At 53.3% G+C, this 57,671-nt stretch carries 51 protein-coding genes (1 of these 51 cut by a window edge); 25 read left to right on the forward strand and 26 right to left on the reverse strand.

Annotation, left to right across the window (positions count from 1 at the left end):
* The first annotated feature begins 324 nt into the window (after window positions 1–324).
* The gene (locus HALA3H3_RS10015; protein ID WP_238326079.1) at window positions 325–1,320 is read left to right on the forward strand and encodes a PDR/VanB family oxidoreductase; all 996 of its coding nucleotides are present in this window, start codon (window positions 325–327) and stop codon (window positions 1,318–1,320) included.
* Between the two features lie 77 nt (window positions 1,321–1,397).
* Window positions 1,398–2,465, forward strand: coding sequence for a TRAP transporter substrate-binding protein (locus tag HALA3H3_RS10020; RefSeq protein ID WP_022521421.1), 1,068 nt, complete (start codon window positions 1,398–1,400; stop codon window positions 2,463–2,465).
* Window positions 2,466–2,746: 281 nt separating this feature from the next.
* Here the strand turns inward: HALA3H3_RS10020 and HALA3H3_RS26095 are convergent, their stop codons facing one another.
* Together HALA3H3_RS26095 and hppD are read right to left on the reverse strand one after the other, a co-directional pair.
* The gene (locus HALA3H3_RS26095) at window positions 2,747–3,124 is read right to left on the reverse strand and encodes a Rieske (2Fe-2S) protein (protein ID WP_082116841.1); all 378 of its coding nucleotides are present in this window, start codon (window positions 3,122–3,124) and stop codon (window positions 2,747–2,749) included.
* Between the two features lie 14 nt (window positions 3,125–3,138).
* Window positions 3,139–4,245, reverse strand: coding sequence for a 4-hydroxyphenylpyruvate dioxygenase (gene hppD, locus HALA3H3_RS10025; protein WP_022521422.1), 1,107 nt, complete (start codon window positions 4,243–4,245; stop codon window positions 3,139–3,141).
* 128 nt (window positions 4,246–4,373) lie between these two features.
* Between hppD and HALA3H3_RS10030 the strand changes: the two genes are divergently transcribed.
* The 3 genes from HALA3H3_RS10030 to HALA3H3_RS10040 all read left to right on the forward strand — a co-directional run bounded on the left by HALA3H3_RS10030 (window position 4,374) and on the right by HALA3H3_RS10040 (window position 8,238).
* Entirely contained in the window at window positions 4,374–4,850 is a 477-nt protein-coding gene (locus HALA3H3_RS10030) for an Lrp/AsnC family transcriptional regulator (protein ID WP_022521423.1), read from the forward strand.
* Window positions 4,851–4,883: 33 nt separating this feature from the next.
* Entirely contained in the window at window positions 4,884–6,446 is a 1,563-nt protein-coding gene (locus tag HALA3H3_RS10035; protein WP_022521424.1) for a sigma-54-dependent transcriptional regulator, read from the forward strand.
* A gap of 331 nt (window positions 6,447–6,777) precedes the next feature.
* A complete protein-coding gene (locus HALA3H3_RS10040) occupies window positions 6,778–8,238 on the forward strand; it encodes a sodium-dependent transporter (protein ID WP_022521425.1) in 1,461 nt (486 codons plus the stop codon).
* A gap of 184 nt (window positions 8,239–8,422) precedes the next feature.
* Here the strand turns inward: HALA3H3_RS10040 and HALA3H3_RS10045 are convergent, their stop codons facing one another.
* A complete protein-coding gene (locus HALA3H3_RS10045) occupies window positions 8,423–8,905 on the reverse strand; it encodes an Lrp/AsnC family transcriptional regulator (protein WP_022521426.1) in 483 nt (160 codons plus the stop codon).
* Window positions 8,906–9,082: 177 nt separating this feature from the next.
* Between HALA3H3_RS10045 and HALA3H3_RS10050 the strand changes: the two genes are divergently transcribed.
* On the forward strand, window positions 9,083–12,613 hold the full coding sequence (locus tag HALA3H3_RS10050; RefSeq protein ID WP_022521427.1) for an indolepyruvate ferredoxin oxidoreductase family protein: 3,531 nt from the start codon (window positions 9,083–9,085) through the stop codon (window positions 12,611–12,613).
* 69 nt (window positions 12,614–12,682) lie between these two features.
* Here the strand turns inward: HALA3H3_RS10050 and HALA3H3_RS10055 are convergent, their stop codons facing one another.
* The 7 genes from HALA3H3_RS10055 to HALA3H3_RS10085 all read right to left on the reverse strand — a co-directional run bounded on the left by HALA3H3_RS10055 (window position 12,683) and on the right by HALA3H3_RS10085 (window position 20,060).
* Complete coding sequence (locus HALA3H3_RS10055) at window positions 12,683–13,873, reverse strand: multidrug effflux MFS transporter (protein ID WP_022521428.1); 1,191 nt, start codon at window positions 13,871–13,873, stop codon at window positions 12,683–12,685.
* Between the two features lie 106 nt (window positions 13,874–13,979).
* Window positions 13,980–14,624: a maleylacetoacetate isomerase gene (gene maiA / locus HALA3H3_RS10060; protein WP_022521429.1), complete on the reverse strand. Its 645-nt coding sequence runs from the start codon at window positions 14,622–14,624 to the stop codon at window positions 13,980–13,982.
* An 11-nt stretch (window positions 14,625–14,635) separates the two neighbouring features.
* Window positions 14,636–15,655: a fumarylacetoacetate hydrolase family protein gene (locus HALA3H3_RS10065; RefSeq protein WP_022521430.1), complete on the reverse strand. Its 1,020-nt coding sequence runs from the start codon at window positions 15,653–15,655 to the stop codon at window positions 14,636–14,638.
* A 36-nt stretch (window positions 15,656–15,691) separates the two neighbouring features.
* Window positions 15,692–16,999 (reverse strand): homogentisate 1,2-dioxygenase, encoded by a 1,308-nt coding sequence (gene hmgA / locus HALA3H3_RS10070; RefSeq protein WP_022521431.1) that lies wholly within the window; start codon window positions 16,997–16,999, stop codon window positions 15,692–15,694.
* Window positions 17,000–17,098: 99 nt separating this feature from the next.
* Window positions 17,099–17,299 carry a DUF2783 domain-containing protein gene (locus HALA3H3_RS10075; RefSeq protein WP_022521432.1) on the reverse strand — a complete coding sequence of 67 codons (201 nt, stop codon included), beginning with the start codon at window positions 17,297–17,299 and terminating at the stop codon, window positions 17,099–17,101.
* The gene (locus tag HALA3H3_RS10080) at window positions 17,286–19,016 is read right to left on the reverse strand and encodes an FAD-dependent oxidoreductase (protein ID WP_022521433.1); all 1,731 of its coding nucleotides are present in this window, start codon (window positions 19,014–19,016) and stop codon (window positions 17,286–17,288) included. The genes HALA3H3_RS10075 and HALA3H3_RS10080 overlap by 14 nt, the downstream gene beginning before the upstream one ends.
* A gap of 75 nt (window positions 19,017–19,091) precedes the next feature.
* Window positions 19,092–20,060 carry an MBL fold metallo-hydrolase gene (locus HALA3H3_RS10085; RefSeq protein WP_022521434.1) on the reverse strand — a complete coding sequence of 323 codons (969 nt, stop codon included), beginning with the start codon at window positions 20,058–20,060 and terminating at the stop codon, window positions 19,092–19,094.
* A 333-nt stretch (window positions 20,061–20,393) separates the two neighbouring features.
* On the opposite strand from HALA3H3_RS10085, the gene HALA3H3_RS10090 reads away from it, so the two are divergent.
* The 4 genes from HALA3H3_RS10090 (at window position 20,394) to HALA3H3_RS10105 (ending at window position 24,220) form a co-directional block, all read left to right on the forward strand.
* Window positions 20,394–20,882: a MarR family winged helix-turn-helix transcriptional regulator gene (locus HALA3H3_RS10090; protein WP_022521435.1), complete on the forward strand. Its 489-nt coding sequence runs from the start codon at window positions 20,394–20,396 to the stop codon at window positions 20,880–20,882.
* A gap of 430 nt (window positions 20,883–21,312) precedes the next feature.
* A complete protein-coding gene (locus HALA3H3_RS10095; protein WP_009286067.1) occupies window positions 21,313–22,362 on the forward strand; it encodes a TRAP transporter substrate-binding protein in 1,050 nt (349 codons plus the stop codon).
* 27 nt (window positions 22,363–22,389) lie between these two features.
* The gene (locus tag HALA3H3_RS10100; RefSeq protein WP_022521436.1) at window positions 22,390–22,932 is read left to right on the forward strand and encodes a TRAP transporter small permease; all 543 of its coding nucleotides are present in this window, start codon (window positions 22,390–22,392) and stop codon (window positions 22,930–22,932) included.
* The gene (locus HALA3H3_RS10105) at window positions 22,925–24,220 is read left to right on the forward strand and encodes a TRAP transporter large permease (protein ID WP_022521437.1); all 1,296 of its coding nucleotides are present in this window, start codon (window positions 22,925–22,927) and stop codon (window positions 24,218–24,220) included. The genes HALA3H3_RS10100 and HALA3H3_RS10105 overlap by 8 nt, the downstream gene beginning before the upstream one ends.
* A 119-nt stretch (window positions 24,221–24,339) precedes the next feature.
* Here the strand turns inward: HALA3H3_RS10105 and paaZ are convergent, their stop codons facing one another.
* The 6 genes from paaZ to paaA form a co-directional block, all read right to left on the reverse strand.
* Window positions 24,340–26,382: a phenylacetic acid degradation bifunctional protein PaaZ gene (paaZ, locus tag HALA3H3_RS10110; RefSeq protein WP_022521438.1), complete on the reverse strand. Its 2,043-nt coding sequence runs from the start codon at window positions 26,380–26,382 to the stop codon at window positions 24,340–24,342.
* A gap of 69 nt (window positions 26,383–26,451) precedes the next feature.
* Window positions 26,452–27,534 (reverse strand): 1,2-phenylacetyl-CoA epoxidase subunit PaaE, encoded by a 1,083-nt coding sequence (paaE, locus tag HALA3H3_RS10115; RefSeq protein WP_022521439.1) that lies wholly within the window; start codon window positions 27,532–27,534, stop codon window positions 26,452–26,454.
* Between the two features lie 19 nt (window positions 27,535–27,553).
* Window positions 27,554–28,153, reverse strand: coding sequence for a 1,2-phenylacetyl-CoA epoxidase subunit PaaD (gene paaD / locus HALA3H3_RS10120; RefSeq protein ID WP_022521440.1), 600 nt, complete (start codon window positions 28,151–28,153; stop codon window positions 27,554–27,556).
* Entirely contained in the window at window positions 28,137–28,961 is an 825-nt protein-coding gene (paaC, locus tag HALA3H3_RS10125) for a 1,2-phenylacetyl-CoA epoxidase subunit PaaC (protein ID WP_022521441.1), read from the reverse strand. The genes paaD and paaC overlap by 17 nt, the downstream gene beginning before the upstream one ends.
* Before the next feature lie 11 nt (window positions 28,962–28,972).
* Window positions 28,973–29,254, reverse strand: a complete 282-nt coding sequence (paaB, locus tag HALA3H3_RS10130; protein ID WP_022521442.1) for a 1,2-phenylacetyl-CoA epoxidase subunit PaaB — start codon at window positions 29,252–29,254, stop codon at window positions 28,973–28,975.
* A gap of 134 nt (window positions 29,255–29,388) precedes the next feature.
* Entirely contained in the window at window positions 29,389–30,375 is a 987-nt protein-coding gene (paaA, locus tag HALA3H3_RS10135) for a 1,2-phenylacetyl-CoA epoxidase subunit PaaA (RefSeq protein WP_022521443.1), read from the reverse strand.
* Window positions 30,376–30,928: 553 nt separating this feature from the next.
* Here paaA and HALA3H3_RS10140 point away from each other — a divergent pair.
* From HALA3H3_RS10140 to HALA3H3_RS10165, 6 genes are all read left to right on the forward strand, one after another.
* Complete coding sequence (locus tag HALA3H3_RS10140) at window positions 30,929–31,885, forward strand: LysR family transcriptional regulator (protein ID WP_022521444.1); 957 nt, start codon at window positions 30,929–30,931, stop codon at window positions 31,883–31,885.
* Window positions 31,886–32,032: 147 nt separating this feature from the next.
* Window positions 32,033–33,316 carry a TRAP transporter large permease gene (locus HALA3H3_RS10145; protein WP_022521445.1) on the forward strand — a complete coding sequence of 428 codons (1,284 nt, stop codon included), beginning with the start codon at window positions 32,033–32,035 and terminating at the stop codon, window positions 33,314–33,316.
* A 49-nt stretch (window positions 33,317–33,365) separates the two neighbouring features.
* A complete protein-coding gene (locus HALA3H3_RS10150) occupies window positions 33,366–34,349 on the forward strand; it encodes a TRAP transporter substrate-binding protein (protein WP_022521446.1) in 984 nt (327 codons plus the stop codon).
* 89 nt (window positions 34,350–34,438) lie between these two features.
* A complete protein-coding gene (locus HALA3H3_RS10155; RefSeq protein ID WP_022521447.1) occupies window positions 34,439–34,966 on the forward strand; it encodes a TRAP transporter small permease in 528 nt (175 codons plus the stop codon).
* Window positions 34,967–35,214: 248 nt separating this feature from the next.
* On the forward strand, window positions 35,215–36,705 hold the full coding sequence (locus tag HALA3H3_RS10160) for an amidase (RefSeq protein WP_022521448.1): 1,491 nt from the start codon (window positions 35,215–35,217) through the stop codon (window positions 36,703–36,705).
* Window positions 36,706–36,736: 31 nt separating this feature from the next.
* Window positions 36,737–37,090, forward strand: a complete 354-nt coding sequence (locus HALA3H3_RS10165; RefSeq protein WP_022521449.1) for a RidA family protein — start codon at window positions 36,737–36,739, stop codon at window positions 37,088–37,090.
* A gap of 69 nt (window positions 37,091–37,159) precedes the next feature.
* On the opposite strand, the gene paaK is transcribed toward HALA3H3_RS10165, so the two are convergent.
* The 4 genes from paaK to paaG form a co-directional block, all read right to left on the reverse strand.
* Window positions 37,160–38,473, reverse strand: a complete 1,314-nt coding sequence (gene paaK / locus HALA3H3_RS10170; protein WP_022521450.1) for a phenylacetate--CoA ligase PaaK — start codon at window positions 38,471–38,473, stop codon at window positions 37,160–37,162.
* A gap of 110 nt (window positions 38,474–38,583) precedes the next feature.
* The gene (gene paaI / locus HALA3H3_RS10175; RefSeq protein ID WP_022521451.1) at window positions 38,584–39,051 is read right to left on the reverse strand and encodes a hydroxyphenylacetyl-CoA thioesterase PaaI; all 468 of its coding nucleotides are present in this window, start codon (window positions 39,049–39,051) and stop codon (window positions 38,584–38,586) included.
* On the reverse strand, window positions 39,044–39,211 hold the full coding sequence (locus HALA3H3_RS27340) for a 3-hydroxyacyl-CoA dehydrogenase NAD-binding domain-containing protein (RefSeq protein WP_022521452.1): 168 nt from the start codon (window positions 39,209–39,211) through the stop codon (window positions 39,044–39,046). The genes paaI and HALA3H3_RS27340 overlap by 8 nt, the downstream gene beginning before the upstream one ends.
* Window position 39,212: 1 nt before the next feature.
* Window positions 39,213–40,004 (reverse strand): 2-(1,2-epoxy-1,2-dihydrophenyl)acetyl-CoA isomerase PaaG, encoded by a 792-nt coding sequence (gene paaG / locus HALA3H3_RS10180; protein ID WP_022521453.1) that lies wholly within the window; start codon window positions 40,002–40,004, stop codon window positions 39,213–39,215.
* Between the two features lie 585 nt (window positions 40,005–40,589).
* Between paaG and paaY the strand changes: the two genes are divergently transcribed.
* The gene (gene paaY / locus HALA3H3_RS10185; RefSeq protein WP_022521454.1) at window positions 40,590–41,204 is read left to right on the forward strand and encodes a phenylacetic acid degradation protein PaaY; all 615 of its coding nucleotides are present in this window, start codon (window positions 40,590–40,592) and stop codon (window positions 41,202–41,204) included.
* Window positions 41,205–41,253: 49 nt separating this feature from the next.
* Here paaY and paaX read toward each other — a convergent pair whose 3' ends face one another.
* The 4 genes from paaX to HALA3H3_RS10205 all read right to left on the reverse strand — a co-directional run bounded on the left by paaX (window position 41,254) and on the right by HALA3H3_RS10205 (window position 45,304).
* Window positions 41,254–42,180, reverse strand: a complete 927-nt coding sequence (gene paaX / locus HALA3H3_RS10190; RefSeq protein ID WP_022521455.1) for a phenylacetic acid degradation operon negative regulatory protein PaaX — start codon at window positions 42,178–42,180, stop codon at window positions 41,254–41,256.
* Between the two features lie 434 nt (window positions 42,181–42,614).
* A complete protein-coding gene (gene rnk / locus HALA3H3_RS10195) occupies window positions 42,615–43,028 on the reverse strand; it encodes a nucleoside diphosphate kinase regulator (RefSeq protein ID WP_022521456.1) in 414 nt (137 codons plus the stop codon).
* A 112-nt stretch (window positions 43,029–43,140) separates the two neighbouring features.
* Window positions 43,141–44,493 (reverse strand): NADP-specific glutamate dehydrogenase, encoded by a 1,353-nt coding sequence (gene gdhA / locus HALA3H3_RS10200; RefSeq protein WP_022521457.1) that lies wholly within the window; start codon window positions 44,491–44,493, stop codon window positions 43,141–43,143.
* 334 nt (window positions 44,494–44,827) lie between these two features.
* The gene (locus HALA3H3_RS10205; RefSeq protein WP_022521458.1) at window positions 44,828–45,304 is read right to left on the reverse strand and encodes an NYN domain-containing protein; all 477 of its coding nucleotides are present in this window, start codon (window positions 45,302–45,304) and stop codon (window positions 44,828–44,830) included.
* Window positions 45,305–45,593: 289 nt separating this feature from the next.
* Between HALA3H3_RS10205 and HALA3H3_RS10210 the strand changes: the two genes are divergently transcribed.
* The 3 genes from HALA3H3_RS10210 to HALA3H3_RS10220 are packed head-to-tail and all read left to right on the forward strand — an operon-like array spanning window position 45,594 to window position 49,128.
* On the forward strand, window positions 45,594–46,391 hold the full coding sequence (locus tag HALA3H3_RS10210; RefSeq protein ID WP_022521459.1) for an IclR family transcriptional regulator: 798 nt from the start codon (window positions 45,594–45,596) through the stop codon (window positions 46,389–46,391).
* A gap of 6 nt (window positions 46,392–46,397) precedes the next feature.
* The gene (locus tag HALA3H3_RS10215) at window positions 46,398–47,687 is read left to right on the forward strand and encodes an NAD(P)/FAD-dependent oxidoreductase (protein ID WP_022521460.1); all 1,290 of its coding nucleotides are present in this window, start codon (window positions 46,398–46,400) and stop codon (window positions 47,685–47,687) included.
* Between the two features lie 34 nt (window positions 47,688–47,721).
* Window positions 47,722–49,128 carry a Na+/H+ antiporter NhaC family protein gene (locus HALA3H3_RS10220; protein WP_022521461.1) on the forward strand — a complete coding sequence of 469 codons (1,407 nt, stop codon included), beginning with the start codon at window positions 47,722–47,724 and terminating at the stop codon, window positions 49,126–49,128.
* A gap of 211 nt (window positions 49,129–49,339) precedes the next feature.
* Here HALA3H3_RS10220 and HALA3H3_RS10225 read toward each other — a convergent pair whose 3' ends face one another.
* Together HALA3H3_RS10225 and HALA3H3_RS10230 are read right to left on the reverse strand one after the other, a co-directional pair.
* Entirely contained in the window at window positions 49,340–49,903 is a 564-nt protein-coding gene (locus HALA3H3_RS10225; RefSeq protein WP_022521462.1) for a flavin reductase family protein, read from the reverse strand.
* Between the two features lie 22 nt (window positions 49,904–49,925).
* A complete protein-coding gene (locus tag HALA3H3_RS10230) occupies window positions 49,926–50,546 on the reverse strand; it encodes a LysE family translocator (protein ID WP_022521463.1) in 621 nt (206 codons plus the stop codon).
* A 330-nt stretch (window positions 50,547–50,876) separates the two neighbouring features.
* Between HALA3H3_RS10230 and HALA3H3_RS10235 the strand changes: the two genes are divergently transcribed.
* The 5 genes from HALA3H3_RS10235 to dgcA all read left to right on the forward strand — a co-directional run.
* Complete coding sequence (locus HALA3H3_RS10235; protein WP_022521464.1) at window positions 50,877–52,160, forward strand: MFS transporter; 1,284 nt, start codon at window positions 50,877–50,879, stop codon at window positions 52,158–52,160.
* A 296-nt stretch (window positions 52,161–52,456) separates the two neighbouring features.
* On the forward strand, window positions 52,457–53,602 hold the full coding sequence (gbdR, locus tag HALA3H3_RS10240; protein WP_022521465.1) for a choline metabolism transcriptional regulator GbdR: 1,146 nt from the start codon (window positions 52,457–52,459) through the stop codon (window positions 53,600–53,602).
* 248 nt (window positions 53,603–53,850) lie between these two features.
* Window positions 53,851–54,828, forward strand: coding sequence for a dipeptidase (locus HALA3H3_RS10245; protein ID WP_022521466.1), 978 nt, complete (start codon window positions 53,851–53,853; stop codon window positions 54,826–54,828).
* A gap of 232 nt (window positions 54,829–55,060) precedes the next feature.
* A complete protein-coding gene (locus tag HALA3H3_RS10250; protein ID WP_022521467.1) occupies window positions 55,061–55,606 on the forward strand; it encodes a DUF5943 domain-containing protein in 546 nt (181 codons plus the stop codon).
* A gap of 23 nt (window positions 55,607–55,629) precedes the next feature.
* On the forward strand, window positions 55,630–57,671 hold the 5' portion of the coding sequence (gene dgcA, locus HALA3H3_RS10255) for a dimethylglycine demethylation protein DgcA (protein ID WP_022521468.1). Its footprint extends 31 nt past the window's final position; the window shows 2,042 of its 2,073 coding nt (coding positions 1–2,042); it begins with the start codon at window positions 55,630–55,632; its stop codon lies beyond the right edge, outside the window.

Consider the following 57,671-nt stretch of genomic DNA (forward strand, 5'->3'; position numbering starts at 1 on the left):
TAGGCCTAGACGGGCACCGCGCCTGGAAATCGGCGGGGAACGGTCGAGGCCCCTGGTGGAATGCCGGGGCTTCGCACATGAATCAGGCCCTGCCGAGGAAATGGTTTTATGACCAGGGACTGATCTCGGTACTGGATACGGTAAGATGGCTTAAACGTTCTGCATGAACCGCCGTGGTACGGAACCGTATGCCCGGTGGTGTGAGAGGACAGGGGAGGCGACTCCCCTTCCTACTCGATTCTGCCCAACACCTCTTTCCGTGGGCCCACGTCGCTATGGGTGGAGTGGGAGCCTGCGCAGAATCCTGAACGGCGACACCACGATGTGTTGGAGAACCCTACGCTTTTCCATATTGGCGCACCTATCAAGGAGGATATCGTGCGTCGGGTCGTGGTCGCCGAGGTGAAACGTGAAGCTGAGGCGGTGATCTGTGTTGGTTTGGTGGATCCCCATGGGCGTGAGTTACCCGACTGGACCCCCGGTTCGCATATAGAGCTGGTATCGGGAGAGTGGCGCCGCTACTACTCACTGTGCGGGACACGCGATGACCGTAACCGTCTTTCCATCGCCATCCTACGAGAACCCGAGGGGCGCGGCGGCTCGGTGCACTTCCACGACACGGTCAAGCCGGGGGATGTACTGCATATCGCTGGTCCCAAGAACCATTTCCACCTGGACGAGACGACAACGCGCTATACCCTGATAGCCGGTGGTATTGGCATCACGCCGATTATTGCCATGGCGGATCGACTCAAGGCTCTCGGCAAGCCCTATGTACTCCACTACTGCGGTGCCGGACGGCGAACCATGGCCTTTTTGGAGAGAGTCGAACGTGACCATAGCGCCGCGCTAACCCTCCATGCCGGTGATGAAGGGTGTCGCCTTAATCTACCGAGTGCACTTAGCAGCCTAGCCGAAGGTGAACAGGTCTACGCCTGCGGCCCTGAGCGCCTGCTGGAGGCGCTTGGGTCGCTGGCGGAGAAGTGGCCCGAGGGTACCTTGCACGTTGAGCACTTCACCGCTCGCTCCAACATCCTCGATCCTGAGAACGAGCACGCCTTCGAAGTAGTGCTGGCGGACTCCGACCTGACGCTGCAGGTCGGTAACCACCAGACCCTGCTTGAGGCGCTAACCTCGGCGGGGGTGGATGTACCGAGCGACTGCTGCGAAGGCCTGTGTGGTACCTGCGAAGTGGCTGTGACCGATGGGAATATCGATCACCGAGACCTAGTGCTCAGCCGTACTGAGCGCGACGCTAATGACCGAATGATGGCCTGCTGCTCGCGGGCAGCGGGCAAGCGTCTGACTTTGGCGCTCTAAACGTTAACACCCTTAAAAGAACCTCTGTTTTACACTGGCACCATCGGGTACATGAACCATCAAAAAGGATAATCACAATGAAAAAAATGGCGACGTTGACCACCTTTTCAGCCCTGATGCTCTTGAGCTCTTTTCAAGGCGCGGCAGCGGCCGATACCGTGCTTCAAGTGAGTACCTGGGCGGGCCCTAACCACGGCGTTAATACCATCGTCTGGCCCACATGGGGGAAATGGGTTGAAGAGGCGACCGATGGTCGCGTCAGTGTCAATGTGACCCACGACCTTGGGCCGCCTAACGCGCAAATGGAGTTGGTGGCAGACGGCGTCGCCGATGTCACCTGGCTCTTCCACGGTTTAATGCCAGGGCGCTTTGAGCTGACCAAACTACCGGAATTCCCCACCTTTGAAGACTTTTCATCAGAAAATGCCTCCGTGGCTTACTGGCGTACTCACCAAGAATACCTAAGCGATGCCGGAGAGCATCGCGGCGTAGAAGTCCTGGGTTTGGGAGTGCATGGCCCTGGGGCGCTCTTCCTGGCTGAACCGATCGAAAGCCTTGACGATTTGCAAGGTAGACGGGCGCGCATAGGGGGCGGCGTGATGGCGGATATTTCCAGCGCGCTAAGCCTCACTGGGGTCGCACTGCCGCCAGGTGGAACATACGAGGCCGCCACGCAAGGGGTGATCGACGGTGCAATGCTAACCCTTGAGGGACTTAAGAGCTTTCGATTAGCCGAGGTATTGCCCTACACGGTACAAATGCCGGGCGGCTTCTATCGTGGCAGCTTTTCCCTGGTCATCAATCCTGATACCTGGCAGTCGCTTTCCGAGCAAGACCGTAACGCCATTATGGATGTCTCAGGCGAAAAGCTGTCCCGTCTGTTTGGTTTCATGATGGATACCGTCGATGTGCGTGGCGTTGAGTTTGCCAAGGAGGAGGGCAACACCTTTATCGAGTTGCCTGTTGAAGAGGTCGAAAACTTCATGCAATTGGCGGCTAACCTTCCCAGCGACTGGTTTGAAGTGGCAGCTGCGAAAGATGTTGATGGAGAGGCCGCCCGCGCATTCTTTCTCGAACAATTGCAGGTTGTCGCAGGCGACGATGAAGGCCTGAGCGCTGACGATGTGGTTGATCCTGACGCCTAAACTACGTGTTTTTAATGTGCTAACTCGTATTCAGTCAATGCTGCCTCGCTTAGAGAAAGATATATTGGCAAAACGTATCGGAATGAGGGAGTCTTGATCTAGGCAGTAATAGGCTTTTGGTGAGTATAGCGTTTCTGAGGAGCTGTATTGCTCATAAGCGAACTCGTTGAGTTCGCTTATGATGTGGCTGAATAATTGTGGGTTATTTATTCGATCTGGCCATGGTTGTCAGGTTTTTAACTAGAGATAAAAAATAAGTTAGAACTTATGAAGTGATACTGTTAAGGCTCTCTATGCTTTATGCATAAGTTGCCTGCTAAGTCTTCAACGACAGATATGGCGTCAAGTTTATCACAGTCGCCTGTTAAGCAGTCTCCCGTTTTAATGTCAAACGCCGCCCCATGCGCACTGCATAGAAAACGGTGGCCATCTGATGAAATGATACTGTCCGACCGATAGTTTAAAGGTAAATATTGGTGGGGGCAGGCATTAACGTAGCAATAAATCGTGCCATTTATGCGTGTTGCAATGACCGGGAAAGATCCATTGCTGCTCATTACTTCCACGCAGCGTGCTTTGCCTTCTGGTATAGCGCTAGAAGGGCAAATAACAGCCCCCTCTTGGGGGGCATTTTCATAGTTACGCCAAGCGTCATGCACGGTGTGCCCTTTTACTATTCAGCGGTACTTTGCAACACGCCGCGGTTAATCTGATCCTCTTCGATGGACTCGAAAAGTGCTTTAAAATTGCCCTCTCCAAAACCATCATCGCCTTTACGCTGGATGAACTCGAAAAAGATGGGGCCAATCACCGTTTTGGAGAAAATTTGTAGCAAAATTCGGGTTTCGCCGCCGCCCACGACACCTTCGCCGTCAATCAAAATGCCACGGCTGCGCAGTTTATCGAGAGGCTCCTGGTGGTCTTTAACACGCTCTAGCGACTTTTCGTAGTAGATGCTCGGCGGGCCAGGCATAAATTCGAGACCTGCATCAGCGATTAAGTCAGTACCGGAGTAGATGTCGTTTGTGGCAATGGCGATATGCTGAATGCCTTCGCCGTTATATTCGCGCAAGTACTCTTCAATCTGGCTGTGATCGTCGGCACTTTCGTTAATGGGTATGCGAATTTTACCATCTGGAGAAGTCAATGCACGGCTGGTAAGACCTGTCATTTTACCGGTGATATCAAAGTAGCGTATTTCGCGGAAGTTAAAGGTGTCATGGTAAAACTTATACCATGTGTCCATATTGCCGCGAATAACGTTATGAGTGAGGTGATCAAGATAGTAAAAACCAAACCCCTTAGGATTAGGATCTACCTCATCGAACCACTCAAATTCGTTTGAATAACAGCTGCCTTTTTCGCCATACGTATCAATAAAGTAAAGCAGCGAACCGCCTATGCCAATAACCGCAGGCGCATCGATGGACTTATTACCTGTGAACTCTTCTGCACCCAAGTCGACGGCACGTTTTAGCGCATGCTGAGCATCAACGACGCGCCAAGCCATTGCTGGAGCACAGGGGCCGTGCGCCTCAATAAATGCTGACGCATGCGAGTTAGGCTCACTGTTAAGCAGGTAGTTGATATCGCCTTGACGATAAACGGTGATCGACTTGTCACGATGTTTTGCAACGGGAACGAAACCCATTTGCCGAAATAAACTATCTAGTTTTTCCGGCTCGGGGTGTGCAAATTCAACAAACTCGAAGCCATCTGTGCCCGCTGGGTTTGCATCATTTATGGTTGCTTTGGGTGCGTCATGAGGGAAGGGGCCCATCGTTGTCTCTCCTTTATTGTCTTGTTGGGTGACAAGTTCAGTATAGGGAAGAGCCGGTACAATTAGGTTGCAAACTAACCTAAGATGCAGCCAAATAGTGCATAAAGTGTGCGCAAAAGGAGTGCTGTATGCACGGAATTTCATTGGATCGTTATGATCTTGCAATTTTGTCAGCATTGCAAAAGAACTCAGCCCTCACTAATTCAGAGCTGGGTGAGCGAGTCAGCCTGTCTCCCTCTCAGTGCTCCCGACGCAAAGCGCGGCTAGAAGCCGAAGGTGTGATTAAGGGCTATTCGGCTAGGCTTGATGCTACTAGCCTAGGGTTTGGGCTGCGCGCTATCACCAGGGTTAATCTCAAAGCTCATGGTGAAAGCATGGATGATGATTTTGTGACATTACTGACGAAGCACGCCATGGTTCGTGAGGCCTATTCTGTGTCGGGAGACGCAGACTATGTGTTACATATCATCGCCAAGGATCTAACAGCGTTTTCGGACTTTATTCATCATCATTTATTACCTCATCCTAATGTCACCCAGGTTCGCTCTGAAATAATACTGCGTAGTATGAAAGAGGAGCAGGGGTTGCCGGTGGAAGGTGGCTAAGTAACTGCGTTTGTTTTGTGCTGTGAGGGTTCTATGCGTCTTAAATTTCACTGTCAGAATCGAATCGGCATTCTTCGCGATATTGTGGCCCAATTTGCTGACTACAGAATTAATGTCGCGCGAGGTGAAGTGGGGGGCGATCACGGCAGTACCATCTATCTACATGTCCCACAATTACTTAATGCTCAGTTGAGTACGCTTAAACCAGTATTGGAAGGCATTCCCGGTGTGTTTGGAGTTAAGCGCGCTAGCTTGATGCCCAGCGAACGGCGCCATTTGGAGTTGGATGCGCTGCTATCCTCGCTTTCTGACCCAGTGATGTCGATAGATATGCAGGGTCGGATTGTGGCGGCCAACCGTATTGCTGTCCAGGTATTGGGGGTGCGTGTTCAAGAAGTACCAGGGCTCTCGCTGGATCGTTACCTTGATGAGGTAGATCTTCCCGATTTAATTCGCCGTAACAACTCACGCATCAATGGGCTGCGAATCAAGCTGAAAGGCGATACCTATCTTGCTGATATCGCTCCCCTGCACACCGAAGACACGAATGTAGATTCATTAGCCGGAGCGGTTGTGACGTTACATCGTGCTGACCGCATCGGTGCCCGTATTTATCAAGTACAGCGCCAAGAGCTGCGTGGCTTTGAAGCCATCTTTCAATCGAGTTCGCGATTGGAGGCCGTGATCAACGAGGCGCGTCGCATGGCGCCATTGGATGCACCGCTACTGATTATGGGTGAAACGGGAACCGGGAAAGAGCTGGTGGCCAGGGCCTGTCATTTGGCCAGCCCCCGTGGGCAAGCGCCGTTTGTGGTGCTTAATTGTGCTGGGCTTCCTGAGTCGATGGCCGAAACAGAGCTTTTCGGTTACGCACCCGGTGCCTTCGAGGGCGCTCGCCCGGAAGGAAAGCTTGGCCTTCTGGAGCTTAATGCAGGCGGTACGGTCTTTCTTGATGAAGTCGGTGAAATGAGCCCTCGGCTGCAGACGAAACTGTTACGCTTCCTTCAGGATGGCGGATTCCGTCGAGTTGGGAGCGACGAAGAAACCTTTCTTGATGTGCGGGTGATCTGCGCCACTCAGCAAAACCTACCTCAGCTATGTAGTGAAGGTCTGTTTCGGCTAGATCTTTATCACCGTCTCAATGTGCTCTCTCTACAGGTGCCCCCTTTGCGCGAATGCCTGGACGGCATCGAAGACTTGGCGGCCTATGTGCTTGATCGTGCGGCGCGTCAGATAGGCTGTCCTTTACCGGAGCTTTCGACTGCTGCGTTGGAAAAGATAACCGGCTACGACTGGCCGGGTAATGTGCGTCAGTTGGAAAATGTGCTGTTTCAGGCGGTGTCATTATGCGAAGAGACGGCCATTCAGCCAGCGCATTTGCGCCTTCCGCAGAGCGAAGTATCGCCTGCGCTTACTGGCATTCCCTTAGAGGGAAGCTTGAGCGACATGTTAGGGGAGGTGGAAAGAAATATCTTAAGTACGTTGTATCAACAGTATCCTTCCAGCCGCCAGTTAGGAAAGCGGTTGGGCGTTTCGCACACCACTATTGCCAATAAGCTCAAGCGTTACGGCATTGGTGCTCAAGAAGATTCTTAAAAAGTCCCATGGCAGGTGAATTAACTGTCACGATTTGTTTACGGGGTGTCAGAAAAACGCAACGGCAAGACCCCAGCCCTCGGCATATCCTCTTAAGCGTAACGATTAGTTTACAGTTGCACCTCTCTTATGTGGGTAGCATCGCGCCCAATGCGATGTGACCCCATTCCTGCCCTCTCGCTATCCCCATAGACTCTTTATAGATTGCTCTTGATGACTGGTTGATCACAGTTGGTTGGCTTTTATAAGTAGCTAATCGCTCTTAAGTAGCTGTTCTAGCTGCTCATAAATAAATAGCCTAAAAAACAATATCAATTTATAAGGTTTCCCAATGACAACGACAAATACGCCTCCCAATACGCTGTGGCTGGGCCGCTGGGGATTTGTACTGGCAGCCACTGGTTCTGCAGTGGGACTCGGTAATATCTGGAAGTTTCCTTACATCACGGGCGAGTTCGGGGGTGGCGCTTTCGTGCTGGTCTACCTGGCCTGCATATTGGCGGTAGGCGTCCCCATCATGATGGCTGAAATCAGTTTTGGCCGCCGCGGGCGAGGAAGCCCGGTTGACGCTATCCGTCGGGTGGTGCATGAATCGGGTCATGGTAGCTTCTGGTCGATCTTCGGCTGGATGGCCATGCTCTGTGGCTTCATGATTTTGTCTTTCTATGTGGTGGTCGCTGGCTGGTCATTCTCCTACCTGTGGAAAATGCTGAGCGGCGGACTGGCAGGCAATAGCGTCGATGACATGGCGGCAATTTTCGCCGCTAATAATGCCAACCCTTTCACGCTAGGTGCTTGGAGCACGCTAGTGACGGTGCTGACCATGTTCATTGTCGGCAAAGGCGTACAGGCTGGCATTGAAAAGAGTGTCAGTTGGATGATGCCAGGCATGGTGATCATGCTGGGTATATTGATCGGCTACGGTGCTTTTTCCGGTGGCTTTGCTGAAGCATGGTCTTTCCTGTTCTCTTTCAATACCGAAGGGTTAAGCAGTGAAGGATTATTAGCAGCGCTGGGGCATGCCTTCTTTACCTTGTCGCTCGCATCGGGTGCGATTCTTACCTACGGCTCTTACCTGCCAGAGGGGCACTCCATCGCGCGCACGACATTCAGCGTGGCCATTGCCGATACCGTTGTCGCACTAATGGCAGGCTTGGCTATTTTCCCGATTATTTTCGCAAACGGAATGAATCCCGGCCAAGGGCCAGGATTGATCTTCATGAGCTTGCCATTGGCCTTCCAAGCGATGCCGTTTGGTACGCTGTTTGGCGTTCTGTTCTTTGTCATGCTGTCGATGGCTGCGCTTACGTCGTCGATTTCGATGATTGAGGCGACAGTCGCCTGGCTTATTGCAAGCAAAGGGCTGACGCGTAAACGAGCATCGTGGGGTGTGGGTATCGTGCTGTGGTTGGTGAGTACCTTGGCAATGCTGTCATTCAACATGGGCGCGGATTGGACGTTTGCAGGTCGCACTTTCTTCGATTGGCTGGACTACCTGACCTCCCGCTGGATGATGCCGTTAGGCGGTTTGGGTATGGCGCTAATGGTAGGTTTCCTGCTGCGTACTGAAATATTCAGGGAGGAGCTAGGGCTCTCCCGTACCCAGCATGCACTGTGGCTATTTATGGTGCGTTACGTCAGCCCATTAGGCATCGTGTTAATTTTCATTGATACGCTGGGCCTAGCGACACTCCAGATAGGTACTCAGTGGCCGTGGTTGCTAGCACTGCTAGTGCTGATCACCGTGGTAGGAGAGTTCGCTAGCCCGCGATTACGTCAACCGGCTTCCTGAAGCTTTTCAGGAACAAGTGCTCAATAGATCTGAATAGAGAGATTGAAGCGCTCCCATCCACAGATGGGGGCGCTTTACGTTAGAGGGATACAATGAGCCGGTTTGCCTGCTGCCAGTTGCCCTGCCACTTCCTGTTTTAAGTTGTGGGCTAACGTTGCGGTTGACGTTACATAGCAGCGTTTTGTTAGCGAATCGGAATAGCGGTCTCTTCTTTGATATTACGTAGCACGAAATTGGAATTGACCTGGGAAATGCCATCCAAGGTGAAGAGTTTCTCATTCAGAAAGCGGTCATAAGCCGCCATGTCTTCGATAACCACTCGCAGCACGAAATCCGCGTTGCCGGTAGTGGCATAGCACTGCAGCACTTCTGGGTATTGCAGGATGCGGTTTTCGAACTCGACGGTGTTGTCGATGTGGTGGCGAACCAACGTCACCATCACCAATGCCGACAGTGGCTGGCCCACCAGGCTGGGTTCCACCAACGCCGCAAAGCGGCGGATCACGCCACTATCTTCCAAAGCCTTTACACGTCGCCAGCAGGCGGCGGGGGATAGCCCGATCTGTTCGGCGAGCTCATTGTTGGTAATGCGCCCCTGTTGCTGAAGCAGGGTAAGAATGCGCTGATCATGCCTGTCTAAGGTGATTAGTTTGGTCGCTTCTTTCATAGTGCCATTTCATTTGTTTGTGGTTTGTTGAATATCATTGCGTTAAATCTCAAAAAATGAAAGTAATGATCAATAACCAGGCTTTTGAAGAGTGAATTAGCAAGCACCTTTAGTGCGCTCTTGGCTAGACTCAAGCGTATTACAACCATAACTCTTCAACCGTACTGGTGAACTCCCATGACAACCCCCTCGATCGCTGAGCAGGCGGGTTCTATTGCCCAGCCTCTCGATATTGCACTCGATGACAATCTTCTCGATGACTATGCGCTGGCCGATCGCTATACCCGCGGAGAAGGCCGTGTCTTTCTCACCGGCACCCAGGCATTGGTGCGTATCGCCTTACGCCAAGCCGAGCTTGATTGCCACAATGGCCGCCACACGGCAGGACTCATCAGCGGCTATCGAGGCTCGCCCTTAGGCGGTGTAGACCAAGAGATCTGGCGGGCGAAAGCCGCCATGGAAGAGCACCACATCGATTTTGTCCCTGCTATAAACGAAGACCTTGCCGCCACCATGATGCTGGGTTGCCAGCAAGTCGAGACAGACCCCGATAAGCAAGTAGATGGCGTGTTTGGCATGTGGTACGGCAAGGGGCCTGGCGTTGATCGCGCGGGCGATGCCTTAAAGCACGGTAATGCCTACGGTAGCTCGCCGACTGGCGGTGTGCTGGTGGTCGCCGGGGATGACCATGGGTGTGTGTCGTCCTCCATGCCACACCAGTCTGATGTCGCCTTTATGGCGTGGTTCATGCCGGTAGTGAGCCCTGCATCATTGGCGGAATATGAACGCTTTGGGCTTTGGGGCTATGCACTTTCACGCTTCTCGGGTTGCTGGGTGGGTTTCAAAGCCGTTTCTGAAACCGTAGAGAGTGGCGCGTCGGTGGACGTGCCTCCCTTGCCAGAATATGTAACGCCCGATTTCGATATGCCGGAAGGCGGGCTGCACTACCGCTGGCCCGATCTGCCGGGGCCACAGCTTGAGACTCGCCTTGAGCACAAGCTGGCTGCCGTTCAGGCGTTTGCCACGGCCAATCCGATTGATCAGTATCTATTTCGCCAGGAACAGGCGACTTTTGGGCTAGTCACCACAGGCAAGGGCCATCTGGATTTACTTGAAGCGCTGCGTTTGTTGGGGCTGGATGAAGCCAAACTGCGTGATCTAGGGATTGAGATATATAAGGTCGGGATGGTGTGGCCTCTCCATCGCCCCGGCATCCTTGAGTTTATTCATGGCAAGCGCGAGGTGCTGGTCATTGAAGAAAAGCGCGGCATTATCGAAAGCCAGCTGAAGGAGTACATGTCGGAACCCGATCATCCAGGCGAGGTCATCGTGACCGGCAAACAAGATGAAACCGGCAAACCACTGATTCCCTTTGTTGGAGAACTGAGCCCGCGTCTCTTGGCAGGCTTCGTGGCAGAGCGTTTGGAGCGCTTTTTCAAGATTGATTTTAGCGACAAGCTGGCAACCGTTGATGCTTGCCAAGCAGGTGTTAAGGAACTCGGCGGTGTACGCCGCATGCCCTATTTCTGCTCCGGTTGCCCACACAACAGCTCGACCAAGGTGCCTGAGGGCAGCAAAGCCCTGGCGGGGATCGGCTGTCATTTTATGGCCTCGTGGATGGATCGCAGCACTGAATCGTTAATTCAGATGGGTGGAGAAGGCGTTAACTGGGTGGGCAAGAGCCGCTTTACCGGCAATGGCCATATTTTCCAGAACTTAGGCGAAGGCACCTGGTTTCACTCGGGCTCAATGGCCGTGCGCCAGGCAGTGGCTGCCAACGTTAATATTACCTATAAAATTCTGTTCAACGACGCGGTTGCCATGACGGGCGGCCAACCTGTAGATGGGCAAATCAACGTGCCCATGATTGCCCGGCAATCGCTGGATGAGGGCGTTCGCCGAGTCATGGTGGTCAGTGACGAACCGGAGAAGTACCGGGGGCATGAAAAGGAATTCCCTAAAGAGGTTACCTTCCATAGCCGCGAAGAGATGGATACGCTGCAGCGTGAGCTGCGCGAAATTCCAGGCTGTACGGTGTTGATTTATGATCAGGCATGCGCGGCTGAGAAACGTCGTCGGCGCAAGCGCGGTCAGTTGGAAGACCCTGCCCGCCGTGTGTTTATCAACCACCATGTTTGCGAAGGCTGTGGTGATTGTTCCGTACAGTCCAACTGTTTATCGGTGGTGCCTCGCGAGACCGAGCTAGGTCGCAAGCGCAAAATCGACCAGTCCTCCTGTAACAAGGACATGTCCTGCGTCAGTGGTTTTTGTCCCAGCTTTGTCACTGTAGAAGGTGGCGGGCTGCGTAAAGGCCAGGGCGTTGCGGCAGATAACGCCTTTTGGCAACGTATAGCGCATTTGCCTAACCCCTCCATTGCCACTTTGACGGCCCCTTACGACTTGCTGGTGGGGGGCGTTGGTGGCACGGGGGTGGTGACCATCGGGCAACTGATCACCATGGCGGCACACCTGGAAGGCAAGGGCTCCAGCGTGCTCGACTTTATGGGGTTTGCGCAAAAAGGTGGGGCAGTACTGAGCTATGTGCGCTTGGCATCTCAGCCCAGTGAGCTTAATCAGGTACGTATCGAAGCGGGGCAGGCCGATGCGATGATCGCTTGCGATATGGTGGTGGCGAGTTCTCAGAAAGCGCTGAATGTGCTGCAGCCGACCACGCGTATTGTGGCGAATCTGGCCGAGCTAGCCACAGCGGATTATGTGCTTTATCGCGATGCGGATATGCAGCCCAGCAAGCGTCTTAACATGTTGCGTGAAGCGGTAGGAGATGAACGCTTTGCTTCTCTAGATGCCAATCGCCTAGCTGAACAGCTGCTAGGGGATACCGTATTCTCCAATATGATGATGCTCGGGTTTGCCTGGCAGCAAGGGCTGGTGCCGCTTTCTGAGCCTGCGCTGCAGCGTGCTCTAGAACTCAATGGCGTCGCAGTGGAAAAGAACCGCCAAGCATTTGCCTGGGGGCGCTTGGCAGCGGTGGAACCCGATTACCTCCAGCAGCACCTGGATAAGATGCCACTGTCCGCGAATGCCACACTGGACGAAGTGGTAGCGCGTAATCGTCGCCACCTGGAGCGCTATCAGAACCGAGCCTGGGCTGAACGTTACGTGACCCAGGTGACTAAAGTGCGTGAAGCAGAAACAGCGCTAAAATGTGGCCAATCACTGAGTGAGGCCGTTGCTCATCAGCTCTATCGTTTGATGGCGTATAAAGATGAGTATGAAGTGGCGCGACTTTACACCCAGAGCGATTTTCTGGATGAGATCAAAGCAACGTTTTCTGGTGATTACCAGTTAACCTTCCACTTGGCGCCGCCGCTTATAGGTGGTCGTAAGGATGCTCAGGGGCGTCCAGTGAAGCGCCGCTTCGGCCCCTGGATGCTGAAGGCAATGGGCGCGTTGGCAAAGATGCGCGGTTTGCGCAACACGGCTCTCGATCCTTTCCGCTTCAGCGCCGACCGCAAGCTCGACCGCGCCTTATTGGCTGATTACGAGCAGTTGATTGATGAGTTAGTGGCACGTCTTGATGGCACGAATCACGCCACGGCATTAGCGCTTGCTAAGCTGCCGGAAGAGATTCGTGGTTTCGGACCCGTTCGCGAAACTGCCGCTGAGAAAGCTAACGAGCGTCGTGAGACGTTGCTGAAGGAGCTACGTGAAGGTCGCTCGAAGACCATCGCTGTCGAAGCTGCTTGAGGCGATCCATATAGGTATGAAAGGCCACGCAATGCGTGGCCTTTTGCTATGCATCTATACAACGACCCACTAAGCCTCTTTTCGGCGGCATACCAGCAGCCAGTGGCTTAGCAAGGCGAGTAGCCCCATCAGCCCGATCGTCAAGGCCATGGTGCGCGAGCTGCCGTCGTGGAATTGCCCGACTAATCCACCTACCACAGCGGCAATTGTCATTTGCAGAAAACCAAACAAGGAAGATGCCGCGCCTGCACATTGAGGGTTGGGCGCCAGTGCACCGGCCATTGTTTGTGGCATCAAAATGCCCACCCCCAGCATAAACACTATATGGGGGCCCACCACCGCCCAGGGGTGATGGACGCCAACGGCAGCCAAGCCCGCCATGACGAGGCCCCCAGTTGCGCAGATTACGGTGCCCAGGGTAATGAGGCGATCACGACCCAAGCGGTGGCTATATCGGCCGCTGACCAGCGTCCCGACGAAGAAGCCCGCGACAATCAGCGTGAACAGCACGCCATAAAGGGTAGGGGCGACGCCCATGTACTCGATGAGCACAAAAGATGAGCCAGAAAGGTACGCGAATAACCCGGAGAACGCGGCAGCATTCACCAAGGTGTAGCCAATAAAGGCACGCTGAGTCAGTAGTAAGCGAAAGTTAGCCAGTACGGATTTCGGGTGGATCGATTGCCGCCGCTCCTTCGCCAACGGCTCGGGCAGCATAAGTATCAGCACCGCCAGCATCACTGCCGCGTAGAGCGCCAGCACCACGAACACCGATTCCCAGCCAAAAAACAGCAGTAACCCCGCGCCTACCACAGGGGCCAGAGCAGGGGCGAGTGCCATGGTACTTGCCATATAGGCGAGGATACGTCCGGCCTCGATGGGGCCGTGAATATCACGTACCGCTGCCCGTGCTAATACCGGTCCAGCAGCACCGCCGAAGGCCTGCAAAAAGCGGCCTGCCAGTAACCACTCGACGCTAGGCGCCCAGGCACACAGTAGGCTCGCAGCGAGAAACAGCGATAACCCTGCGATCATCACCGGGCGGCGGCCAAAGCGATCAGAGATTGGCCCGCACAATAGTTGGGCCAGAGCGAATCCAGCCATATAGAGGCTAAGGGTCAGCTGTATTCGGTCTGGGCCAGTATTCAGCGCTTCTGCCATGGCGGGCATGGCTGGCAAGTACATATCCGTCGCCAGCGGGCCGAGCGCAGTCACTGCAGCCAGGGCCACGACGGTGGCGGTAGAGGGCAGCTTTAGCACCCCTTAACTCCTTTTGGTTGGATGTGATGCCCCTTCGGACACGAGACGGGCGCCTTCCCGAGTGGAAAGACGCCCGCTTATGTTAGCCTGCTTAGTATAGCTTGACTTAGCTGGCGTCAGGCTGCACCTCTGGTGCTGCCTTTTCGAAGGCTGGCAGTGAACGGCAATTGGTAACGATACGCTGAATCGTCGGATAGGCTGACAAATCACACTCGAAACGTTCCGCGTTGTACACCTGGGGAATCAGGCATATATCCGCAAGCGTAGGGGTGTCGCCATGGCAAAAATCTCCACTGCTGGGGGCATTGGAGAGCGTTGCTTCCAGAGCGGTGAAACCCTCGGCAATCCAGTGGTGGTACCAGGCTAGCTTAGCCGCTTCATCCGCTCCCATTTCTCTCACTAAATACTTGAGTACCCTCAGGTTGTTGAGTGGGTGAATCTCGCAGGCCACCGACTGAGCGAGCGCACGAACCCGCGCCCGTTCTAACGCGTTAATCGGCAGCAGGGCAGGCTCGGGATGTACTTCATCGAGATACTCGCAGATCGCCAGTGACTGGTTAATCACCGAGCTATCGTCCAACACCAGGCTAGGCACCAGCCCCTGAGGGTTGCGCATCAGGTGGTCGTCACCCCGTTGCTCACCTTTCACCAGGTTGACCGGGATCTGGTCATAATCCAGTCCCTTAAGGTTTAAGGCAATACGCACCCGGTAAGCAGCCGACGAGCGGAAATAGCCGTAAAGCGTCGTCATGTTGCCTTCCTTTATTTGGGCTGGTACTGCACTACTTGCTGATCGATCGTACCAAATATGTTGTTGCCATCGCGGTCGAACATCTCGATACGAACCCGGTCGCCAAAACGCATAAAAGGGGTTTTTACTTGGCCGTACAGTATCTGCTCCACCATGCGCACTTCGGCTAGACAGCTATAGCCAACGCCACCGTCAGCCACCGGCTTTCCAGGGCCGCCGTCGGGATCCGGGTTGGAAACAGTGCCTGAGCCAATGACAGCACCTGCGCCGAGATAGCGGGTCTTAGCCGCATGGGCAACCAGCTGTGGAAAGTTAAAAATCATATCTGGCCCGGCTTCAGGCTCGCCAAACTTCTCGCCATTCAAGTGCACGGTCAGTGGCAGGTTCACTTTACCATCCTGCCAGGCATCGCCCAGTTCATCTGGGGTCACCGCAATGGGCGAGAACGAAGAGGCGGGCTTTGCTTGGAAAAAACCGAACCCCTTTGCGAGTTCACCTGGAATCAGACCACGCAGACTCACGTCGTTAACCAGCATTACTAGCTTAATGTGCTTGGCAGCTTCCTTCTGCGTGACTGCCATCGGGACGTCATCGGTGATAACAGCGATCTCGCCTTCAAAGTCGATGCCATGCTCTTCGCTCACCGCCTCGATATCATCGGTGGGTGCCAAGAAGCAGTCGCTACCGCCCTGATACATGAGCGGGTCTGTCCAGAAGGTTTCAGGCATCTCGGCATTACGCGCCTGGCGTACCAGCTGGACATGGTTCAGATAGGCGGAGCCGTCAGCCCACTGATAGGCACGCGGTAACGGGGAGTGCAACGCACTTTGATCAAGCTTAAAAGCGCTTTCAGTACCACCACTGTTAAGCTGAGCATAGCGCTCTTCAAGCTGAGAGCTAACCGCTTCCCAGTTCTCAAGGGCAGCCTGAAGTGTGGGAGCAATATCAACGGCGCTCACAGCGCGGGAGAGGTCACGCGAGACGATGATGAGTTCTCCGTCGCGGCCCTGCTTAAGTGTTGCCAGTTTCATAGTGATTCAATCCTTGTCGTCAGGGTGGTATAGGGTTCAGGTCTGGCTTGGGTTGAAGTGGGAGCGCAGCGTCGACCAAACATCCACATAATCACGTTGACGGAAGTCAGCATTCAGTGCCGCAGGGGTCGGGTGAAAGAAGTAGCGGCTTTCAAACATGAAGGCCAGTGTATCGCCTATGAAGTGGGGCTTAAGCTCAGCGTTGGAGGCTTTCTCAAATGTCTCAGCATCGGGGCCGTGGGGCGACATTGAGTTATGTAGACTGGCGCCGCCAGGGGTGAAGCCTTCAGCTTTTGCATCGTACTCGCCATGAATAAGCCCCATAAACTCGCTCATTAGATTGCGATGGAACCAGGGCGGTCTAAAGGTGTTCTCGGCAACCATCCAGCGTGGCGGAAAAATCACAAAATCAATATTAGCCATTCCCGGTGTATCGGAGGGTGACGTCAATACGGTGAAGATTGACGGGTCCGGATGATCGAAGCTAACCGTATTGATGGTGTTAAAGTTGGCAAGATTATATTTATAAGGCGCGCAGTTGCCGTGCCACGCCACCACATCTAACGGCGAGTGGTCGAGTTTGCTCTCCCAGAAACGACCAGAGAACTTAGCCACTAAGCGGTAGTCGCCTTCGAGGTCTTCGTAGGCTGCCACAGGGCTTTGGAAGTCACGCGGGTTTGCTAGGCCGTTAGCCCCGATAGGGCCGAGGCCTGGTAGCTCTAAGGGACTACCGTAGTTCTCGCAAATATATCCCCGCACAGCATCAACGCCCTGAGCTCTGCGTACTTGGAATTTTACACCGCGTGGAATAACGGCAATTTCACCATTATCGATCTCGATGTCACCAAACTCGGTACGTAGACGAATGGCGCCCAGTTGCGGAACAAACAGCAGCTCTCCGTCAGCGTTGTAGAAAAACCGCTCGGTCATGTCTTTATTAAAGGTGTAGACATGCACGCCTACCCCAGCCTGTGTACCCGCATCGCCGTTGACGGCAATGGTAAACAAGCCATCGATAAAATCAGTCGACTCATTAGGTAATGAAACGGGATCCCAGCGCATTTGGTTAGGATCCGCCGCTGGCTTGTCTAACGGGGCCGTGTGTACGCTGTTATTTTCTAGTGGCTGATAAGCGCTCTGAACGACAGAAGGGCGAATACGGTAAAGCCAGCTACGGAAATTTTGATGACGTGGCGCTGTAAATGCGGAGCCGGTTAGTTGCTCTGCATATAGTCCATAAGCGCACTTCTGAGGGGAGTTTTGCCCAGTCGGCAATGCCCCTGGCAGCGCTTCGGTTGAAAAGTGATTATGAAAGCCATTTTGATATTTCAATTGTTTAGTCATTGTTAAGACCTGCGTTATGGGAACGTTATTTTGATAAAGCTATATTTTGATAAAGCTATATTTTGATAAAACTGTATGTTGATAAACCAAGGGGCGCGGCTATTGATCGCCATCACCAACCGCATGGGAAATCGCCTCTTCAAGCACGGCTTGATCGCCTATGTGATTAGCTAGCAACAGGATCAGACGGGCATTGATGCGCTCGCTTTCTGCCTCGCTTCGGTCGCGATGTAGCGCCGTGAGCGCAGCGTAAAAGGCGTCCGGATCAGTGAAGTTCGAATTCAGCTCAAGCCTTGGCATGGCAGCTTTCCTGGAAGGTAGTGTCAGCGGCACCCGCAAGATAAACGCCCAACGCGCGGTCTAATGCGTCTTCAACCCTGCGGGCCGTGATGGCGTGCCAGCGGGCAGCAACGTGTTGATCAGGGCGAATAAGGTACCCGCCACCTGCTTTCAGGCCATATCGTTGTGTCACTAGCCCCTCGGAATCGTCTACGATGGTTGTGCGCGGTAGAGCGCTAAGCTCATCCGTTGCTGGGCCAACGATCACCAGGCTTAAATCAGTGCGACGGCCTAACAGCTCTTTCAACGGCGCGGCAAGCGTGTCGGTGTGTCCATCCTCAAAGCGGCCGTCTAGTAACAACACAAAGCCATCGCCAAATTGATTGAGTAGCCAGGCGTTCTCTTCTCTCAATCGAATGGGAGCGTCCTTGGCCGGGCTGCCGGGGCGCAGTTCTCTCGGGCCACCATTAACATCGGGTGTATTGAGCGGTGAGGTGTCATAGCGGCAGGGCATGGAAAGGCGACCGCTGTTGACCAGGCTACGTGCGAAGGCATGTTTCTCAGCCAGCTCCAGCGTCACATCTCGGAACACTTGGCTGATATGGCTCTTCGGGGTAATAAAATCAGTGGCGCGGGTCGAGTTAAGGATGTTCTCTGCCGCGCCATGCTGGCGCTCAGTGTTGTAGGTGGACAAAAGCGTTTTTGGCGCCTGCTGTTTGAGAACGCGGGCTAGTTTCCACACTAAATTATCCACACCCTGTAGGGCACCATTGGCGCCCCTGGCGCCAAAGGGGGATACCTGATGAGCCGCGTCACCTATGAATATCACGCTATGGTGAATGAAGTTATCCATCTTACGGCAGCGGAAGGTGTAGACACTGGCCCACTCAAGCTCGAACTCCACGTCTTGGCCAAGCATTGCCTGAACTCGTGGGCGAATGTTCTCTTCTTTCTTTTCTTCTTCCGGGTCAGCATCACATCCTAATTGAAAGTCGATACGCCACACATTGTCCGGTTCTTTGTGCAGTAGGACTGACTGATTGGGATGAAAGGGCGGGTCAAACCAAAACCAGCGTTCTGTAGGGAAGTCGGCCTTCATCACCACATCAGCAATCAGGAATCTGTCCTGAAATACTTGGCCTTTGCACTCAAGGCCCAGTATGTCTCGGATTCGGCTGTTAGCTCCATCCGAGACGAGGAGGTAGTCACAAGTCAGCTGGTAATCACCGTCCTGGGTAGAGACCTTGATGGCGGAGCACTCAGGCTGAGCATCGACATCAATGACCTTATGTTTCCAACGAAGGTCAATTTGCTCTGGAAAGTCGTGAGTGCGGTTGACCAGAAACTCTTCAAAGTAATACTGCTGTAAGTTAATAAAGGCGGGCATACGGTGGCCGTCTTCTGGCAGCAGGTTGAAGTCATAGACCTCGCGATCCTGGAAGAAGACGCGACCGTGCTGCCAGGTGACGCCTTTTGCAAGCATCGGCTCGACGCAACCCAGGCGGTCTACAATTTCCAGCGAACGTTTAGCAAAACACAGGGCCCGCGACCCCACGCTAACGGTGTTGTTATCGTCCAGAACAATCGAATTAACGCCTTGGTGAGCCAAGTCGATGGCGGCGGCAAGGCCGCTAGGTCCCGCTCCGACAATCACTACCGGATAGTGGCGAACTTCTTGAATATCGAGTTCAGGCGGGCGCCGATAAGGATAGACAGGATTTTTATAGGTTGTTGGCATCTATTTGCTCCCGTTCAGCGTCGGGTGCGTGACACCCGACTGCTGGGCATGATCAGTGGGTGTCACTGGTGGCACTTACTGATTTTCGACGGCGTCCTGTAGCGAGTGCCACATAGCGGTATCGCGTTCTGCCGTCCAGATGCGGGGATCCGGGTACTCGCCGCCTGCTTCGTCGTAGCAGCGAGTGATATCGAAAGGCACACAGTGATCGAAGATGACCCAGTGTCCATACTTCAGCTTAAGTACCGCGTAGGTCTCGGCGTAACACTCGGATAGAGACTTGCCCGCCGCCTTGCCCGCTTTAACACTTCCATACATATCATTTAGGAAGTCGCGAGTGCCCTGAATGGCTTCCTGGCACTGTTCGGCAGTTTGCAGTGCATCACCGCGGCCGGGCACCAGCTTTTGGGGCTGCATGGATTGCAGGCGATCAAGCGTGGCAGGCCAGTCCTCGTGGTAAGCGTCACCGGTGTAAGGGGTGGCGCCATACTCAACGAGGTCACCGGAAAACATTACTTTTTCCTTCGGCAGCCAGACGACGGTATCGCCCTTGGTATGTCCGCGGCCAAGGTGGATGATCTGTACCTCACGCTCACCCATGTAAACCGTCAGCTTCTCTTGAAAAACTATGTTTGGCCAGGTTAAGCCAGGCACAGAGTCCACACCCTTGAACAGGCGAGGGAAACGACCGACTTCTGACTCATAGTCTTGCTGACCACGCTCGTTGATCAAGTCATAAGTGTTCTGGCTAGCGTAGATATTCTCTGCATCGTACGCGGAAGCGCCGAGAACACGCACGGCATGGTAATGGGTCATTACCACATGCTTAATCGGTAGGTCAGTCACTTCGCGGATACGGCGGATGACATCCTGAGCCATGACGGGCGTTGCCTGGGTGTCGATAACCATCACGCTGTCATCGCCAATCACGATGCCCGTATTGGGGTCACCTTCAGCAGTGTAAGCATAGAGCCCTTCTGCCAGCTTGGTGAAGCTGATCTTCTTCTCTTCGGTATCGGCATGGGACGCGAATTTCTTGCTCATGTTATCTCCGGTGCTATCAGGGTGATTCAGGTATTCATTGAATTGTTGTGTGCTTGAAGGATAGTTTCTAATGAAACTAAATGTCCAATGTTTCATGGACGAATCACTCTGTCTTTTGCATCGTATTGACGATAATTCTTAATAAATCAGGTGATTGTTGCAAATTAATACTTAAGTATAATAAATAAAATCGTGAAATTAGTTGCAAGGGAGAGTATCTGTTGGCACTGTTCCACCTTATGATAGGTGCATTGCTGGAGCCTGCATTCCCAGCTATCGTGCGGATTTTGGTCATCACCACTTCTGATAAACGGTGGCTTTAGGAGAAACAAAATGACGATGGATAAAGCAGACGGCGATGTGTCACTGGAATCTTCAGCCAGGGTAGAGCTGGATCTCAACCAATTTTTACCCTATCAGCTTAACCGTTTAGCTGACCGAATCAGCCAGGCGTTAGAGAAGCTTTATGCCGAGTCTTATGAACTCAATATTGCCCAGTGGCGTGTGCTTGCCTGGCTTAGCCACTGTGATGATTTAACCGCTAAGAAGGTCTGCGCTTACACCAATATGGATAAGGCTCGCGTGTCTCGCGCTATTCAGTCACTGGAAGACCGTGGACTGATAAGCCGCACGCCCTCACAGCAGGATCAGCGACTACATGACTTGCAACTGACGGACGCCGGACAAGCGCTACTCAATAAGTTAGTGCCCGAAGCCCAGGCGTGGGAGGCCGGCCTGGTGTCGACCCTGAGCGTTGGTGAATATCGTGATCTGCTTAATACAATGCGCAAGCTTGAACGGCAACTGGAGAGAATTGGCTAGAGGCTTGATGCTGGGAAGTCGAGCCCAGGTGACAAATCGCATTTTTACCGGTGGTGTGTCGTTAGTGTATCGATAGATAAGATTTGTGTAACAAAAGAGTGGGCGAAAAATAACCCCATATAGCCATTGATAGTCACTCGAAGAAACAATGTTTTTGGTGTAAGTGGTTGTAATTTAATTTAATAATTTAAGTTAATACTTAAGTATTAGAATCTATTAGTTGATGGATCGTTGCATGATCCACGTATCTAAAGGCATTGTGATAAATAACGTGATTCGTATAATTTCTATATTTTAATAATAAAGTATCACGTTAGGCGCAATGAGTGATTAACTAGCAATCTCACCCACCGCACGCATGGCTTATCAACATCATTCAACAAAAACGATGAGCGCTTTACCCAGTTCGTGACGACCAGAGGAAAGAGAAGTGAATAAAACAACAAACCTGATGATCGGCGCTATTGCCGCCGCAACGCTGAGCACCTCCGCCTTTGCACAAACGACAATCACCGTGAGTACCTGGGCTGGTCCCAATCACGGCATCAACACCATGGTATGGCCAACGTGGAAAGCGTGGATTGAAGAAGCCACTGACGGGCGCGTGACCGTTGACGTTGTGCACGACCTCGGACCTCCCGCCTCCCAGATGGAGATGGTCGCCGACGGCATTGCTGATGCTACTTGGGTATTCCATGGCTATAACGCAGGGCGTTTTCTGGCCACTCAGTTACCCGAATTTCCTACCTTTGAAGACTTCTCCTCGGAGAACGCCTCTGCTGCTTATTGGCATACGCATCAGGAGCATTTAGCCCAAGCTGATGAGCATCGCGGCGTTGATGTGGTGGCTGCGGGGGTACATGGCCCGGGTTGGATCTTTAGTCGTGAGCAGTACCAAACTCTTGCTGATTTAGAGAACGAGCGCATTCGCGTCGGCGGCGGGGTCATGGGAGATCTCTCTAATGCCCTTAATCTGACCGGCGTGGCTTTGCCGCCAACCGGGGTCTATGAAGCTGGCTCTCAGGGCGTTATTGATGGCGCTATGCTGGTGCCGGAAGGCCTTAGAAGCTTTCGGGTAGCCGAGGTATTTCCCTATACCTTGACGGTGGATGGGGGCTTTTATCGAGGCAGCTTCACCATTGTAGTGAATCCGAGTATCTGGGATGAGATGTCTGCAGAAGATCGTGCCGCTGTGGAAGACGTCTCGGGTGAGCGGTTATCGCGACTGTTTGGCTACATGATGGATGTATCCGATGAGCGGGGCGTCGAGTTCGCCGAAGAGCAGGGCCATACCTTTACAGCCCTCGGCGACGAAGATCTTGAGACGCTGCGCGGTATCAGTAGTGATCTGGTTGACACCTGGTCCGAGAACGTAAGTGAACGGGGTGTCGATGCGCAGGCGGCGCTCGATTACTTCCACCAACAGCTTGAAGAAGCTGCTACACAAGAGAGCGTGGCATCCTTAGTGCCACAATCATAATTACCCTTCGCCAAGTGGAGGGCGACTATGCAGATCCTGACGTCTCGCTGGTCAAATGTCGGTAGGGTCATGCAGCTGGCGCTGGAGGGGGTGGCGGGTGCCACCCTCTTTGCCTTGATGCTGCTGACGACTGCTGATGTAGTAGGCCGTTATTTCTTTAATTTACCTATCCTTGGAACCGTCGAGTTGACCCAGCAGATGCTGGCCGCTGTGGTGTTCTTGTCACTGCCAGTAGCATGCTGGCGTGAAGAGCACGTTAGCGTGGATCTCTTGGATGCCATATTCCCTGTGCGCTGGATATGGCTGCGCCAGATGATCGTCAACTTAATTATCGCCGTGGCTTTATGGGTGATCGCTACACGGGTTTGGGCACTGGGCGTGCGTGCTTTCGAGTGGGGCGATGTCACTGAGTTTCTACGCATTCCCGATGGTTACCTTATTTACCTGATTGCCATCATGCTGTTTCTTTCCGCTCTACTCACCCTCGGTCGAGCGGTGAGTTACCTCCTAGAAGGCGTGGGTGTGATTAAGTGCGGTGGCCCAGTCAGCCAGGGAGATAAGCATGATTGAAGCACTTTATGGGTTTGCAGCGCTGTTGATATTGGTATTCCTGCGCATGCCTCTGGCTTTTGCCATGGGGATCGTGGGTTTTGTGGGTTTCTACTACCTGACCGGTAACTGGAACGCGGCTGAAGCCATGGCGTCGCGCCGGGTAGTCGACACCGCTAGGGACTACGGTCTATCGGTGATACCACTGTTTATCTTGATGGGTAACTTGGTGTCCCATGCTGGGCTCTCTGATGCGCTATTCCGGGCCTCCAATGGTTTTCTTGGACACCGTAAGGGCGGTCAGGCGATGGCCACCATCGTGGCTTGTGGTGGTTTTAGTGCTATTTGTGGGTCGAGTCTTGCGACCTGCGCCACTATGGGGCGTGTTGCCATGCCCCAGATGCGCAAGTACGGCTACAAGGACTCGCTGGCGGCAGCCTCCATTGCAGCGGGCGGAACCCTTGGGATACTGATTCCTCCCAGCGTGATGCTGGTGATCTACGGCATCATTACTGAGACCAGTATCCGTGAACTGTTTGCAGCGGGCTTTATTCCCGGCATATTGGGCATTGTGATGTATCTCGGCGCGGTTAAGTGGGTTCTGTGGCGTGATCCCAGCGCTGGGCCAGCGGCCGAAAAAGTACCCTGGAACGAGCGCCTTGCGGCCCTAAAAAATGTGGGGAGTACCCTAGCGCTGTTCGTATTGGTTATCGGCGGCATCTATTTGGGTATATTCACCCCAACCGAAGCGGCGGGTATTGGCGCAATGGGCGCCTTTGTGATTGCGCTGCTCAAGCGTGCTTTGACGCCGACGATACTCATGAATGTCCTGATGGACACTGTGCGAACAACAGCGATGCTGTTTGCGGTGGTGTTGACGGCGCTAATCTTTGCTAATTTCATTAACCGCGCGGGGCTTCCCAATGACCTCCTGGCGTTGGTCACCGGGCTGAACGTGGCCCCCTTCGTGGTTATTCTCGTCATCTTGGCCATTTACGTACTGCTAGGCTGTGTATTCGAAAGCATGTCGATGATGCTGCTGACCGTGCCGGTCTTCTTCCCGGTCGTGGCGGGGCTTGGCTATGATTTGGTGTGGTTTGGCATACTGGTGGTTATCGTCATCGAGATTAGTTTGATAACGCCCCCTGTCGGTATGAATGTGTTCGTATTGCGGGCTGTATTACCGGACGTATCAACAGGCACTATCTTCCGCGGCGTTACGCCTTTCTGGGTCGCCGGTACCATACGCGCACTGCTCGTACTTATATTCCCAGCGATCGTGCTTTTTCTGCCGCAGTTACTGTATTAAAACTACGCTATTAATACGGTTCTATTAACGTCCTTGCTAAACAAACGGATGACAGGGTTAAGTGCCCTGTCATCCGTTTTTTTGTATTACATTTTTGTCTGGTTGTATCGGCTGGGACGTTACTGCCGCTTCGCGACCAGCGTTAAAATGTCGTAGCTGGCGACCAGTTCATCATGTTGATTGGTCACCGCTACGTCCCACATCACCACCCCTTGTGGGTGCCCATCGGGAGAAGTTCGGCCCTGATCAATCTTGCGCTTGCAGGTTAGGCGGGCGCGGATAGTGTCGCCGACCAACACAGGTGTAATAAAGCGCAGTGTATCCAGGCCGTAGTTAGCCAGTACGGGGCCTTCGCCTGGGTAAACGAATAGACCCGCAGCGGCAGACAGCACAAAGTAGCCGTGGGCAATGCGCTGGCCGAACTGGGTCTCTTTGGCGGCAATGTCGTCGAAGTGCATATAGAAGTGGTCGCCGGAAAGGCAGCCAAAATTGACGATGTCGGCTTCAGTGACGGTGCGGCGGTGGGTTAACAGTGACTCCCCAACCTGCAGGTCGTCGAAATGGCGGCGGAACGGGTGGACGTCAGTCTCGATCACCTTGGCGCCACGCACATATTCCTTTGTGACTGCCGCGAGCATGCTCGGAGAGCCCTGGATGGCGGTGCGCTGTAGATAGTGGTGAACCGCACGAATGCCGCCGAGTTCCTCGCCACCGCCTGCGCGGCCGGGCCCGCCATGCTTGAGCATCGGTAGCGGAGAGCCGTGGCCAGTGGATTCCTTTGACGCCTGAGCATCCAGAATCTGCAGGCGGCCGTGCTGGGCGGCCAGAATGGGGATCATTTCAGCCGCAATGGCAGGGTCTTTCGTGGTCAGCGTGGTCACTAAGCTGCCCTTGCCCTTGGCGGCGATGGTCAGGGCTTCGTCGATGCCGCTGTAGGGCATTAGCGTCGCGACGGGGCCAAAGGCTTCAATGTCGTGAGCGCCGCCGTCGTTCAACGGGTTACGATTGATCAGCAAGTGGGGAGTAATGAAGGCGCCGTTTTCAGCACCCTGGCCGACAGGCTTAAAGCTGCCGTCTCTGCCGAAGACGCACTCACTAGTCTCTAGCAGTTGTTCAATTGCGTGGTTAACGTCTCTCAATTGGTCACGGGAAGAGAGCGCGCCCATGCGTACGCCTTCTTCATGAGGATCACCGACCACAATGTTGGCAAGCCGCGACTTAAGTGTGTTCGCCAATGCATCCAGATGCTCGGCAGGCACTAAAATTCGGCGGATCGCGGTACATTTCTGACCTGCCTTGGCGGTCATCTCCTTGACCACTTCTTTGGCAAAGATCTCGAACTCTTCGTCTTCCGGGCTAACATCCGGGGCCATGATGGCGCTGTTGAGCGAGTCCGCCTCGGCGTTGAACGGGATGCTCTTCGCCATGATGTTAGGGTGGCTTTTTAATATGAGAGCGGTGTTTGCCGAGCCGGTAAAGGTGACAAAGTCCTGCTCTTCCAGGTGATCCAGTAAGTCACCGGCCCCGCCGATAACCAGTTGCAGCGCTCCTTCCGGCAGCAGGCCAGAGTCGTTGATGACGCGCACGGCAGCTTCGGTCAGGTAGCTAGTGGCGGTTGCCGGTTTGAAGATACACGGCATGCCTGCCAGAAAGGCCGGCGCGAACTTCTCCAGCATGCCCCAAATGGGGAAGTTAAACGCATTGATGTGCACAGAGACGCCGCGGCGGGGCACCAGAATATGGGTGCCATTGAAGTGGTTATCCTTACCTAATTGGGTCACCGGGCCTTCATGGGCCACATTGCCGGAGGGCAGTTCCTTGCGGCCCGTGGAGGCGTAGGTAAATAGGGTGCCGAAACCGCCGTCGATGTCGATCCAGGAGTCGGCCTTAGTGCAGCCAGTGTGGTGAGAGATGGCATACAGCTCACGCTTACGCTCTTGGATATAGGCGGCCAGCGCTTTAAGAATGGCGGCCCGCTGCTGGAAATCCAATGCCAGCATATTTCTCACACCGGTGTTGCGGGCATACGCCACCGCTTCACGGAAGTTGATCTCTTCTTGGTGAGTATGCGCAACGGTTGTGCCGTTAATGGCGCTAATCAGTGCTTTGGACTCGGTCTTTCCGAACCACTGGCCTGCGATGTAACTCTGTAAAACTGGCATTGAGCGTTCTCCCGCAAAACATAGACTAAGCCGACGCGGTCGCCGGCCTGGAAGTAGGTGGGTTAGGGTTTATACCTCGTCATAGTCAAGCACCACCCTGTCGCTGATCGGATAGCACTGGCAGGACAGCACGTAGCCGGCATCGATTTCGTAATCTTCCAGGGCGTAATTGGCGTCCATTTCCACCTCGCCTTCGATGACCTTTGATTTACAGGTAGAGCACACCCCAGCCTTGCATGAGAAAGGGATATCCGCGCCGTGCTCGTTACCTGCGTCCAGAATGCTCTGGGTATTGCGGGGCAGCTCGTATTCAATGGTGCGGCCGTCGATGATCACTTTGATATGCGAGGTTTCTGCTTTCACCTGGGCCGCTTTCGTCGCCTGGCGGCGCTTGGCGCCTGCTGTCGGTAGCCCGGTAGTAAACAGCTCGAAGTGCACTTTTTCCTTCGGCATTCCATGTTGGGTCAGAACACCACGCACGATCTCGGTCATTTCTTGCGGGCCACAGATAAACGCGGCGTCGAGCTTGGATACGTCTACCCAGCGGTCAAACAGGGCGTTGCATTTGTCGGCGTCGATCCGGCCGTTGTAAAGATCGATTTCCTGTTGTTCGCGGCTGAACACGTAAATGATGTTGAGGCGTTCCAGGTAGCGATCCTTGAGATCCTGAAGGCGTTCGCGAAACAGCGTGCCCGTGGTGGAACGGTTGCCATAGATTACGGTAAAGCGGCTCTTTGGCTCGCTTTCCAGGGTGGTGGAAACAATCGACATGATCGGTGTGACGCCACTGCCAGCGGTCACCGCCAGGTAGTGCCCTTCACGGCTGGGATCGAGCGGCACAAAGAACTTGCCCTGGGGCGGCATTACTTCCAGGCGGTCACCGGGCTGCAATTGCTGATTGGCAAAGGTGGAAAAGCTGCCGCCGGGGACTAGCTTGACGGCGACTCTCAGCTCATGTTCGTGGACACCGGTGCAAATCGAGTAGGAACGGCGGACATCCTCACCTTCGATGTCGCGGCGTAGAGTCAGGTACTGCCCTTGGGTAAAGCGAAAAGCGTCCAGCAGGTCATCGGGAATGTCGAAGGCAATGGAAACGGCATCATGGGTTTCCTTGCGCACATCCTTGACGGTTAGGGCGTGAAATCGGCTCATGGGAAATGGTCTCGTCGTTTTACAGACACTTGAAATAATCGAAAGGCTCCAGGCAATCGCGGCAGCGGTAGAGCGCCTTGCAGGCCGTAGAGCCGAATTCGCTGACGCGTTCGGTCGCGTTGCTGCCACATAAAGGGCAGGGCACTACCGGGTCAGACTGGCCGGTCAGGCTACGTTTGCTAGCACTTCCTACCGGTGGTGCGATGCCGTAGGCGCGCAATTTTTCGCGCCCGGCTTCGGTTAACCAATCGGTGGTCCAGGCGGGGGACAGGCGGCGCTGAATTAGCGGGTCTGAGTAGCCAGCGGCCACCAGCGCTTCATGGATATGCTGTTCGATGACTTCTGTGGCCGGGCAGCCGGAGTATGTTGGGGTTACATTGACCACCAGCCGTCCATCAAGCCAAGTGATATCGCGCACAATGCCCAGCTCAACCACACTGACCACAGGCACTTCTGGGTCGGGCACTTCCTGTAGTACAGCCAGCACGGCGTTGACATCGCCTTCGTCACCGGCGGGCGGCAGCCCGCTGCGGTCGCTGCCGATCAAGTCGCTGGAAGGCCAGTCATCGGTAAGCCTGTCATCGCTAGACGCAGACGGATGGTTACCAGACGGTCGCATCGGGATATGCCCTCGGCAGATATTGCATTTCCGCCAACAGAAAGCCCAGGTGCTCGGTGTGATGTCCGACTTTGCCGCCGGTATACATCCAGGCGTCGTAAGAAGGCCGCTCCAGCGTGGCTTCTTCAAGCACCTCTTCCACGGTCGCTTTCCAGCGAGTGGCAACGGTTTCCAGGTCAGGCGCGATGCCAGCTTCTAACATGGCCTGATCAATCTCGTCGCCCTGCAGTAGCTCACCGGTGAACTGCCAGAGGTTGTCGAGCGCTCGCTGCATGCGGGTGTGGCTCTCTTCCGTGCCATCACCCAGGCGAATCACCCATTCAGAGGAGCGACGTAAGTGGTACGTTGCTTCCTTAAGCGACTTGGCGGCCACTTCAGCAATGCGTGGGTCGCTGGCGTGAGTCAGCCCATCAAGCAGGTGTACGTGCCAGGCATCGAACAGGAACTGGCGCCCCATGATGTCGGCGAAGTCACCGTTGGGCTGTTCAACGAGCAACAGGTTGCGAAAATCCTGGGCATCGCGGCGAAAGGCTAAATAGTCGGCATCATGGCCCTGGACTTCCATTTCAGCAGCCATCAGTTCAGCAGCATAGCCCAGCCAGTTGCGGGCCTGACCGAAGAGGTCGAGGCCCACGTTCATTAAGGCCAGTTCCTCTTCCAGCGCTGGTGCCTTGCCGCACAGTTGTGCGTGGCGCTGGCCGAGTACCAAGTCGTTGTCGCCAAGGCGCAGTAGGTAATCAATCAACGGGGTTTGTGTTTTTTGAGCTGTGTTTTTCTGAGCCGAGCTTCGATGAGATATGTTTTGCATCGCTACCTCCCTTACATGTGGCCGACTTCTTTCGGCAGTTTGTAGAAGGATGCGTGGCGATAGACCTTATCGTTAGACGGGTCGAACAGCGGCTCTTTCTCGTCGGGAGAAGAGGCGGTGATTTCGCTGGCCGGAACCACCCAGATGCTCACCCCTTCATTGCGACGGGTGTACAGCTCACGGGCGTTTTCGATTGCCATGCGGCGGTCGGCTGCATGCACACTGCCGACGTGCTTGTGGTTAAGACCGTGCTTGCTGCGTATAAAAACTTCAAAGAGGGGCCAGTCAGCCATGAGAAAAGCCTCAGTGGTCAGAGGAGTCTCGTCTCGCAAGACTCCATGTTGTTTTAAAAGATAGCGTTTTAAAAATAGGGTTCTAAAAAATTGAGTTATTGCTTTTCATGGGTGCCCAAGCAGGCGTGGCCAGTTCAGGCTGCTCGGTGCTGACGCTTGGCGGCGTGGGCCACGGCGGCTTCACGTACCCAGGCGCCGTTATCGATGGCGCTGCGGCGTGCTTCGATGCGCTCGCGGTTGCAGGGGCCGTTACCCTTCACTACGTCGAAAAATTCCTGCCAATCGATTTCACCGAACTCGTAGTGGCCGGTCTCTTGGTTATATTTGAGATCCGGGTCAGGAGCGGTGCAGCCCAGCAGCTCTAGCTGCGGTACGGTTTGGTCGAGGAAGCGCTGGCGCAGCTCATCGTTGCTGTGGCGCTTGATCTTCCAGGCCATCGACTGAGCGCTGTTGGGAGAATTTTCGTCGGACGGGCCGAACATCATTAGCGAGGGCCACCAGAAGCGGTTAATGGAGTCCTGCACCATGGCTTTCTGGTCGTCGGTACCCTCTTGCATCATGGTCAACAGAATCTGATACCCCTGGCGCTGATGGAAGCTCTCTTCCTTGCACACGCGAATCATGGCGCGCGCGTAGGGGCCGTAAGAGGTGCGCTGTAGCGGTACCTGATTGACGATGGCTGCGCCGTCGACCAGCCAGCCGATAGTGCCCATATCCGCCCAGTTGAGTGTTGGGTAGTTGAAGATGCTGGAGTACTTGGCGCGGCCATCGTGGAGTTTGTCGATCTCTTCGTCGCGGTTGGCACCCAGGGTTTCCATGGCGCTATAGAGGTACAGGCCGTGACCTGCCTCATCCTGAATTTTGGCCATTAGCTGCAGCTTGCGCTTGAGGGTTGGTGCCCGTGTCAGCCAGTTGCCTTCCGGCAGCATACCGACGATTTCTGAGTGGGCGTGTTGCGAGATCTGGCGGATCAAGGTCTTGCGGTAGGCGTCCGGCATCCAGTTCTTGGGTTCTATTTTAATTTCATCATTGATGCGCTCCTGGAACTGGCGTTCCTCAGGGCTCATCTCATCGAGCGTTTTGAGTTTGTTAGAACCGGTTTCAACGAGCTGCGCGTACATAGAGACCTCCGCGGCGTCGATATATCAGGGAGTGTGGCTTATTTTTCCTAAAGTATAGTGATACTAAATATTTTATCAATAGGTATTTTTATGTGTCACTTTAATACTTTGTGATAACAGATGTAGATAGGGCTTGGCCTTAAAAGGAAAAAAATAGCTAAAACAAGTGATTCAAAAATGCCTTCAGAGGGAAAAATTATTTACGCTAATATGCAGAACCTCTTTTGTGGACGCTAGGTGCGGCCTGAACAGTCGGATCGAAAGTAAGGCTCTAACAAGGGCTGGCGCTGCCGTTACTTGTGGCGCTAAATTTCAGTGGAATACTTGCCTGGCTGCTTTGAATTTCCAGCCCTTTAACGTGGGGGACGGCGTAGACTCGTGATCAATTCACGGCGGTGGGAGCCTGGTATCGTCAGGTCTATAGTGGTTGCCAGGATGTTGCATGCTGTGTCACTTCTGTTGGTAAAACAGAAAGTGAGTCAGCGCTGCTAACCTGTTGTGAAATGCTCTTCGCCGATGCGGGTCATTGCAATGAGAAAAACAAGGTAGCTGTATGCTCGAAACACAACAAGATATTAAGAAATTCTTTAAACATGATTTGAAGCTCAGACACCTCCGGATCATTGCCATGCTTGCCCAGTTGGGGCAGGTCAGTCATGTGGCGAAAGCAATGAACGTGACTCAACCGGCGATTTCTAAGCAAATCGGTGAGATTGAGCGTTCTCTGAACAGCCCAATCATTCAAAGGCAAGGTAACCGCGTTGTTTTCACCCCTATCGGCGAAAGGTTGGCAGCCCATGCGACTGAAATCGTACAATTAATTGAAAGGGCTGAATTTGATGTCGATGCTGTCCACCGGGGGTTAGGAGGCCACGTTGTAGTGGGTGTGGTCGCCTCACTTGCACCGACACTGTTGCCAGAGGCCATTAAGCGGCTCAAGGTAATTGCTCCTTCTGCAGTCGTTTCTATCACTGAAGGCCACTTTAATCAGCTATTACCTCTGCTGGAAAATGGCAATCTAGATATCTTGATAGCTCGGGCATGGGAGCCTTTCTTTCGCGAGGGTATCAGTAAAACCTCGATATTAAAGGAACCTATCCTGGTGGTAGCCGGCTCTCAGCACCCGCTTGCGGTGCGAGCAACAATCGAATGGAAAGACGTTGTAGCTTGGCCATGGATTAGCCCCGCAGAAGGGTCATTAGCGAGGCAGGCCGTTGACACATGCCTTGCCAAAGCCGGTTTAGCATTCCCTTCCAGTTATATCGAATCTACATCACTACTGCTCAACTTTGAGCTGATGCGGATCGCTCCGTTCATCAGCCTCATGCCTGAGTGGTTGGCCAGACATCATGCGGGAAAGGGAGATCTAAGTATCCTGCCGTTGCAATTTGATGAAATTCTTTCGGAAGCCTACTGCTATTGGAGAAGCAATTCATCTAATGCAACTAGCAAGCTATTTCAAGAATGCCTGGAGCAGGCAAGCCACCAGTCTCGTTTTACTTCCCATTGAGTCAGAATAAAGTGAAGCGCTCTCTTCGTATTACTGTTTGGTTATGCGAAGAGAGTAATTTGTCATTTGTCTGCCTTCACATCACTGAGTATTCTCAAATAAAGACAAGTATAAGTTCTGTTAGTAGCAACGCCTTCGGAGCCTTGTATGGCCTATGCTATCGTAGCTTTTTGTGTATTCCTGTTTTCGGGTACAGCATTCGCTTATCTAGTAGGTGCCACTGCAGTCATCGCATTTTTGACGACTGGCTATCCGCAATACATAGCGATACTTCCTCAACGTATCTTTGCTCAGTTAGATGTCTTTGCTTTTATGGCTATGCCCTTGTTCATACTCACCGGAGAGCTGATGAATCGTGCTGGTGTGATGGGGTCTCTGATCGATTTTGCTATGGCTCTGCTTGGTCGTTTCAAAGGTGGTCTGGGGCATGTCAATATTATGACGAGCCTATTCTTTTCTGGTATATCAGGTTCCGCGGTGGCCGATTCAGCAGCTGTATCCAACTCTTTGATTCCAGCTATGCGCGAACGTGGTTATCCACCATATTATGCAGGAGCACTAACCGCCGCTTCATCAATGATTGGGCCGATTATTCCGCCTAGCATCATTATGATCATTTACGGAGGGCTAACAGGCACCTCCGTAGCAGCGCTTTTTGTGGCTGGCATTTTGCCTGGTTTGCTACTGGCCTGTTTGCTCTTCGCATTTAATGCCTGGATAGCACATCGAGACGATCATCCCGGTGGTAGCACTATTGATATTCCTCCACTGTTCGCTAGCTTTAAAAGAGCGTGGCCTGCTTTATCTATACCCATCATTATCCTTGGCAGTATCGTCTTTGGGCTTACAACTCCAACTGAAGGCGCAGCACTTGCTGTTATTGCGGCTATATTAGTAGGTTGGTCGATGGGAGGGATGTCTTGGAAAGTGCTCTATTCAGCCGTGGAGGCGACAGCACGTTTAACAGGCTCTATCTTTATTATCATTTGCTCTATCGCAGTACTTAGTTATCTTGCAGGACTGCTGGGTTGGCCTCAATTATTGGCAGGCTGGATAGCCTCAATGGGGCTTGCCGGAAATAATTACCTTTTGTTACTTATTTTTGTGCTTCTTGTTGCCGGTATGTTCATGGACACACCTGTGGCACTCACATTACTCGTACCATTGCTTGTGCCTACAGCGCTGTTACAAGGTTTCAATCCGGTACATCTAGGTATTATGGTTTGCTTCAACCTTTGTATTGGATTGATAACACCTCCTTTTGGGAAATGTTTAATCGTGGTTTCGGGGATTGCGAAAATAAATTACTGGAACCTTGCTAAAGCAACACTACCCTTTATTGGAATACAGTTAGTAATATTGTTGATAATTGCCTTTTTTCCGAATATTAGTCTCTTGCTTCCACGGATATTCGGGTTCAACGTGCTCTAGATTAAAAAATCACAACTTCTATCGATAACAAGCATAATGGAGACACTGTATGAAATTGCTAAAGATTCTCGCAATGGCGTCAGCCCTAATTGCATTTCCTATGTCGGTTCTTGGTAGCGAAATCAAGGTTGCTCTGGATAGTCCAACGGACTTAGAAAGGTCAGGCTCCTATGTTTGGGCACATAATTTTACTGAAGCTCTCAAAGAGCGCGGCTTAAATGCTCGAGAAATACCTCGAGATGCTATGGGGGGAGAGGCAGAAAAACTCGACCAACTTTCAATGGGCCTGCTAGAAGTATCTTTGTCGGACGTAAATTCAGTCGCACGCATCGATCCGTTTATTTTCGGCGTACGTTTGCCTTATCTTTTTGATGGAGTGAGCCACATGGATCGAGCTCTCACTGAAGGTGATGTTCTGTCACGCATCAATGAAAATATTAAGCATGCTGGGGTTCGTTTATTGACGCTCGCACCGCTTGGCCCTCCCTCCGGTATTATCACAACACGCAAGGCTGTCACTCAGCCTGAAGACATGGCCGACCTGCGGATGCGTGCCATCGACGATGTACAAAACGCGCTCTATAGAGCTTGGGGCGGAAGCGGAACAATTGTTGCTTGGGGAGAGGTGGCGGCAGCAATGCAGACAGGTATTGTCGATGGCTATATTAATACTTCACTTGTCCCAATTATGTTTGGACAAACGGACATCATAAGCTATTACACTGATACTAATGTTATGAACGCTTTACGTGCGGTTCTGGTTTCTGACGACTGGTACCAGGGTCTGAGTGAGCAGGAAAGAAGTATTGTCGATGAATCCGTTGGTATTGCTAATCAGGCCAACCGGGCATGGCTTCAAGATATTACACCCAAGGTTTTAAACGAGCTTAGGGAAAATGGTGTGGAAGTAACAACATTGTCGGCAGAATCGCGTGATAGATTTCGTGAGTTATCTCGCTCGGTTTACGATCAGACGGAGCTGACACCCGCACAAGTCGAGACGTGGACTGATCTTGCCGAAAAGACGCGCTAAATCCAGTTGTTAGTTGCCCTATCCAGTTTTATTAACCTGGGTGCAGGGGGCTTTTCTAGTGATTATGCTGAGCGTAAGGTGTATACAATATGTGCCGTTCAATAGTTATCCTCAGTGATTGTCTAGATTGGCTTGCTCGCCGAGTATCAGTATTGTGTTTAGTGTTGATGCTGCTATTCGTAGCAATCCAAGTGGTGGCTCGATACGCTTTTAACGCACCGCCATCATGGACAGAAGAAATGGCTCGTTACATGATGGTGTGGGGCGGGCTGCTCGGAGCTACGCTTTCTTTTAAGTCGAAAGATGACCCTGCGCTTTTTCAGGGGGCCATGCACTTTAAGAGCTTTCCATTGAGGCTGTTTTCGGCACTGTTGCGCGGTGTGGCAGTGCTCATCTTTTTTGTTCCTATTATCTATTTCAGTATCTTGGGGTCTGGAATGGATCCGTCACGTGGTTTTATCGCACGTCAGTCACAGATTAGTGCAGATACGTTGGGCTTTCCGATGTCATGGGTGGTGTTATCTGTGCCAATTTGTGCAGCTATTATTTTGGTGCATCTGCTTGCTCGTGCTTGTGAATCGAAAATTAGCAAGGAAGGATCTACTTTCTATCATTAATGATTTTCTATTAATTGTTAAGTGGAATTGTGGTTTTTTTAACTTTCTTACCCATGTTTTAAATGATCGTTGAGATAGTATTTTGATGTCAGTCATGCTGAAAAAGATAAAAGTGACGTTCTATTGATGATTGTTTTATGTATCGTAAAGATTTTTGTCATTGTTAATGATGGTGACTATTGTTTTTAATAAAAACCTGGTTATATCGGGTATTTCTTTTAATAAGTTACATAAAGGAAGGTGTTTGAATGATACCTTGTGATTTGAGTGCTACTCAGGCTCGTCGCCTGCTTTCTTCAAAACAGCTCTCTGTTGTCGAGCTTGCTGAGAGCTGTATCGCCCGAGCGGAAGCTGTGAACCCGGCAGTAAATGCTTTAGTTAGCTATAATCACGACTTAATGCTTACTCAAGCTCGCGATGCTCAAAGGGAAATCGACCAAGGTAAGCCTCTTGGTGTACTGCACGGTCTGCCATTGTGTGTAAAGGATATGGTCGATGTAGTTGGTTTTCCTACAACTTATGGTAGTGAGTTATATGCCGATAATATAGCTACGTCAGATGACCCGATGATCACCCAGCTACGCCAAGCAGGTGTCGTCATTATGGGTAAGACAAATAACCCTGAGTGGAGTGCTGGAGGAAATACTCGAAATGCGGTGTATGGCGTCACTGCGAATCCCTTTGATTTATCTCGTTCTGCAGGTGGTTCATCGGGAGGCTCGGCCGTGGCTGTTGCCTGCGGCATGGCACCTTTGGCGACTGGTTCGGATACCGGCGGTAGCCTGCGAAGCCCAGCGGCATTCAATGGTGTTGTTGGCTTTCGTCCCTCGCCTGGCGTAGTTCCTGGATCGCAGCGTTCATTAGCACTGCTTCCTTTATCTACCAGCGGGCCAATGGCACGGACTGTAGCTGACACCGCACTCATGCTATCAGCCATGATTAGACCTGACCGAAGAGATCCATGGGTATCGGTAGTTGAGGAAAAAAGCCACCATAACCCTGACTCTTACACGCATTTACCCTCTTCTGATCTGAGTAGTGCTAGAGTTGCGGTTACCCATGATTTTGGTTTTGCGATAACAGAGTCGCTTATTGCTGAAACCTTCCTTGATAAATTACATCGGTTCGGTCATGTATTTGCTTCCTTAGAGCACACCCACCCGGATTGCCATGGTGCAGATAGGGCTTTTTCAGTTTTAAGAGGATTGTTGTTTTCCGGCCATCATCGTGAGTTGGTTAGAAACCATCCAAGTAAGGTGGGCCCGAATATCAAGGCCAATGTTAAAGAGGGGGCTTCATTCTCTGCGTTAGATGTCGTGGAGGCCATGAATTTGCAGACCCAAATATACCGGCGCTGGCAAACATTTTTCGAACGGCATGATTTTATTATTGCGCCGACTACGACTATTAGTCCACGAAACTGGCATGAGCTTTACCCCAGTGAGATAGACGGAAAACCGATGGAAAGCTATTACCATTGGCTTTCAATGGCTTATGCGTCGACGTTGGTTGGCCACCCATCTATTACGTTACCTGCCGGACGGGATCTAAATGGTCTTCCTTTTGGTTTGCAGATCATTGGCCGCCGTGGCGAAGACCTGGCTACGCTTGCTTTTGCTCAGGAACTAGAAGCCTTGTTCAATACTATTCCAGAGCTCTCACGTCCTCAGGTCGATACTAAATCGCTTTGCAATGCCCAGCCACTGAGCTTCTCTGAAGGCTTCCTCGGCTTCGGTTAATTGATTTTCAATAAGTATCAGGAGATACGCTATGAACATGCCATTTTCTAAGTTTCGCGAAGTTAATGATCTGGTCATGCTTTCCGGAGAAGTTCCTTTAGATGAAGAAGGAAGAATTCCGGAGGGAATTGTTGCGCAAACTGATCTAGTAATGAAGCGCATTTCTTCAACACTGGCCCAGAGTGGTCTGGGGTTAAGTGAGATTGTATCAGTCACTGCCTATCTCACTGATAAAAGTGATTTTGAGCTTTTCAACAGTACTTATAAGAACTATTTTTCTGCGCCTTTGCCGGTTCGCACTACTGTATGTTGTGAGCTTTTTATCGATGCTAAGGTAGAGCTAACAGTGGTGGCCGCTCGTTCACTTTCAGCTTCACAAGCCTAAAGCTTAAAAGCCATGAATAATAAGTATTCGGGGGCTGATATCATTGCTCCAGGCTCTGTCTGAAAAGAGTTAACGCACGTCTTTGACCCGCTTGGCCTTACCCATCGAACGCATAACACTCTCTACCGGGCACACCTCGACCTGGGTGCTGATACCAATGTGCGTCTTGATGGCATGCTGGAGCTGTTTCGCGGCTTCTTCACAAGCCACGGGGTCGCGGGCGATGTCATGATGATTCGCCTCTACACGAACAAGCACCATGTCCATATTGCCTTGGCGGCTGACTTCGATCTCGTAGTGGGGAGAAAGCGATGCGATCTTGAGCAGTTGCTCTTCGATCTGGGTGGGGAACACATTCACCCCGCGAATGATCAGCATGTCGTCGCTGCGGCCAGTGATCTTGTCGATGCGTCGCATGGGGCGCGCGGTGCCCGGCAGCAAACGGGTCAGGTCACGGGTGCGGTAGCGAATCACCGGTAGGCCTTCTTTGGTCAAGGTGGTGAACACCAGCTCGCCGTATTCGCCGTCTGGCAGGACGTCACCACTGACCGGGTCGATGATCTCGGGGTAGAAATGATCTTCCCAGATGGTCGGGCCATCTTTGGTTTCCAGGCACTCCATGCCTACGCCCGGGCCCATTACCTCAGAGAGACCGTAAATATCGAGGGCGTCGATGCCCAGGCGCTGCTCTAAGGCTGTGCGCATGCTGTCGGTCCAAGGTTCGGCGCCGAAGATGCCAGTACGCAAGGGCAGCGTATGCGGGTCGATGCCTTGGCGCTCCATTTCGTCCGCGATGTTGAGCATATACGAGGGGGTGACCATGATGATGTCCGGCTCGAAATCACGGATCAACTGAACCTGTTTCTCGGTCTGGCCGCCCGACATGGGAATCACCGCGCAACCCAGGCGCTCGGCGCCGTAATGCGCGCCCAGCCCACCGGTGAACAGGCCGTAACCGTAGGCCACATGCACCTTGTCGTTGCGGCTGCCGCCGGCGGCGCGGATCGAGCGCGCCATCACATCAGACCACACATCAATATCGCTCTGGGTGTAGCCCACCACCGTCGGTTGCCCGGTGGTACCGCTGGAGGCATGGATGCGAACGATCTCGCTCATCGGCGTGGCCAACATGCCGAACGGGTAGTTGTCGCGCAAATCGGCCTTGGTGGTAAAAGGCAGTTTGGCGAGATCCGCCAGTGTCTGGATATCGTCGGGATGCACCCCAGCCTTGGCGAAAGACTGGCGGTAGAAGGGCACATTGTCGTAGGCGTGCTTCAGGCTCCACTTCAGGCGCTTGACCTGAGTGTCGCGCAGCTCGTCGACGCTGGCGGTTTCCAGGGGATCGAGAGTCGCGGTGTTGATACGCGTTGCGGGCTGATTCATCAGGGGGCTCCGATCAAGCTAGTTGTTATTGGACTAATTTCTAAATGCGCCATGGGCGATGAAATGGCTTTAGTAATGGGCTTATAAGCGCTCAATGATCAGCGCCTCTTTCATTGGTTATCTCCAGCGGCGGTGTCTTCCAGGCGGCGTACGCTGCCGCGAATTTTGTAGGAACGCCCGCGGAACAAGGCAACGGTATCGCCGTGCTGATTGCGCAACGTAATGTCGTAAATGCCGGTACGCCCGCGGCGGCTGCGCTCTTCGGCGGTGGCGGTGATCTCGTCGCCCAGCTGGCCGGGGCCGAGATAGTCGATACTGCAACCGGAAGCTACTGTGGCTTTGTCGTAGCTGTTGCAGGCAAACGCGAAGGCTGAGTCAGCCAGGGCAAACAGAAATCCGCCATGGCAGATGCCGTGCCCCTGCACCATGTCCTGACGCACGGTCATGGTCAGTTCGGCGAAGCCGGGAGCCACGCGAGTAATGCGCATCCCCAGCCCTTGGCTGGCATGGTCGCGGGAAAACATTGCCTCGGCGCAGGCTTCCGCCAGTTGCTGCGGGGTCAATTGGGAATCATGCATGGAAGCTTTCCTCGTATAGGGCTTCGAGCCGAGCAAACACCTGACGCTTGGCCCCAAGGTTCTCGACGATAGCCTCGATAACCAAACGGCTATCGGTCAAGGCATTAATGGCGCCTGTGCTGATGATGCTAATAGTGGCGGTAGAGAGAATGGCTGGCATATCACTCTCCCTTGAAGGTGGGGCGACGTTTTTCCATAAAAGCGCTAACGCCTTCGCGGTAATCTTCGCTGCGCCCAGCAAGGCGCTGAAGGTCGCGTTCCAGGTCGAGCTGTTCGTTGAAACTGTTATCGCTGCTGGCATGCAGGGCGCGCTTAATCAGCGCTAGGCCATGGGTTGGTTGAGTGGCCAGGTGGCGAGCCATGCTCATGGCTTCTTCTTGAAGCGCCTCATCGTCGACGCAGCGCCAGATCATGCCCCACTGTTCGGCGGTCTCGGCGGGGAGCTTGTCGCCCAGCATCGCCAGGCCCTTGGCGCGAGCCATGCCCACTAAATTAGGCAATGTCCAGGTACCGCCAGAGTCTGGAATCAAACCGATCTTACAGAAGGCCTGAATAAAGCTTGCCGAGCGCGCGGCCAATACGATGTCGCAGGCCAGGGCGATGTTGGCGCCGGCACCTGCGGCCACGCCGTTCACCGCACAAATGGTCGGGAACGGCATGTCTTTAAGGGCGCGCAGCATGGGGTTGTAACGTTTCTCAAGCGACTCGCCGAGGTCGGGGGCTTCTGCGCCGGGCGCGACGCTACGGTCGGAAAGATCCTGGCCGGCGCAGAAGCCTCGACCGCTGCCGGTCAGCAGCAAAGCGCGAACGCTTGAGTCTTGGCGCACGGCTTTTAGCACCTTGCGCATCTCGGCATGCATTTCGGTATTGAAGCTGTTCAAGCTTTCGGGGCGGTTCAGCGTGATGCAGGCGACGCCGTCTTTCACGCTGTAAAGCAGGGGCGCTTGGCTCATGGGTAATGTCCTTGTGTCAGTGCCCTTGAAAAGTGGCAGGTCGTTTTTATTGGAAGGCGCATGCCCTTTTCGCGGTCGGCGGTGCCCGCCAGTGACCGTTCGGCCTGTGATCCACAGGATGAATCTCTGCCGAGTATAGATTTATTTTGATACACATCAATATTATATGGGTGATTATAATGTGTCGCTTGTTGGTGTTGTTGGTAGTTTGTTATTTATTAACAATAACTTGTGTGACTTTTTTGCGAATATAAGATAATTGTTAGACGATGGTATAAAAAACCAAGGTCGTCTAAAAAACTGACTTACAGCAGGGTACGTCGAGTTTTTAGATAGCGGTGTGCCCATTCTTCAGTAGACGGCGACAGGTAAAGTGTTTGATCTTTTGTTACGTAAAATATAATCTTAGTTGGTATTGCGTATCAAGATAGATTGAGCGCAGGAGCGCCCCATGACGCAATCAGCGCAGCAAAGGCGCGATAACCCTAGGTGGCTACACAACTGATGGGGTAGGGGCCGAACAGTTCGAAGAGCGGGCGGTGGGGGCAACACCCCACACGGCCAACCAAGCTAACGGAGAACGTTATGCCTTACTATCGACTTGAAGGGGTGACGCCAGTGGTTCACCCGACGGCTTATGTCCACCCAACGGCAGTGTTGATCGGGGATGTGATCGTGGGCCCCAACTGTTATGTAGGCCCTGGCGCGGTGATGCGCGGCGATTTCGGCCGTCTTGTGCTGGAAGAGGGATCCAACCTTCAGGATACCTGTGTTATGCACGGCTTTCCTGGCTGCGTCACCAAAGTTGAGAAGGATGGCCATATCGGCCATGGCGCGGTACTGCATGGGTGCGTGATTGGGCGTGATGCCATGGTGGGTATGAACGCCGTGGTGATGGATGGCGCCAACATTGCTGAGAGGTCTATCGTTGCGGCAGCAGCGTTCGTTAAGGCGGGCTTCGAGTGTGAGCCCCAGTCGCTGGTGATGGGGGCACCCGCAAAGGTTAAGCGCGCGCTGAGTGATGAAGAGTTCGCCTGGAAACAGCAGGGTACCCAGGAGTATCAGCGCTTAGTGGGCCGTTGTCGGGACAGCCTGGAGCCCTGTGAGCCGCTGGCAGAACTCGATGCTGATCGTCCAACCTTGCTGGCTGGTGATACTCAACCCAAGCAGCAGACGCTGGATCAGTCGCCACAGCCATAAGGTGCGTTATGCCCGATGTGACGGCTGATTAAGCAGTCTCGTTAGGCGTTCAATCCAGCCCGCCGAAGCGCTGGTAGAAGCTGGGGCCAGGGGCGGGTAGTGGGCCCTCGGCGGTTTCCAGATGTTGATCCAACCAGCGTTCTGCACGTTCGTAGAGCAAACGATAAAGGTTGCGGCAGAGCTGATGGGCGTAGCGTCCTTCCCACGCCGTGGGGAGTAGTTCTTCAGGCAGGAGGGGGTCGCGTAATTGAACCTTGCGATACTCGTGAATAAGCAAAGTTCGGGCAATGAAGCACTCTTCTTGGCCCAAATGGTTCTCTGTGTTGAGCGCGTTCCAAAGGGGGCGAAACTTAACCAGAAAACGTTGGTAGAGCTCGGCTAATTCGTCGAGGTTCCAGCTCTCTCTGACCTGGAGACGCAGCGGCTTACTGGTCATGGGCTCCATGGTCTGCGTTTGCATTACAATCGTATCGTCTGCTGCATCTAGTTCTTGCAAAGCCGCCATGGTCTCTGCACATGACAGCGTGGGATGCGCCAGCACACCCTGAGCAAAACTACCAAAGCCTAGCCATTCGAGCTCGTCACGAATCTGCTGGCGCCGGTCTGGGGGAAGCTGTGTCAGCAATACCAATGTCCACTGTCCCGACCAAGCTGGCTGGGTGCCGTGATAGACACGCTTGAAGGCTTGTTCGAAACGACGCCGACCAGGGCCACTCAACCGATAGTAGCTGCGACGACCAATCTTCTCTCCCCGTAGCCAGGTTTCATTGGTCAGCCGGTAAACCGATGTACGCACCAGCCGCTCATTGATACCGATGGGCTCCACCAGTTTCGATAGACTGCCTAACCACACAGTGCCGCCCCGCGGAACGATAGAGTCGCCATAGACGGTAATAATCAATGAACCGGCGCGAATTGGCCGACGCTTCTGGAAGTCATCAATAAGCGTAGCGACGCAGTCTTTAGCTGACGACATGGTGAAAGTTGATTCCCTTTGCGGTGAGGTTGTCGCTAAAAACGACAGAAAATATGACGAATACAAAAGATTATCGTATCACGTTTTTTTGTCGTTTGGCCTGAGACGATCCTCTCTTGATAGGAAGTCGCTGTGTCCACTTCCTGGCGTAATGGCGTCTATGAGCGCTGTAATGCTTTGCCAATTCAGGTTTTAAGGTAACCGTCCAATGTGTACATTATCACTGGAAGAATTGTGAAAAGTACCATGGCTATGACTAATAGCAGGGACGGTGTGTTTAATGCGATAAAGAGCCGCTTAGTTATAGTCTTCCGAAGGGGGTATGTGAAAGCTGAGGGTGCCCTGAATAGACCCTCTTTATGTGGATTAAGTGGGCGAAGAAAATAGCTGACTTAATCATGAGCTAGCGGAGCCAGCTCACTCTTTATCGCGACTTATCGGTGGAATTGCTTTTCGCGTTCGGGCTGCCAATAAATAGCATCGATGCGGAGCCGTGCTTCGGTATTGTTGGGTAACGGCCATTCGATGATGTCGCCCACTTTAAGGCCGATCAATGCAGCACCAATAGGTGCCATGACCGAAATGCCGTCCGCAACGCTTTCCAGGGAGTGCGGATAGACCAAGGTGCGAATCATCTTAAGCCCGCGGGTGAGGTCGGTGAAGCGAACCTGGCTATTCATGCTGACCACGTCATCTGGAATATCCTCGGGATCGCAGACTTCACCTCGTGCTAGCTCTTCCTCAAGTAGCTGAGCCACGGCCATGTCTTTCTCGGATGCATTGTCGATCAAGCGCTGGAGGCGTTCGGCATCAAGACGGTTAATAATAATAGCAGGACGTTGTCCCATGATTACTCTCCTTAGAAAGCAATAAGTTTAAACCAATAAAAAACAGCCCTTCCCCAATAAAGGAAGGACTGCGTGCTTTTTATAGTATAAGCGATTTATAAAATAAAGACGATCAGGTGACCCCTTGTTCAATCATAGCATCAGCCACCTTTCTGAAACCTGCAATATTGGCGCCTAGTACCAAATTGGTTTTATCACCAAACTCTTCGGCTGTATCGGCGCACTGGCGGTGAATATTGGCCATAATCTGTTTTAATTTTTGGTCGACTTTCTCCAGTGGCCACTGCTCCATGCTGCTATTTTGTGCCATTTCTAACTGACTGGTAGCAACGCCACCTGCATTGGCCGCCTTGCCGGGCCCATAGGCAATTTTAGCGTCTAGAAAAAGGTCGACGGCCTCTTTGGTAGAAGGCATGTTGGCCCCTTCACTGATACACGTTATGCCATTAGCGAGCAGAATCTCCGCATCGCTTTCGGTCAGCTCATTCTGCGTCGCGCAGGGGAACGCAACATCGGCTTGAATACGCCATACGGCATTCCCGCCCTGAGGGTAGTCACGGGCAGAAATGTAGTGCGCGTCAGGGTGCTCATGTAAGTAGGCTTCTAAAGAGGTGCGCTGCACTTCTTTGAGCTGTTTGAGTAAGCCTAAATCAATACCGTTTTCATCGTGAATGGTGCCACGTGAATCGCTGCAGGTGACTGGTTTAGCACCCAGTTCGTATAGCTTCTCAATGGTATAGATGGCTACATTGCCAGCGCCGGAAACTAGGCAGGTCTTATCGCGCAGCTCTTCTCCCCGGGCAGCCAGCATGTTTTGTGCAAAGTACACTGCACCGTAGCCGGTAGCCTCTTTACGGCCTAGCGAGCCTCCCCAATTAAGCCCCTTACCTGTTAGCACGCCCTCATAGTGGCCAGTGAGTCGTTTGTACTGGCCAAAGAGATAGCCAATTTCACGCGTACCGACGCCGATATCGCCTGCAGGTACATCGCAGTGAGGACCAATATGGCGGTAGAGCTCGCTCATAAACGCCTGACAAAAGCGCATGATCTCGTTATCTGATTTTCCTTTGGGGTCAAAATCGGCGCCGCCTTTACCGCCGCCGATTGGCAAACCGGTTAACGCATTTTTGAAAATTTGCTCAAAGCCGAGAAATTTGATGGTGCCCGAGGTAACGCTGGGATGGAATCGTAAGCCACCCTTGTAAGGGCCAAGGGCAGAGTTGAACTGAACGCGATAGCCTTTGTTGACCCGCACTTTCCCAGCATCATCTACCCAGCTTATCCGGAACATGATTTGTCGTTCGGGCTCGACTATTCGCTCAATAATGCTGTGGTGATGATAGTAATCACTTTGCTCAAGTAGCGGGCGCAGGCATTCGAGCACTTCTTCAGTGGCTTGATAAAATTCTGACTGTGCAGGGCTGCTTTTATTAAGGCGTGTCAGCGTATCGTGAACGTAGGGCATCGGAGCATATCATCATAGTTATTCAACAGAGTATTGGCTGGCCAGAGCGTTAGAATATTTAACTGGCAGCATGCTTCTGTGCATAGCCTATGCCGGTTCGGTATGGGCAAATATGATGGGGGGTTTAGACTAAAGTATGCGTTTGAAAGGTTCGCCTCGCTTATTTTCCACAATCTAATAAACGATGGATAAACGTTTTGAATTGGTTGATATTTTTGTATAGCGTCTAGATAGATGTGCTACCGGCCGGAAACCTGGTCAATCCCCATTTCTTCGCGGCAGCCTTCTATCGAAATAGCTATCAACAGCAGCGTAGACTCTTTTCGAACTATAATTAATTTAATAGAAGCGCTTTATCTATCGCTATAAACTCACTGGCCGCATTTATTAGCGATGCTGCCGTCAGTTGGGGAACGCCATAAACTTCGACTTTTTTGCCATGCTTAGCACGGATTTTTTGGACTAGTAGATCAAAATCACCATCGCCGGATACCAGCACGATCACATCTGCCTGTTCTGCGTACTCCATGGCGTCAAGCGCGATGCCTACATCCCAATCGCCTTTTGCGGAACCGTCTGACCGCTGAATAAAAGGCTTTAACTTCACCTCAAAACCAATCGCCCTGAGTATATTTTGAAACTCTCGCTGCTTTTGGTCACCTCGATCGATGGCATAGCAAACAGCTTTAATAACCTCTCTGTTAGCGGTTACTCGTGCCCAGAATTTGTTGTAATCAAAGTTTTTGCCATATGCTTCGCGCACGGTGTAATAGACGTTTTGAATATCAACAAATACGGCAACGGTGGTCATCAATTCGCCTTTTCAGGAACATATTAGAAGAAGCCGGGTTAGCTAACACCAGTCTAACACTCAGCCGGTTGTCGCCCTTCATCCGTTGGGCGCAAGGCTATAGAAGATCATTTTTGTACAATTATCGGTAGCTTTTGTATGAGTTTTTGATTTTGAATGTCGTCATATGTTGACCTATGCCAACCTCTACCTCGTATGCGCTAATGCGGCTTTGTCTCATTTAGTGAGATGAACTCGTGAATTTGTCTTGTTATGTTTTAGCTCACATAGACAAATAACGATAAACATAATGCCGGTAAATGAAAGCATCACCTCATCAGGCCCTACCACTCTCGTTCATGCCATGCAGATATTGCAGGTTACTGCACGTGGCGGCCACCGGGGTGCAAGTGTAGACGATTATCTGAATGAATTGAGTTTCAGCCGTCCTACTCTCTATCGGTTGTTAAAAGGTCTCAAGCAGCAGGGATTTTTACGATCTTCTCCCATTCGTGGGCGTTACCTGCTGGGTTATGAGCTGCTGGTGCTTGGCGCCCAAGCGGGAAATGGTGCTGGGTTGCGTGATTTGGCCCGGCCAAGGTTGCTGACACTCGCGCAGCGCTGGGGAGACAGCTTCTATCTGTTCGCTCGCGATGGCGTCAATGCCGTTTGCCTGGAAGTGCAGAACGGCGCTTATCCCGTGGGCAGCTTCGTTAGGGCGACGGGTGGACGTTTGCCGCTAGGCGTTGGCCAAGCGTCGATTGCCTTACTTGCCTACCTGGGGGCTGATGAGCGAAGCGAAATACTCAACCATAACGCTGAGCGACTGATAGACGAATACTCGATTGCCATCGCTGACATCGAAGCCGAAATTGCCCATCAACTGAAACATGGTTACGCCCGTGGAGTAGAAGGTTCTTTACTTCCGGAATACAGCGGCCTGGCCATTCCTATCCTCGATCATAGCGGTCACCCCCTGGGTGCCATGAGTTGTTCGATGCTCAAATCGCGTATGACGAAGCGCCATAAGCTGGACGTACTCCAAGGCATGCAGGAAGAAGTGGCTGCCATGGTCAATCAGGCCCATGGCCTGCTGTATCTGGATTAACTCTCTATGCCACACACTACGCACCCAAGCCATCAACGCCCTTGCGGCTGGAACGCTTGGCTAACCGAGCGCCAGCCGCGCCCCGCCTTAAGTGGTCAATCTGAGGCAGATGTCGTCATCATCGGGGCTGGTTATACCGGTTTTGCGGCAGCCTCGGCCTGGCAGCAGGCGCGCCCTGAAGACCGCATCAAAATCCTCGAAGCTGACCAGGTAGGTGAAGGGAGTCCAGGGCGTAACTCCGGCTTTATGCTGGAAATTGCTCTAGCCAACGATGCTCGCCCCGAAGAGCTTGAGCGCATGGAGAAGCTGAACGCGTTAAGCCGACAAACCATGGCGTTACTGCGCGAGCGTGTCGAACGCCTAGGCATTGACTGCCAACTCGAGCGTAGCGGCACCTATCGCGCTGCCCGTAGCACGATAGGCCAACGTGCCTTGAGCCAGTATGAGGAGTTTCTGAAAGCTGCCGGTCTGTCTTGCCAGACCTTGAACGGCAGCCAACTCGCTGAGCGAATCGGTACGCGCTACTACACACAGGGTATTTATTCACCGGACTGCTATCTCGTCCAGCCTGCAGCATTGATTGTTGGTTTGGCAGATTCATTGGAAGCCGGCATCGAGCTGCATGAGCACTCGCCCGCGACTCAAATAGTGCCTGATGGCAAGAAGTGGCGTGTGACTACACCCGAAGGCGAAGTAACGGCTGGACAGGTAATCCTGGCCAATAACGCTTTTTCTAGGGCCTTGGGTGCAGACCCTTCGCGGCTAACCGCTATTTATACCTATGCCGCCATTACCGATCCTTTACCGCAGCCCGAGCGCCAACGCATCGCCGAGACGACCTGGGGGCTGCTACCTGCACACCGCTTAGGCTGTACGCTGCGCACCACCGCTGACGGACGTTTGATGATCCGCTCACGTTACAGCTATGAACGCGAAGCCGATAACGCCCGTATCGAGGCCGAACTGAAAGTGAGCCTTGAGGCCCGCTACCCCGAACTTACCCCAGTGCGCTTCGACAAGGTTTGGGGAGGTACCACCGGGCTGACTCATAACGGCGCACCGCTCTGGGGCGAGATCCAGCCCGGGTTATATGTATCAGCGGGATGCAATGGCGGCGGTATCGTCAAGGGTACCTTCCTGGGTGATGCTTTAGCTCGCTACGCGCTCGGCCAACCGGTTGAGGATATTGCATCTTTATTCGGCAAAGCGAGCTGGATGCCGCCCGATCCTGTACGTCGGTTGGGTTTCTACCTGACCAGTGAAATGGAGCGCCGTAAGGCAAAAAACGAAACCTGACTCCACCCACCACTATAAAAAAAGAGAGATGACAATGGATCCTCAAGATCATATCGGGCTGCTGTCCGTCATGCCGGCGGCATTGGCCATCGTGCTGGCATTTGTCACCCGTAATACGGTTTTCTCGCTGGCTGTTGCTTGTTTCGTTGGGGTGATTACCCTGGGCAATGGATTGATGGGGTTTCCGACGCTGCTCAAGGAAACCCTGGGCACCACCAGCTTCTCCTGGATACTGCTGTTGGAGCTATTCATTGGCACGGTGATCGCTTTTTTCCAGCGCACCGGGGCGATTCAGAACTTTACCGCCTGGGTGGAACGCCGTGCCTTATCGCGGGTGCGGGTTCAATTGGTTGCCTGGGTGATGGGCATGTTCGTTTTTTTCAGCGACTACTTCAGCCCTCTGTTTGTCGGCAGTACTATGCGTGGACTGACGGATCGTTACCGGGTCTCGCGGGAAAAGCTGGCGTATATCGCTGACTCCACCTCGGCCCCGGTGAGTGTAATGGTGCCTATCACTGGCTGGGCAGTGTTTATCTCCGGTTTGTTGATCGGCATGGGCCCCATCGAAAATGCTGCCCAGGCGATGGGGGTATTTCTGCATGCCATACCTTTCAATCTCTATGCATGGCTATCGGTGTTGGTGGTCGGGCTGGTGATCGTGGGCGTCATTCCGCTCTTCGGGCCGATGCGTGAAGCTGAGCGTCGGGCTCAGGAAGAGGGCAAAGTGCTACGCGATGGGGCAGAACCGCTGGTGGGTGAGGAACTGACGGAAATTCCGCCTTATGAAGGAGCACGTACCAGCCTGTTTTGGAATTTTTTCGCCCCGGTGCTGGTAGTGATCGGCGTTGCGGTGGGCACCTTTATCGTGATGGACTCGGCCAAGACCATGGAGGCATTTCTGGCGGCTTCCGTGTTTCTCGGTATCGTTATGCGCCTTCAGGGCATTCCCTTCAACGACATTATGAAAACCTCGATGGCAGGGATGAAGGGAGTAATGCCAGCCATTATCATTCTGGCGTTAGCCTACTCGTTGAATCAACTTTCCAAAGACATGGGCACGGCCAACTATATCGTCGAAGCCACCGCTGGCTGGCTAACACCTGCTTTGCTTCCGGCCATGACGTTCCTTATTGCCGCCGTTATCGCTTTTTCCACCGGCACTTCATGGGGCACTTTCGCTATCATGATGCCACTCGCCGTGCCGCTCGCCTTTAACTTTAGCGGCGATATGGTTACACCGCTGGTGTATGCCACAGTGGCCGCTGTGGCGGGGGGCGGTGTCTTTGGGGATCACTGCTCACCCTTATCGGATACCTCTGTGCTCGCCTCGACCGGGGCCGCCTCTGATCATATCGACCATATCAAAACGCAAATTCCCTTCGCGCTAGCCGTCGCCTTGCTTTCCCTGGCTATGTACCTGTTGCTCGGCCTTACCCTGTAACGCTCTCCGCCCTGCGATAACAGAGAGAGGCCGTTGTCGTAGGGCTAACACCAATTTGATACTACCCTGCCGGGCGGCGCATCACGGTCATCAATATCCTTGGTCTGTCTACTGGTACGCAGCTGGATGCTATGGCAGCAAGTTAGTAAGTCGACCTTAGCTGGCTAAATTAATAGAAAGGGAGTGGCGAAAGCCTCAATGGCAGTTCTATTTAAATAAGCATTGATGGCTTAAACAGTTCCGTACGGTCGATGGATCGACCCGACAGCATGAACTCTCCCATCCCCCGGTAGTGCAGCGATTCTTCCTCATCTGCCGAAGGCGCTGCATGGGCTTTAACGACCTCAAAAACAAACAGGTTGTAGCGTTCAATCATGGCGTCATCGTGCAAGCGGCACTCGAAAGACGCATAGCACTCCTCTATCCGGGGCGCTCCGACCTTTTCTGACTTGCCTGGGGTTAGCTCAAACGCTTTGAACTTGTCGATCTCGCTTCCTGAACAGTTACCGATACCCACGACCTTATCGACAAGTGATGCCGAAGGAATATTGATCACGCATTCACCGCTGTTGCACACCAGCGCATGGGAGTGATTCCCGGCATCAATAACGCAGCCTAGGAGTGAGGGGGAGAACGCCATGACCATGTGCCACCCCATGGTCATGATGTTGGTTTGTTGTTGCCATTGTGATGACACCAGCACAATCGGGCCAGGTTCAAGAAAGTGCCTGACGTTGGAAACAGGAAAGTCCTTCTTTGCTATCGGGTGTGGCATAAATAACCTCCGATTAGATTAGCTAGGCAGTCGGACGGCGCATTAAGGTCATCAATACCCCAGCGCCAATCAAACTACCGGCGCCGCAGCGGTGTAAGAGGCGGCGAAACTTGGCGGTCATCAGCTGTCGGCTAGTGGTCGACAACAGTGTGTAGCCGAGATCTGAGATGACACCTATCACAAGAAACGTAGCAAACAGAATCGCCAGCTGGGGCGCCAGAGGTTGGGTTTGGTTAATAAACTGCGGCATGAATGCCATGAAGAATAGAATGCTTTTGGGGTTTAGCAGCGTCACCCAGAATGCTTTTGCGGTGCTTTGCTGAACGTTCACCCCAGAGGCTTCCAGGTCATTCAATTGGCCGGATTCACGCCACATCTTGATGCCTAGATAAAGCAGATAGAGAACCCCTAGCCATTTAACCATGGCGAATAGCTCCGCCGATGCCATCAGCAACGCGCCTACGCCGGCAAACGAAAGTGACATCGCCACCAGGTCACCCAAGAAAAAGCCAGGCAACATCGCCAGAGCAGCTTTGCGGCCTTGATTGATACCGGTCACTATCAGTAGAGCAACGGCGGGGCCGGGGGATGCGATGAACAAAAACGAAGCCAACACAAACGATAGCCAAAGCTCAATCGACATAGCGTTAATCTGCCTGTTGTTGAATTATTAACTTTATCTCGCCGTATAGTTGTAAGCCCTGGAGCGCCGCGTGGCAATTATGTTCAGTGGTCATTCTCTCACCTATGTGAGTGAGGGAAGATATGGCTGGTAGTCCTTGGTGGAGGCTTCCGTAAGCCTGAAAGCGGACATTCAACAAAGGCTGCCTGCTTAACTCCACTTATCGTTCTGATGATCACTGGAGATTACCCGCTACCTGTTCAAAATCTGCATTGCTCATCGCGGAAGTTGCGAAGACAATGCTCATAGCGACCTTGTATACATGCAGCCAATGGCAGTGGAGGACTCCGCATGAAAGCGTTGTCGAACATGGGGTTTGCCCTATTTGGAGCTGCGCTGGTGGCGATCAGTTACGGGCTTGCACGTTTTGCCTTTGGTCTGTTTGTACCTTCTATCAGTGCCGAGCTTTCGCTGACGTCTTACTTGGTCGGCATTATCGGGGCGCTGCCGTTTATTAGCTTTGTGCTTTCCACACTGGTCGCGCCGCTTGCCGCTGATCGGCTCGGTGCGCGCAACTTAGCCATTCTCTCTGGGTCTTTCGGTGTTGGCGGTTTAGCATTGATCAGCCAGTCGTCAGACGCGCTATCGCTTGGTATTGGTGTGTTTATCTGCGGGATCTGCACTGGTTTAATGATGCCCGCGCTGGCCGCTGCGATGCAGGCGCTGGTGAGCCGTGCAATGCATGGGCGCGTCAGCTCGATTATGAATGCCGGTACTAGCATCGGTATTATCGTGGCGGTACCGACCGTTGTGTTCTTGTCGGATGCATGGCGACTGACCTACACGATATTTGCTGCTCTTACCGCTATGGGGGTCGTGGCGGCATGGTACTTCATCCCTTCAGTGTCACGGGTCATTCCAGCCAACGCTGCACCACCACCGCCCATCACTAGGTCGCAATGGTCGCGCCTCATTCGGCTTACGATTTTTGCCTTCGCAATGGGCTTTGTATCTGCGCCGTACTGGCTTTTTGCTCCCGATCTGGCGGTTACCCTTGGCGCGCTCTCTCCAGGGCACACCGGTTGGCTATGGTTCGCGGTAGGTATCGCCGGGCTCGGCGGTGCCGTGATAAGTGATTTGGCCGACCGTAATAATCCACCCATCACCCAGGCGTTGATGTTGATGATGCTGTCTTCAAGCTTGGCGTTGCTGGCCGCTAGCCCTAGCCAATTAGCGCTGACGATATTTTCCGCGATGGTTTTCGGTCTCGCTTACATGAGCTTAACGGGGCTGTACCTGATGACCGGCATCCGACTGCTGCCTGGGCGGTTATCGATGGGGCCGGTATTACCCTTTATGGCCTGCGCGCTTGGGCAGGCGGTGGGCTCGCCGGTGATTGGTGTGCTGGTCGACAGGCTTGGGTATGCGGATGCGTTTTCGATCTTTTCGGTGGTCGGCATCCTGGTCGCGGTGCTATCACCGCTTTATCCGGGCCATATCGACTATTTGACAGAAGAAGAGCCGCAACCGACAGAGGTTGAAGATACTGGCCTTCAGGCCGCTTACGATCATCAACTGCTGGATGAAAACGGTGACCCCATCAAACCTGTTGCTGAAGATGCCGAGGCCCCTTAGCTGAGTAAGCTACTAGCCAGCTTAGGCGCTTGGCGAGAGGCTGCATTGCATTATCCTCCGTGACCTTACAAAGGTTTCGGAAACGACCTCCAGTGTTGCATTTGCGACGGAGAGCCAAGTTCGCGCAATCGTTTTGTCGCTATCCGCCCTATTCGTGCCAATATACGACCAAAGAGCAATGCCACCCCTGAACTAGTGAGTATTCACGCTAGTAAAGGGAAACTAAAAGACGCCAGCGACGCCTACATACTAATAAGAAAAAAAAAGATGATTAAAAGGTGACGGAGGGTAAAACCATGACATCAAATCTAGCAAAAGACCCGGCAGCAAATACCAATCGTGCGGGCGAACCGCAAACCCTTGGTTTTCTACTATTAGATAATTTCACACTGATTTCCCTGGCGTCGGCGATAGAACCTTTACGGATGGCCAATCAACTGGCCGGTCGTGAGTTGTATCGCTGGTTTACCCTGACCCAAGACGGTCTGCCCGTACGCGCCAGCGATGGGCTGCAGGTGACTCCTGATGCCTCTATGCAGACCCCGCTCTCGCTTGAGTGGGTGGTCGTTTGTGGCGGGGTAGGTCCGCAGCACAGCGTTACCCGTGACCACATACGCTGGCTTCAGTCGCAGTCACGCCAGTTAAAACGATTAGGCTCGGTATGTACGGGCAGTTGGGCGCTAGGGCAGGCCGGATTGCTGGATCACTATGAAACCAGTGTGCACTGGGAGTGTCTGGCCTCCATGCAGGAAGCGTTCCCCAACGTTATTCTGACCCCGCACCTTTTCTCTATTGATCGTGATCGATTCACCGCTTCAGGCGGCACAGCGCCGCTCGATATGATGCTCAACCTGATTGCTCACGACCATGGGCGCGAGCTTTCGGCAGGCATTTCCGAGATGTTTATCTATGAACGCGTGCGTAACGAGCAGGATCAGCAGCGGGTACCTCTTAAGCACGTGCTGGGCACCACTCAGCCTAAGTTGTTAGAAATTGTGGCGTTGATGGAATCCAACCTTGAAGAGCCCATCGAGCTCGACGAACTGGCAAGCTATGTGAATGTTTCACGGCGCCAGTTGGAGCGGTTGTTCCAGCGCTATTTGCTTTGTTCACCGTCTCGCTATTACCTCAAGCTGCGTTTAGTGCGCGCTCGTCAGTTGCTCAAGCAAACGCCTCTGTCGATTATCGAGATTGCTTCTGTTTGCGGTTTTGTGTCCACGCCCCATTTTTCCAAGTGTTATCGTGAATATTTTGGTGTGCCGCCGAGAAATGAGCGCTTGGGTGTGCACGACCGCCAAGGAAATAACCAAACTAAATCGCCATCGTTAATCAAACGATGGGGAGGCGAGCCTTATAAAAGCGAACCTCTTTCGAGTGCCCAGCAGGCGCTTGCCTATGCCCAGGGCGAGCCTACTTTTGCCAGCGTGCCGCTCTTGAACTGAGACTCACTGGGTAACCAACATTTGAAACGTGCTGCCCGCCTTCGGGGAGCGCGTTTTTTTATGAACACTACTCACTATTTTAATATTACTCCGCTGCAGTGCTTGCAGGAACATGTTTGCAGGAGCATGAGTAGTTGTCGTGTTCACGACACGATGACGCTTTTGGAATTTCCGCCGTCGTTTCCAAGAGCAGCTAAACCCAACGTCAGCGCTATGCTCGCTACATTAACCAATGTTGGAGCTTAGCTATGACCCCCTCTGAACTGCACAATGACGCTATCGTCATTGATGGCCTGATCATCGCCAAATGGAATCGTGAGTTGCTTGAGGACATGCGTCGCGGCGGTCTTACCGCTGCCAACTGCACCGTCTCCGTGTGGGAGGGGTTTCAGGCCACGGTCGATAATATCGTCAAATCCAACCAGCTGATGGCGGAGTGTAGCGACCTGGTGCGCCCTGTTCGTACCACTGCTGACATCACGCGGGCGAAAGAGGAGGGCAAGACCGGCATCATCTTTGGCTTTCAGAATGCTCATGCTTTCGAAGACCAAATTGGCTACGTAGAGATTTTCAAGCAGTTGGGCGTGGGCATCGTGCAGATGTGTTACAACACCCAGAACCTGGTGGGTACCGGCTGCTACGAGCGGGATGGCGGCTTATCCGGGTTTGGCCGTGAGATCGTCGCCGAGATGAACCGCGTGGGTATGATGTGCGACCTCTCCCACGTTGGTGCCAAAACCTCCGAGGAAGTCATTCTCGAGTCCAAAAAACCAGTCTGTTACTCCCACTGCCTGCCCTCCGGCCTCAAAGAACATCCGCGCAACAAATCTGATCAAGAGCTGAAGTTCATTGCCGACCACGGCGGTTTTGTTGGTGTCACCATGTTTGCGCCGTTCCTCAAGAAGGGCATTGACTCCACCATCGAAGACTACTGCGAGGCGATCGAGTACGTCATGAATATCGTCGGTGAGGACGCTATCGGCATCGGTACCGATTTCACCCAAGGGCATGGTCAAGAGTTTTTCGAGTGGTTGACCCATGACAAGGGCTACGCCCGTCGCCTCACTGACTTTGGCAAGATCATCAATCCCAAAGGGATCCGCACCATTGGGGAGTTCCCTAATCTCACCGAGGCACTTCTTAAGCGTGGCTTAAGTGAGACTCAGGTGCGCAAGATCATGGGCGAGAACTGGGTGCGTGTGCTTAAGGATGTGTGGGGCGCCTGAGGATACCGCCATAGCAAGGGACGGGCGCCAGAGGTAAAGCCGCAGTAGTGCCCTGACACGCGGCTTTACCGGCGATAGGCCTACGAGGGGGCGCTGTGAATCCATCCCTGGACGCTACTTTTGCCATCCATGGCAAAAGACCCCCTCTACGGCCTATCCCCGGCGTCGCTTCCCTTGCAGAACGGCTGCTTAGCTACTTCATAACAATCAGCAAGATTTGAGGAATACAACCGTGACCAAACTGGCCCCCGCACTGCCCATCGAAGTGGATAGCGAAACAGGCGTCTGGACGACCGATGCGCTGCCTATGCTCTATGTGCCACGGCACTTCTTTATCAATAACCACGTAGCCGTAGAAGAGGCGCTAGGTGCTGAGAAGTATGCCGAAATTCTTTATCACGCAGGCTACAAGAGCGCCTGGCACTGGTGTGAGAAAGAGGCCGAGCTACACGACATTAGCGGAGAGGCGGTATTTGAGCACTACATGACCCGCCTTTCCCAGCGCGGTTGGGGGCTATTCATTACTGAACAGATCGATCTCGACTCGGGCACTGCCCAAGTACGACTTGAGCACAGCGCTTTTGTTTACCAGCTTGGCAAAACCGGGAACAAGGAAGAGTACATGTTCACCGGTTGGTTCGCCGGGGCCATGGATCAAATCCTCGCTGCCTGCGGAAGTTCACTGCGTACCGTTGCCGAGCAGACGCAGAGTGCAGCCGAGCCTGGCTGTGATGTAGGCATCTTCGCCGTCCAGCCGCTGACCGACGCTGCCCGCTAACTGGGGTACGAGGAGAGACAAACATGGCATTCGACGCAATTTTCGAGCCGATAGAGATCGGTAAGCTGACCATCCGCAACCGTGTGGTCAGTACCGCTCACGCTGAGGTGCATGCCACTGACGGCGGTATGACCACTGAGCGCTACGTGGGGTACTACGAGGAGAAGGCCAAAGGTGGTTGTGGTCTATGTATTTGCGGTGGCTCATCGGTGGTGTCCATCGATAGCCCTCAGGGCTGGTGGAGCTCGGTAAACCTTTCCACCGATCGCATTATTCCGCACTTCCAGAATTTGGCCGATGCCGTGCATAAGCACGGCGGCAAGATCATGATCCAGATTACCCATATGGGACGCCGCTCCCGCTGGGACGGTTTCGACTGGTCGACCCTAGTATCACCCTCCGGTATCCGCGAGCCGGTGCACCGCTCGACCTGTAAGACCATTGAGGAAGAAGAGATCTGGCGTATTGTCGGCGACTTTGCCCAGGCCGCGCGCCGGGCAAAGGAAGGGGGCCTCGACGGCGTCGAACTCTCTGCCGTGCACCAGCATTTGATCGATCAGTTCTGGAGCCCACGGGTCAACAAGCGTGAGGACGAGTGGGGCGGTAGCTTCGAGAACCGTATGCGCTTCGGTATGGAAGTGCTTAAAGCCGTGCGTGCTGAAGTGGGCGACGACTTCTGCGTCGGCATGCGCATTTGCGGCGACGAGTTCCACCCGGACGGTCTTTCTCACGACGATATGAAGCAGATCGCCGCCTACTACGATGCCACCGGTATGGTGGATTTCTTCGGCGTTATCGGTTCTGGCTGCGACACTCACAACACCCTGGCTAACGTTATTCCTAATATGTCCTACCCGCCGGAGCCGTTCTTACATCTGGCGGCGGGGATCAAGGAAGTGGTGAACGTGCCTGTGATCCACGCCCAGAACATTAAAGACCCCAATCAAGCCCAGCGTATCCTCGAAGGGGGCTACGTAGACCTGGTGGGCATGACCCGGGCACATATTGCCGACCCTCACCTGATCGCCAAGATCAAGATGGGCCAGATCGATCAGATCAAGCAGTGCGTGGGCGCTAACTACTGCATCGACCGACAGTACCAGGGCCTTGACGTACTGTGTATTCAAAACGCCGCTACATCCCGTGAATACATGGGGTTGCCCCACATCATTGAGAAAACCGAGGGCGCCAAACGCAAAGTCGTCGTGGTGGGCGGTGGCCCTGGTGGCATGGAAGCGGCGCGCGTCGCCGCCGAGCGTGGCCATGACGTCACGCTGTTTGAGGCCGCTGACTCCTTGGGTGGGCAGATCACGATTGCCGCCCAGGCACCCCAGCGTGACCAGATCGCCGGTATCACCCGCTGGTTCCAGCTGGAGCTGGCGCGGCTAAAAGTCGACCTGCGTCTGGGCACCCGCGCCGATGAGGAAACGCTGCTCGATCTGCGCCCGGATATCGTGGTGCTTGCCACCGGTGGCCAGCCCTTCCTTAGCCAGCACCCCGAGTGGGGTTACTCGGAGAATGCTGAGGAGAGCCTGGTAGTCAGCACCTGGGATATTCTCTCTGGCAAAGTGGCACCAGGTAAAAACGTGTTGATTTATGACGCCATCTGCGAGTTCTCCGGCGTCTCGGTGGCGGATTTTATCGCCGATAAGGGCGCCAAGGTGGAGATCGTCACCGACGATATCAAGCCCGGTGCGGCGGTGGGCGGTACCACCTTCCCCACCTACTACCGCAGCCTCTACGAGAAGGAGGTGATCATGTCCTCCGACCTGATGCTGCATAAGGTTTACCGCGAGGGCGATGGCTTGGTGGCGGTGCTCGAAAACGAGTACACCGGGGCTCTGGAAGAGCGCGTGGTGGATCAGGTGGTCGTTGAGAACGGTGTACGCCCTGATGAGGCGCTTTATTACGCGCTTAAAGAGCAGTCCCGCAACAGAGGGCAGGTGGATCTGGAAGCACTCTATGCAATCCAGCCGCAGCCTTGTCTGAGCGAGTCAGGAGATGGTTTCCTGCTGTTCCGGCTAGGCGACTGCACGGCACCACGTAACACCCATGCGGCCATTTA

Origin of the sequence: Halomonas sp. A3H3, from assembly GCF_000982975.1 — a bacterium.
GTDB classification, from domain to species: Bacteria; Pseudomonadota; Gammaproteobacteria; order Pseudomonadales; family Halomonadaceae; genus Vreelandella; species Vreelandella titanicae.

Coding starts and splice junctions, on each gene's coding strand:
- HALA3H3_RS10020 (WP_022521421.1), top strand. CDS start 1,398: ATGAAAAAAATGGCGACGTTGACCACCTTTTCAGCCCTGATGCTCTTG.
- hppD (WP_022521422.1), bottom strand. CDS start 4,245: ATGGGCCCCTTCCCTCATGACGCACCCAAAGCAACCATAAATGATGCA.
- HALA3H3_RS10030 (WP_022521423.1), top strand. CDS start 4,374: ATGCACGGAATTTCATTGGATCGTTATGATCTTGCAATTTTGTCAGCA.
- HALA3H3_RS10035 (WP_022521424.1), top strand. CDS start 4,884: ATGCGTCTTAAATTTCACTGTCAGAATCGAATCGGCATTCTTCGCGAT.
- HALA3H3_RS10040 (WP_022521425.1), top strand. CDS start 6,778: ATGACAACGACAAATACGCCTCCCAATACGCTGTGGCTGGGCCGCTGG.
- HALA3H3_RS10045 (WP_022521426.1), bottom strand. CDS start 8,905: ATGAAAGAAGCGACCAAACTAATCACCTTAGACAGGCATGATCAGCGC.
- HALA3H3_RS10050 (WP_022521427.1), top strand. CDS start 9,083: ATGACAACCCCCTCGATCGCTGAGCAGGCGGGTTCTATTGCCCAGCCT.
- maiA (WP_022521429.1), bottom strand. CDS start 14,624: ATGACGACGCTTTACGGCTATTTCCGCTCGTCGGCTGCTTACCGGGTG.
- HALA3H3_RS10065 (WP_022521430.1), bottom strand. CDS start 15,655: ATGAAACTGGCAACACTTAAGCAGGGCCGCGACGGAGAACTCATCATC.
- hmgA (WP_022521431.1), bottom strand. CDS start 16,999: ATGACTAAACAATTGAAATATCAAAATGGCTTTCATAATCACTTTTCA.
- HALA3H3_RS10075 (WP_022521432.1), bottom strand. CDS start 17,299: ATGCCAAGGCTTGAGCTGAATTCGAACTTCACTGATCCGGACGCCTTT.
- HALA3H3_RS10080 (WP_022521433.1), bottom strand. CDS start 19,016: ATGCCAACAACCTATAAAAATCCTGTCTATCCTTATCGGCGCCCGCCT.
- HALA3H3_RS10085 (WP_022521434.1), bottom strand. CDS start 20,060: ATGAGCAAGAAATTCGCGTCCCATGCCGATACCGAAGAGAAGAAGATC.
- HALA3H3_RS10090 (WP_022521435.1), top strand. CDS start 20,394: ATGACGATGGATAAAGCAGACGGCGATGTGTCACTGGAATCTTCAGCC.
- HALA3H3_RS10100 (WP_022521436.1), top strand. CDS start 22,390: ATGCAGATCCTGACGTCTCGCTGGTCAAATGTCGGTAGGGTCATGCAG.
- HALA3H3_RS10105 (WP_022521437.1), top strand. CDS start 22,925: ATGATTGAAGCACTTTATGGGTTTGCAGCGCTGTTGATATTGGTATTC.
- paaZ (WP_022521438.1), bottom strand. CDS start 26,382: ATGCCAGTTTTACAGAGTTACATCGCAGGCCAGTGGTTCGGAAAGACC.
- paaE (WP_022521439.1), bottom strand. CDS start 27,534: ATGAGCCGATTTCACGCCCTAACCGTCAAGGATGTGCGCAAGGAAACC.
- paaD (WP_022521440.1), bottom strand. CDS start 28,153: ATGCGACCGTCTGGTAACCATCCGTCTGCGTCTAGCGATGACAGGCTT.
- paaC (WP_022521441.1), bottom strand. CDS start 28,961: ATGCAAAACATATCTCATCGAAGCTCGGCTCAGAAAAACACAGCTCAA.
- paaB (WP_022521442.1), bottom strand. CDS start 29,254: ATGGCTGACTGGCCCCTCTTTGAAGTTTTTATACGCAGCAAGCACGGT.
- paaA (WP_022521443.1), bottom strand. CDS start 30,375: ATGTACGCGCAGCTCGTTGAAACCGGTTCTAACAAACTCAAAACGCTC.
- HALA3H3_RS10140 (WP_022521444.1), top strand. CDS start 30,929: ATGCTCGAAACACAACAAGATATTAAGAAATTCTTTAAACATGATTTG.
- HALA3H3_RS10145 (WP_022521445.1), top strand. CDS start 32,033: ATGGCCTATGCTATCGTAGCTTTTTGTGTATTCCTGTTTTCGGGTACA.
- HALA3H3_RS10150 (WP_022521446.1), top strand. CDS start 33,366: ATGAAATTGCTAAAGATTCTCGCAATGGCGTCAGCCCTAATTGCATTT.
- HALA3H3_RS10155 (WP_022521447.1), top strand. CDS start 34,439: ATGTGCCGTTCAATAGTTATCCTCAGTGATTGTCTAGATTGGCTTGCT.
- HALA3H3_RS10160 (WP_022521448.1), top strand. CDS start 35,215: ATGATACCTTGTGATTTGAGTGCTACTCAGGCTCGTCGCCTGCTTTCT.
- HALA3H3_RS10165 (WP_022521449.1), top strand. CDS start 36,737: ATGAACATGCCATTTTCTAAGTTTCGCGAAGTTAATGATCTGGTCATG.
- paaK (WP_022521450.1), bottom strand. CDS start 38,473: ATGAATCAGCCCGCAACGCGTATCAACACCGCGACTCTCGATCCCCTG.
- paaI (WP_022521451.1), bottom strand. CDS start 39,051: ATGCATGATTCCCAATTGACCCCGCAGCAACTGGCGGAAGCCTGCGCC.
- HALA3H3_RS27340 (WP_022521452.1), bottom strand. CDS start 39,211: ATGCCAGCCATTCTCTCTACCGCCACTATTAGCATCATCAGCACAGGC.
- paaG (WP_022521453.1), bottom strand. CDS start 40,004: ATGAGCCAAGCGCCCCTGCTTTACAGCGTGAAAGACGGCGTCGCCTGC.
- paaY (WP_022521454.1), top strand. CDS start 40,590: ATGCCTTACTATCGACTTGAAGGGGTGACGCCAGTGGTTCACCCGACG.
- paaX (WP_022521455.1), bottom strand. CDS start 42,180: ATGTCGTCAGCTAAAGACTGCGTCGCTACGCTTATTGATGACTTCCAG.
- rnk (WP_022521456.1), bottom strand. CDS start 43,028: ATGGGACAACGTCCTGCTATTATTATTAACCGTCTTGATGCCGAACGC.
- gdhA (WP_022521457.1), bottom strand. CDS start 44,493: ATGCCCTACGTTCACGATACGCTGACACGCCTTAATAAAAGCAGCCCT.
- HALA3H3_RS10205 (WP_022521458.1), bottom strand. CDS start 45,304: ATGACCACCGTTGCCGTATTTGTTGATATTCAAAACGTCTATTACACC.
- HALA3H3_RS10210 (WP_022521459.1), top strand. CDS start 45,594: ATGCCGGTAAATGAAAGCATCACCTCATCAGGCCCTACCACTCTCGTT.
- HALA3H3_RS10215 (WP_022521460.1), top strand. CDS start 46,398: ATGCCACACACTACGCACCCAAGCCATCAACGCCCTTGCGGCTGGAAC.
- HALA3H3_RS10220 (WP_022521461.1), top strand. CDS start 47,722: ATGGATCCTCAAGATCATATCGGGCTGCTGTCCGTCATGCCGGCGGCA.
- HALA3H3_RS10225 (WP_022521462.1), bottom strand. CDS start 49,903: ATGCCACACCCGATAGCAAAGAAGGACTTTCCTGTTTCCAACGTCAGG.
- HALA3H3_RS10230 (WP_022521463.1), bottom strand. CDS start 50,546: ATGTCGATTGAGCTTTGGCTATCGTTTGTGTTGGCTTCGTTTTTGTTC.
- HALA3H3_RS10235 (WP_022521464.1), top strand. CDS start 50,877: ATGAAAGCGTTGTCGAACATGGGGTTTGCCCTATTTGGAGCTGCGCTG.
- gbdR (WP_022521465.1), top strand. CDS start 52,457: ATGACATCAAATCTAGCAAAAGACCCGGCAGCAAATACCAATCGTGCG.
- HALA3H3_RS10245 (WP_022521466.1), top strand. CDS start 53,851: ATGACCCCCTCTGAACTGCACAATGACGCTATCGTCATTGATGGCCTG.